Below are 57671 nucleotides of genomic sequence, written 5' to 3' on the forward strand. Positions count from 1 at the left end.
GGGTGGGCGGGTATGCCACGCGAGGCGTCCGCAGGCGGTGTCGTCATCCGGGAGAGTGCCGGCCACTGGGAGGTGGCCGTCATCCGTCCCCATGGCCGCACCTTGTGGGCGCTCCCCAAGGGGCACGTGGACCCAGGTGAGTCGCCGGAGCAGACGGCGAGCCGCGAGGTGCGTGAGGAGACGGGGCTGTCCGTGTCGCTCATGGCCCCGCTGGGCGAGATTCGCTACGTGTACCAGTTCCGCGGACAGCGCATCTTCAAGCGCGTCCACTTCTTCCTGTTCCGCTATCAGGAGGGAGAGTTGGGGCCGCTGCCGGGGCCGCGCATCGAAGTGGACGAGGTGCGCTGGGTGCCGGTCGTTCAACTGGTGCCGCTGCTGGGCTACAAAGGAGAGAAGGCCGTTGCCTCGCGGGCGGTGCGCTGGTTGCGCTCCCAGGGCCTGCTCCCCGAAGCCCCCTCCCCGGCGAGCGTTGCCGGGAAGGAAGGGGGCTGAAGCGCACCGCGGGGACTACTTGGGCTCGTCGCCCTGGTACTTGCCGGACAGCGCCTCGCGCACGTCACGGTCGAACTTCACGCGGCCGGTGGCCACCTCGCGCAGGGACAGCACGGGGGGCTTGTTCTTGGACTGATCAAGGATGGGGCGGGCACCCGCCATCAGCTGCCGCGCGCGCTTGGCGCCGAGCAGCACCAGCGCGAACCGGTTGTCGACGAGGGGGAGGCAGTCTTCGACGGTAACGCGAGCCATGGAACGTCCTTCGGATTTCGGTGGGGCTACTGGAAGCCTCTGAACCTAAAGAGCACCCCCCGGCGAGTCAAGGAAGGACGCACCGGAGGGCGGCCGGGCGGACAGGCGCTTTCAGCTCAGGTGTACCACCAGGCCCAGAGGATGAGGACCGCCTGCAGGGGCAGCCGCAGCCAGAGCAGGGCCGGGGGGATTTTCCGGAACCGCTCCGGGTGCCGCACCATGTGGAGGTTGGCCGGGAAGACAACGATGAACAGGGCGATGAGGCCCCAGGCGGCCAGCCGGCTCGTCTGGGGGATGACCAGGCCCACGCCCAGCAGCACCTCCGCCACGCCGCTCCAGAACACCAGCGGCCCGTGAAACGGCAGGTACGGGGGCATGATGCGCTGGTACATGCGCGGGTTGCGGAAGTGGTTCAGCCCCGCGCCCACCATCAGCAGGGCGAGCACGTACTGAAGCACGAGCTTCACGCCGCTCAAGTGGACGCGAACGCCTCGCCGACGATGGCGCGCGCCTCTTGGAGGATGGCTTGGAGGTGGGCTTCGTCTCGGAAGCTCTCCGCGTAGATTTTGTAGACGTCCTCGGTGCCGGAGGGCCGCGCGGCGAACCAGCCGTTCTCCGCCACCACCTTGAGCCCGCCGATGTCCGCGTTGTTGCCGGGCGCGCGCGTGAGGCGCTGGAGGATGGGCTCACCGGCCAGCGTGGTGGCCTTCACCGCCTCCGGGGACAGCTTCTTCAGCGCGGCCTTCTGCGCGGCGGTGGCCGGCTGGTCGATGCGCGTGTAGTGCGGCGCGCCGAACTTCGCCGCCAGGGCCTGGTAGTGCTCGCCGGGGTCCTTCCCGGTGCGCGCGAGCAGTTCCACCGCCAGCAGGTCCAGGATGATGCCGTCCTTGTCCGTGGTCCACACCGTGCCGTCCTTGCGGAGGAAGGACGCGCCGGCGCTCTCCTCGCCGCCGAAGCCGAGCGAGCCGTCCAGCAGCCCGTCCACGAACCACTTGAAGCCCACCGGCACCTCGACGACGCGGCGGCCCAAATCCGTCGCCACGCGGTCGATGAGGCTGCTGCTCACCAGCGTCTTGCCCACCGCGGTGCCGGGCTTCCAGCCGGGCCGGTTGCGATAGAGGTAGTCGATGGCGACCGCCAGGTAGTGGTTCGGGTTCATCAGCCCCAGGCTGCGGGTGACGATGCCGTGCCGGTCCGAGTCCGCGTCGTTGCCAAACGCGATGTCATACGCGTCCTTGAGCCGCACCAGGTTCGCCATGGCATACGGGGACGAGCAGTCCATGCGAATCTTCCCGTCGTGGTCCAGCGGCATGAACCGGAACGTCGGGTCCACCGTGGGGTTCACCACGTGCAGGTTCAGCCCGTAGCGCGCGGCGATGGGCTCCCAGTACGCGACGTTGGAGCCGCCGAGCGGGTCCGCGCCGATGCGCAGCTTCGCGCCGCGCAGGGCCTCCATGTCGATGACGCTGCCCAGGTCCTCCACGTACGGGGTGATGAAGTCATACGGCTTCACCGTGGGCGCGGTGCGCGCGCGCTCGAAAGGGATGCGCTGCACGCCCGCGTTGCCCGCGCCCAGCAGCGCGTTGGCGCGCTTCTCGATGACGGAGGTGACGTTCGTGTCCGCGGGGCCGCCGTTGGGCGGGTTGTACTTGATGCCGCCGTCTTCGGGCGGGTTGTGGGACGGGGTGATGACGATGCCGTCCGCGAGCCCCGCGGTGCGGCCGCGGTTGTACGTGAGGATGGCGTGGGAGATGACGGGCGTGGGCGTGGCGCCGTCCGTGAAGCGCACCTGCACGCCGTTCGCCGCCAGCACCTCCAGCGCCGTCTGCTGCGCGGGGGCGGAGAGGGCATGGGTGTCCATGCCCAGGAAGAGCGGGCCGTTGATGCCCTGCTGCTGGCGGTACTCGCAGATGGCCTGCGTCACCGCGACGATGTGGCCTTCGTTGAAGCTGTTTCGCGCGGAGGAGCCACGGTGCCCGGAGGTGCCGAAGGCGACGCGCTGCTCCGCCACGCCCACGTCGGGCCGGCCGGAGAAGTACGCGGCGCGCAGCTTCTCGGGGTCGATGAGGAGGTCTTCCGGTGGGGGCTTGCCAGCGAGCGGGTGTGCCATGGCCGCGGAACATAGCCATGCCGCGCGGAGGAAGGCGCGACGATTCTGGCGAGCGTGCACCGCGTTACACCCGGGCCGTGCCGGCCCCGGGATTCCGGCGGTGATTCAGCGGGTCGCGGCCACCACGCTGGATGAGGACCCTCCCTGGGGCTCGGGCTCCGGGGCCTCGTCAGCCGGAGCGGCCGCGTCCTCCGGGAGGAACGCGAGCAGCACCAGCGCGGGCACGGCGAGCAGCACGGTGCCGGCGAAGAAGGTGGGCCAGCCGAGCCACTCGGCCAGGTAGCCGGAGGAGGCGGAGATGAGGCGGTTGGCCACCGTGCCCAGCGCGGACAGGAGCGCGTACTGCGTGGCGCTGAAGCTCTTGTGGCACAGCGACATCAGGTAGGCGGCGAAGGCCGTCACGGCCAGGCCGCCGCAGAGGTTGTCCACGGTGATGGTGGCCGCCAGCATCAGGTCGTTCTTCCCCACCAGCGCCAGCCCCATGAACATCAGGTTGGTGAGGGCCTGCGCCGCGCCGAAGATGAAGAGGCTGCGCCGCGTGCCCAGCTTCACCATCACCACGCCGGCCAGCAGTCCACCCGCGATGGTGGACACCATGCCCAGGCCCTTGCTGAGCGCGCCAATCTCCGTGTTGGAGAAGCCCAGCTCCTTGTAGAAGGGCGTCACCATGCCGGCGGCGATGGCGTCTCCCAGCTTGTAGAGCACCAGGAAGAGGATGACGGCGACGGCGCCCTTGCGCGTGAAGTACTCCACGAAGGGCTTCACCACCGCGTCCGTCAAGTTGCGCGGCGGCTTCGAGCCCTGGGGCTCCGGGGCCAGGAGCGTGGCCACCACGCCCACGGCCATCAGCAGGCCCATGATGAAGTACGTCTGGGACCAGCCGGTGAGGTCCGACAGCGTCAGGGCCAGGGCGCCCGCGGTGAGCATGCCCAGGCGGTAGCCGGTGATGTACGTGGAGTTGCCGAGCCCGCGCTCCTCCACGGGGAGGATGTCCGTGCGCCACGCGTCCGCGACGATGTCCTGGCTGGCGGACAGGAACGTCACCAGCACCGCCAGGGCGGCCATGCTCACCGGCGCGTCCTTGGGATTCACCAGGCCCATGGCGGCAATGGCCCCCATGAGCAGCACCTGCGTCACCAGCATCCACCCGCGCCGCCGGCCCAGGAAGGGCAGGGTGTAGCGGTCCATCAACGGCGCCCAGAGCACCTTGAAGGTGTACGGCATGCTCACGAGGCCGAAGACGCCAATCGTCTTCAAGTTGACGCCTTCGTCCTTCATCCACGCCGACAGCGTGACGCCTGTCAGCCACAGGGGCAGGCCGGAGGCGAAACCAACGGCGACGAGCAGCCAGATGCGCCGGCTCTTGAGCACTTCGAGGATGGAGGGCTTGGACATGGAGGACTGCGGCCAGCATAGAGAATCCACCCCGCGCGTCACCATTCATGCGCGGGAATGTCCGCTCGGCTGCCTAGCCGTCCAGCGCGGAGAAGTCCGGGCAGGTGGCGCGCTCGCCCTCGGTGGGATTGAAGAAGTCCCAGCTGCGCGCCGTGAAGGTGACGCGGCCCTGGCCGTCCCAGCACTCGGTGTACTTCGCGCCCCGGATGTCGCCGCTCAGCACGTCCAGCACCGCCATGCCCCGGCCGTCCGGGGCCCAGCGCGTCGTCAGGCTCAGGTCCTCCAGCAGCCCGCCCGGCACCAGGTCCTGCCCGGGCATCAGGAACTGCATCTCCCCCAGGCTGTCCTGGGCCTCGCGGTACGTGTACCGCGCCACGGGGAAGGCGCCGTCCCTGGGCGTGAAGGCCAGCTCCACCCGGGTGGGCAGCGCCTTCGTCTGGTAGTGGATGTCCAGCCGCCGGAGCGCCGCCACGTCGTTGGTGGGCAGGCCCTCCTGCCGCGCCCGCTCCACGTCCAGGTGGAGGTTGCCCACGCCCTTGCGGATGCCGGCGTCCGCTTCGAAGGTGCCGCCCAGGAAGGCCCACCACCCGGCCTCGCCCGCGCCCGTCTTCCGGTACTCGAGCCGGTAGTCGAAGCTCAGCGCCGCGCGCGTCATCACGAAGCGGACGTCATGGCCCGCGTGGCGCGGGTCCCGGTAGGGCCCCCACACCCGACGGTCCGGCTCGCGCGTCGTCGGGGGCTGGCTCCGGATGTCCTCCAACAGGGAGAGGAGGGCGTCCACGCTCGCGTTGAAGGCGCGCCCTGTCTCCTCCGTGTCGCCCATCAGCTTGGAGGGCTCGCCCAGGCGCACCACCAGCGCGGAGGGCCGTGTCGCCAGCCCACCGCCCGAGCGCCCCGCGCTCTTCGCGGGCAGCTTCGCGGCCAGGTCCTCGCGCAGCGGCAGCGCGTTGAGGAACTCCAGGTCGTCGTTGGAGAAGTCGCCGCCGCACGCGGCCAGCGCCAGGCACAGACAGGCCACCATGACGTTTCGCATCGCGTGCTCCTTCATGGCTGGTACGTCACCAGCGCGCCCAGCTCCCAGAAACCCAATGAGCGTTGCGCATCGACGTTGTAGAGCAGGTAGTGGGTCCGGGCTCGCGCCGTGAGGTGCAGCCGGGACAGGGGACTCCAGCGGATGCCCGCCACCAGTCCGGGCGAGAACATGGCGAACTGCTGGTCTGGGAGGGCTTCGTCCTCGAAGTCGCGGCGCATGATGAGCCACGCCATCCGCGCGCCCAGGAAGGGCGCCACGCGGCCCATGGGCCACTCGGACGTCAGGGACGTGCCCACGCTCGTCATCGAGTAGCGGTACCCCGGGCCCGTCAGCGTCGGGAGCATCAGCACCGCCCGCCGGCTGCCCATGGCCACGTCCAACCCCCAGACCCAGTCTCGGCGGAAGTAGTCGTGGAGTTGGGCCTCCGCGCCCACCATCCCCACCGACAGGAACAGAGAGTCGCGCGTGGGCGCGTCGAAGTAGGACTGCACGCCGCCCGCCAGCCCCAGCGTCCACCACGCGCCATCCGCGCGCGGGCCGCCCTTCACCGGGTCGTCGGAGAAGGGCGCGTCCTGGAGCCGCGCCTCGTGCAGCACCGCCTGATGGCCCCTTCGCACCTCCACCTCGCCGATGCGCAGCCGGTCCGGGAGCCGGCGCTTCACGCGGTAGGTGCCCGGCGCCAGCGCCACGCGCCGCTCCACGTCCGCCGCCTTGTCCAGCTCCGCCACGACGAGGCCACCCGGGTCCACGAAGTAGTAGGTGCCCACCGGCGCCGCGCCCGGGACGATGAGCCCTCCGCCGCTGGCGCGCAGGTCCGTGAGGACCAGGTCTCCGTTGCCCGCCAGGTCGTAGCTGAACGTCGGATGCTGCGGCCCCGCGCTGCTGGCCGCCGTGTCCGCCACCGTGCGGGCATAGGCGTGGGAGTACGCCTCGAAGAGCGTCACCCGGCCGTCGCCGCTGCGGTCCGCGTCCCCCAGCAGCCCGCTGGCCAGGTGGTGTGAGAAGTAGCTGCCCGCCAGCGCGTCCGACTCCTGCGAGTCCTCGTCCGCCGCGCTGGACGTGAGGATGACCAGCCCGCGCGCGTCGCGGCTCGCCCCCGACTCGATGTCGAACGCCGGGGCCCGCCGCGCGCCCTTGGTGCGCGTCATCGCGCCGGAGCGGCATGAATCCAGGACTGCGATGCGGATGTCCGAGGAGGCCTCCGCGAGCCGGCGCTTGAGGTCGCCGAACCCCAGCCGCGTGTCCCCCAGCCGCAGCGCGCCGTCCTTGGCGTGGCCGGAGTAGTAGACGAACAGCGCGGTGCGCTCGCCTCTTGCCCGGGCCGCGCGGGCGCGCTGCTCCAGCTCCGCCAGGGCCGCCAGGAAGTCCCGCGCGTCTTCGTTCAGCAGCAGCTTCGCGTCCACGGGCGCCACGCCGCCCAGGCGGAGCAGGAGCGCGTGCATCTTCCGGGCATCGTCCCGGGCGAAGCGAAGCGGACGCGTGTCGGCGCCGCCCTGGTCATTGCCGGCCACCAGCGCGAAGCGGCGCAGCGTGTCCGCGTCCGCGGCGGAGGCCGCCAGGGCGAGCACCAGCGCCAGGGCGCGCGTGAGGCAGGACGAGCGGCTCATGGCTTCCGCAGCACCCAGTGTGTCTGCGCTCCAGGGACTTCCAGCTCGGCCATCCGCCCGACGTCGCCATCCGCCTGGGCAAAGGCGCGCCGGGCGGCTTCCACCAGCGTCTCCTGGGGCAGGGGCTCGTCGCTGAGCACCACGATGACGCGCTCCGCTCCGGAGCCGGTGAACTCCCAACCTCCGGGCAGCCAGTGCAGCCGGCTGCCGGGGGCCACGGGCGCGCTGGCCCCGTCCTCCGGATGCAGCGGCGTCACCTCGCCAATGGCGTCCACCGACAGCGCGGCCACGTAGCGGTGCGCTCCCGCCTTGTAGCCCAGCATCACCCGCTCACCCGGGTCTATCGCTTCGGGCCTGCCCGGAATGGCCTCCCGCTGCGGGCCCAGCCCCCCGCCGATGCGCAACTCCGCCGTCGCGCCGCCCTTGAGGCGGTTGAGCCCCACGGTGTCTCTGGACTCGGCGCTGGAGCCCAGGAGCGGGCGCACCAGCACCACGACCAGCAGGGACGCGGCGATGGCCACCGTCGTCGCCACCCAGCGGCGCGGCGGCGGCCGGGCGGCGTCCTGCCGCCGTCGCAGGGCCTGCTCCACGCCGGCCTCGAAGCGCTCGAAGGGGACGTCCGCCTCGAACCGCGCCTGGGCTTCGTGGATGCCGCGCAGGGCCTGGGCGCAGGCCTCGCACGAGGCCGCATGGGCCTGGACGCGGGCGGCCTCGGTGGCGGTCAGCTCTCCGGCGCTCAGCCGGCGCAGCGTCCATTCCGATTCGTGCGCGCTCATGGGACCTTCAGCTCCTCTCCGCCCAGCGCCGCGAAGTGCTCCAGCCGCTTGCGGATGGTGGGCACCGAGCGACCCAGCAGCGTGGCCACTTCTTCCAGCGTCATTCCATCGACGTGGTAGTGGATGGCGGCCGCCTGCGTCTCCACGTCCACGCGCGCCAGCAGCCGGCGCACCAGGTCCCGCGTCTCCATGGCCTCCTGTCCGCCATGGCCTTCGGGACGGGCGGCGGCGTCCCGTTCGAACCACTGCCGCCAGCCGGCGCGCTCACCGCGGAGCTGGTTGAGGCAGTGGTGGGTGGCAATCTTCATCAGCCACGTCAGCGGCGAGGACTCCGCGCGGAAGTCCTCGCCGTGCGTGAGGGCGCGGGCGAACACGTCGTGCATCGCATCCTCCGCCTTCGCCGCGTCCTTCAACAGGTAGCGGCAGCGCCCCAGCACGCTGCCGCCATGTTTCATATACAACTCCCGCAGGAAGGCCCGCCGGTCCTGTTTCGGACCGCCTGGAATCACCTGGAGGAGTGGCCGGCTCGTTCCCGTCACACGGCGCAGACTACCGCGTGCGTCACAGCGTGGAGTAGACGGCGGCGCTGAAGTTTCCGCAGGCGCTCAGCTCGCCATAACCCAGGACCGGATTGACGCTGATGGCGAAGTAGGCGCTCAGGAAGTTGCTGTCCCAGCATTCACTCAGCGTGGCCTCACCGAACAGGTCCCCGCCTGACAGCTTGATGTCCGCGCGACCCGAGCCCGTCGCCTCCCAGCGGCTCTTGATGGCCAGGTTCTCCAGCGCCGCGCGGCGCGGGTCCGTGTCGATGTCCTTGCGGATGACGAAGTCCAGCTCGCCGCCCGCGCCGTCGCCCTGCTTGAAGCGGTAGACGGCGTCCACGCGGGTGTCCGGGCGCTCCTCGTCGCGAATCTGGTGGAGGTCCGCCTCCACGGAGGACTCCGCCGCTCCGGCGACGCGCGCGTAGCGAATCTCCGCGGTGCCCACGTCGTCGCCCGTGGCGCCGGGCAGCGTGCTCGCCCGGTCCCAGTCGATGAGGAACTCACCGGAGCCGTGGCCCGCGACGCGCTCACCGTCAGCGTTCACCGAGGCGGTGTGCGCGCCGGAGAGGAAGGCCACGAAGGCGCTGTCCGCCTCGTTCTTGTCCTGGCCCTCCAGGCCCCAGGTGTAGCTGTGGTCGCCCGTGCGGGTGACGGTCAGCCGCCACGCCACCGCGTCGAGCGGGCCGGCATGGGGGCCCCACACGGCCACGTCTCCATTGATGGAGGTGGGGACGTGCTGGACGATGTCCTCGATGAGGTTGAGCACGCCCACCGTGCCGAGGTTGAAGGTGGCCGCCGCCGCCACCGTCGCCCGGTAGTACTCCGCCTGTTCGCCTTCACCGTAGAAGGCCGTCAGCCCCTGCCCGTTGTTCCGGGAGGGCGAGCGCATCTCCACCATCTCCTTGGAGGGCAGCCCGTCCCGGAAGGCGTCTTCGTCGCTCGTCGCGTTGTCACAACCCGTCATCAGCAGGGCGGCACACAGCAGGCTCTTGCGCAGCATGGTTCACGTTCCCTTCGAACGGCCCCCGGCGGGCCGTGCAGCAGCGTGTCTGCCTTCATGGACACAGCTCGGCCGGAAAACGGAAAAGGCGCCCGCTCGGTGCGCGAAACGTCCGGAATCACGATGTTTGTAGGTTGGCTGCCCGCTCCCCAGGCATCTATTCCGCGCCGGCGGACGTCCGAATTTCTCCGTCCCTACCTTTCGGCCATGGAAAAGAGACACCCCAACCATCCCGGCGAGATGGGTACGGACGCGCAGCTGGCCGAGCATGAGCGGGCCCCGGACGAAATCAACGCCCGGGCCCGGGCCGTCGGGCTGCTCAAAGACGCAGGGGTGCCCTTCGTCGTGGGGGGGGGCCTACGCCTATGCGACGTACACCGGCATCTACCGCGACACGAAGGACTTGGACCTCTTCCCCCGGAAGGCGGACGCGCTCCGGGCGCTGCAGGTCCTGGAGAAGGACGGCTGGCGCACCGAGCGCGCGGACGAGGTCTGGCTCTACAAGGCCTTCAAGGGCGACTACTTCGTCGACTTCATCTTCTCCTCCGGCAACGGCGTGGCGGTGGTGGACGACGCGTGGTTCGAACACGCCCCGCGCGCCACCATCTTCGGGCACGAGTGTCTGGTGGCCCCCGCGGAGGAGATGATCTGGTCCAAGGCCTTCGTCAACGAGCGCGAGCGGTATGATGGCGCGGACGTGAACCACCTGCTGCTGAAGGCGGGCCGGAACATGGACTGGGAGCGGATGTTGCGCCGCTTCGACCGGTACTGGGAGGTCCTGCTCAGCCACCTCATGATGTTCCGCTTCGCCTATCCGTCCGAGCGGGACGCCATCCCCGAATGGGTGATGGCGGAGCTGATGAGTCGCACGCTGCACACCCTGCGCGAGGGGCGCTGGGAAGAGAAGCTGTGCCGCGGCAACCTGATTTCCCGCGTGAACTATCACGTGGACATCCACCACTGGGGCTTCGGTGACGGGAGGTCCTGGGACGAAATCGAACGACAGCGGGAGGACGAGAGTGGCGCGCGATCCGGGCTCGAAAATTCGGTTGGCGGCGGTCGGTGACCTGCACTGCCGGGAGGACCACCACGGCCGCTTCCGGCACCTGGTCAAGCAGGTGAACGCCACGGCGGACCTGCTCGTGTTGTGCGGCGACCTCACGGACCGCGGGATGATTGAAGAGGGCAAGGTGCTGGCGGAGGAGCTGTCCGCGCTCCGCGTCCCCTGCGCGGCGGTGCTGGGCAACCACGACTACGAGCACAACCAGGTGAAGGAGATCTGCGGCGAGCTGGCCAAGGTCGGCGTCCACATCTTGGATGGAGACCACTTCATCTTCGAGAAGGTGCTGGGCGTGGCGGGCGTGAAGGGGTTTGGCGGCGGCTTCGGCAACGCGACGCTCCAGGCCTTCGGCGAGGGCCAGACGAAGGGCTTCGTGCAGGAGGCCGTCACGGAGTCGCTCAAGCTGGAGGCCGCGCTGAGCCACCTCGACATGGAGAAGAAGGTGGTCATCATGCACTACGCCCCGGTGCCGGAGACCCTGGAGGGGGAGAACATCGAGATTCGCCCCTTCCTGGGCACCAGCCGCCTGTCCATGCCCATTGACCACTATGGCGCGGAGGCGGTGTTCCACGGCCACGCGCACCACGGCGCCCGCAGCGGGAAGACGAAGAGCGGCATCCCCGTCTACAACGTGGCCATGCCCCTGCTGGCGAAGCACACCCCGGACCAGCGGTATGTGTTGCTGGAGGTGTAGGCCCCCCGCGGCGCGGCGCGGGGGCGTCACTCAGTCTCTCAATGGAGGGCGCTCAGGGCGCCTGCTCCGTCTTCGCGGGCGGCTTCGGCGCGTCGGGGGTCGGCGCTGTTTCCAGCAAGTCCTCGGGCCGGGTGGGCAACGTCAGGCGTGACTCGGGCACCTTGAGGACGTCGGGGCCAGCGCCGCGGGCGTAGAGCGTGCCGGGCTCGTCGGGCACTTCAGTGCCCAGCCAGAGCCGCGCCAGCTCACGTCCATCCGAGTCCAACAGCACGGCGCCGGGCGAGTCCGCCGTCACGCCATACCGAGCCCAATTCTTGGGGTTCGTCTCGCTAGAGCCCGTCGCCTTCAGCCCTTCCAGCGCGCGCAGCAGCGAGGCGAGCTTGAAGTGCTGTGCCTTGCCCCGCCGCGGGGACTCCATGTCCCAGTGTCCGGCGCCTTCGGTGGCTTCCGACGTGTTCACCACGGTGATGGCGGGCGCGCCACCGCCCGGGTGGAACACGATGCGGCGGACGTCCTGGCGCCGGAACTCCAGCACGCGCCGGTCCTTCAGCTCCCGGGCGCTCACGTCCAGCACGCCGAGGGCGTCCTCGGGCACCTCGCCCAGCACCGCTTGCGTCCCCTGTTCGCGCAACGCATAGGCGCGCGCGGCGCCGTCGTCCGTCACGCGGGACATCCGCACCCGCACCGGCTCGCCCGGGCCGCCAGTGAAGCGGGCGTCCACCACCGGCGTCTCCAGCCCCAACCGCTTCCGTGTCTCCGGTGTGTCTTCGGGGAAGGAGAGTGCCCGCTGCTCCACCAAGGCCTTCACCAGGTCCGCGACACGCGTCGCGTTCGCGTTGGCGGCCAGCGGGGAGACCAGCCGCCAGCCCGTGCCGTCCGCGTCCCGCGTCAGTTGATACGCACCCTGCGGCGCCTTCACGTCGATGCGCTTCAGCGCACGCGCGTCCAGGGGCGCCAGGAGGTCCTTGGCGCGCAGGGCGAAGGTGTCCCGGTCCAGGGCCCAGCGCACCGTGCCCGCGGCGGAGTGGACCGCCGGCTCCGCGTCACGGCGCACGTAGACGGAGCCGTCGTAGGTGTTCTCCTTGCCACCATGCAGCGTCACCGTGCGCTGGCGGGCGGGGTCCTTCGCCCCTTGGCCCTGCGCGTCTGGCACATAGGCCCGGGCCGTGACGGTGAAGAGGGGCGGCTTCAGGCCATACGCGTCCAGGTCGGCGTCGGTGGGCGCCTCCTTCACGGTGGCGCTGAAGCTCGAAGACGCCAGCGTGCCGAGGATGGACTCCACCACGGCCGCCTCCGCGCGCGCGGCCACGGGCGCCGTCACCTTCCACGTGCCGTCCTGCTCGCGCACCAGCTCCGTGGTGGCGCCCCGAGCCCTCACCGTCAGGTGGGTGAAGACGGGCTTCGCGGGCGCTCCTTCGTCCTGACCGCGCGTCTCCTCCGTCCCCGTGACGAAGAGGCGCTGCTGGGCGTCGGCGCTCCGCCGGGCCTCGCTCGCGTCGGACGCCTTCTCCCCGGGACAGGCCGCGAGCCCCAGGCCCGCCGTGACGACGGTGAGGGTGCTCCACCGCCACCTTCCTCCACGCGGCGTCACTTGTTGCGCCTCGACAGCCAGATGGCCAGGCCCACGCCCAGCAGCGTCAAGGGCATGAGGTCGGTGGCGAAGAAGCGGATACGGCTGAGCGTCGCCGCGTCCAGCTCCAGCGTGGACACCTCGCGGTCCGGCGGGCGGATGGTGACCTTCGTGAGCTGGTTGGACGCCCAGCCCAGCGCGTTCATCACCAGGTTGCGGTTGGGCTCATGGCCCCAGTTCGGGTCCAGGAGCAGCTCCGAGTCCCCCATCACCACCAGGCGCGCTTCATCAAAGCGCTTGCCCGGCGAGGCCTGGGTATCACGCGTCACGGCGGCCACCAGCACCAACTGGCCCGTCTTCTCGCCATCCGAAGGCACCGCGTTCTCCTCCGGCGTGCTCTCCACCCAGCCATGCTGCGACGTGAGGACCACCGGCTGCACCTGGATGCCCGGCGCCATCCCCATGCGCAGCAGGCTCAGGCTGCGCGGGGTGGGGAACTCCACGTTGAGTCCCCGCTGGTGCAGCGGCTTGCCAATCTCGTGGTCGCTGTAGAAGAGCGACAGCACCACGAAGGGGTTGCCGCTGTTGTACTGCGCGTCCGCGACGATGCCCTCGTCCACCTGCACGCCGTGCTCGGCCAGCAGTCCGTCCAGGCCGTCACGCAGGCCGGCGTCAGCGAAGTAGAGCATGCGTCCACCAGAGGCGAGGTAGCGCTGGAGCACCTCCTTCTCCGGCGCGGTGTAGGGCGCCCGGGCCCCCGCGATGATGACCAGCGCGGCGTCCCGTGGCACGGCTTGGACACCCGCGAGGTTCAGCGGTTCCGCGGTGTAGCCCTCCTGGAGCAGCTGCCGCCGGAGCTCGGACAGGCTGGCGCCCGGGTCATTGGGCGGCGCCTGCTCCTTGTCCAGTGGCCACTCCCCGTGGCCGGTGACGAAATACACCTTCTGGGTGCCCACCGCGTTCAGCTTGAGGACCGCGTGCGTCAGCTCCTGCTCGGACACGGTGGCGAGCAGCGTGTGCGTGGCGTGCTCGCCCTCGCCGCGTACCAGCACCACCGCCGTCTGGCCCTCACGCACCTGGTACTTCGCGGCCAGGTCCGGGCCGCGGCGCGGGTCCTTGAAGGTGTACTCGAACTTCCCCGGCGCTTCGGCGTGGTAGAGCGCGAAGAGCGCTTCCAGCTGGGCGTACTGGGCATGTGCCGGGGTGATGAACGCGATGGCGCGCACCGGGTCCGAAATCGCGGCCAGCGTGGACACCGTCTGCGGCGCCAGCGTGTGGATGCGCGCCTGCGTCAAATCCCAGCGCCGGTTCTGCTTGAAGGCCAGGTAGTTCACCGCCACCAGCCCGGCGAACACGCCCAGCGTGGTGAGCACCGTGGTGGCGAAGAAGCTGCTGGCGCGGCGGGTGGCGAACTGGCCGAACTGCCGGTAGTTCGTCGCGCCGTAGATGCCCACCAGCACCAGGCCCGCGCCGGCCTTCACGGCGGCGGTGACGGCGCTGTCTGAGGTGACCAGCAGGGTGAACGGACTCGACAGGAGCAGCAGCAGTCCGAACGCGCCCAGGACCTTGCCGGCGTTGGCGGCCTTCATGTCAGGCCCACCGCTGCGCACCCACCGCGCGGTGGGTGAGGAAGAGCGAGAAGCCGATGACGGAGGCGAAGAACACCAGCGACTGTGCGTCCAGCACGCCCTTGAGCATCCCCTGCAACTGGAGGTCACAGGCGACGTAGGACAGCGCGGAGCGCAGCGGCTCCTCCGCGCGCCGGGCCACCTGGCCCAGCAGCATCCACGCCAGCAGGACACAGAAGGTGAGGAAGGCCGCCAGCATCTGGCTCTCCGTCAGCGCGGAGATGAACAGGCCCACGGCCATGCAGGTGGCGCCCCACAGCAGCAGCGCGCCGTAGCCCAGCAGGACGGTGGACCACTCCAGCGCCGGCCCGGACTCGCTGTGGCCCAGCGCGGACAGCAGCAGCGGGAAGACGAGCGTGAGCGCCAGCGTGGCCCAGATGACGCCCAGGCCGCCCAGGTACTTGCCCAGCACGATTTCAATGGGCCGCACCGGAGCCGTCATCAGCAGCTCGAAGGTGCGGTTGCGCTTCTCCTCCGCGAACAGCCGCATGGACAGGAACGGCGCGACGACCAGGGTGATGACCAGGACGCTGCCCCACAGCTCCACCACCACCCCGTCCGTGAGGTTGCGGTACATGTTGAAGTCCGGGGACATCTGCGCCCAGCCCACCCGGCGCGCCACGCCCTGGACGTCGTTGAACGCCTGCAGCAGGTCCGTGAAGTAGAAGGCCGTCAGCGCCGCCATCGCCGTGAAGACGGCGTAGGCCCACGGCGTGGTGAAGGAGATGGACAGTTCCTTGCGGGCAATCGCCAGGGCGGTGCGCATGGAGGCAGGGTCCTTGAAAGGGGGCCGCGCTCAGGCGGCGGTCAGCTTGATGAAGACTTCTTCCAGCGACGCGCTCTCCGCCTGCCCGTGGATGCGGGCCAGCTGGGAGATGTCGTCGTACGCGGCCATCTTTCCCTGGTGGATGATGAGCACCTTCTGGCACGTCATCGTGACCTCCGGGAGGATGTGCGTGGAGAGGATGACGGTGTGCTTGCCGGCCAGGCCCTTGATGAGGGCGCGAAGCTCGGCGCGCTGCGCGGGGTCCAGGCCCTCGGTGGGCTCGTCCAGGATGAGCACCGGCGGTGAGCCGAGCAGCGCCTGGGCGATTCCCACGCGCTGCTTGTAGCCCTTGGACAGGTTTTGGATGACGCGGTCCATGACGTGCGTCACCCCCATGAGGGTGGCTACCCGCTCCAGCTCGGCCTTGAGGGCGCTCCCCGACAGCCCCTTCAGCGAGGCCACGAAGCGCAGGTAGCCGCGCACCGTCATCTCCACGTAGAGCGGCGGCTGCTCCGGCAGGTAGCCGATGCGGCGCTTCACCTCCAGCGGCTGCGCTTCGACGTCATGGCCCCCGACGCGGACCACCCCCTCCGACGGCGGGAGGAAGCCGGTGAGGATTTTCATGGTGGTGGACTTGCCCGCCCCGTTGGGGCCGAGGAACCCGAGAATCTCACCCGCCTCGACCTGGAAGGTGAGGTCGTCCACGGCCACCCGCTCTCGGTATCGCTTGGTGAGGTGCTGGACCTCGATCATCGGCATGGGCGCGGTATTAAACCCGACATTGGCGTGTCAAGGCGACACCGACTGCGTGTGTGGGCGTCGTCCAGCGGCTGGCCGGACTTCTGCAGGAGGCCCACGCGTGTGGTTTTCCGGACACACCGAACAGGGGTAGTGAGTCGAATCATGCCAATCGTGGTCCAGAAGTACGGCGGCTCGTCGGTCGCCGGCGTGGAGAAGCTCCGCAAGGTCGCCCAGCGGGTGAAGGACAAGCGCGAGGCGGGCTATCAGGTGGTGGTGGTGGTGAGCGCCATGGGCGACACCACGGACGAGCTGCTGGCGCTGGCCAAGGGCGTCTCGGCGGACCCGCCGCGTCGCGAGCTGGACATGCTGCTCACCTGTGGCGAGCGCATCTCCATGGCGCTGCTCTCCATGGCGCTCCAGGAGCTGGACGTGCCGGCCATCAGCTTCACCGGCAGCCAGAGCGGCATCATCACCACGGACGCGCACGCGCAGGCCCGCATCGTGGAGGTGCGTCCGTACCGCATCCACGACGAACTGGCACGGGGCAAGGTCGTCATCGTCGCGGGCTACCAGGGCGTCTCCTTCAAGAAGGAAGTGACGACGCTGGGGCGCGGCGGCTCGGACACGACGGCGGTGGCGCTGGCGGCGGCGCTGGACGCGGAGGCGTGTGAAATCTACTCGGACGTGGACGGCGTGTTCAGCGCGGACCCCCGCGTGGTTCCGGACGCCCGCAAGCTGGAGTCGCTGAGCTACGACGAGATGCAGGAGCTGGCGAGCGCGGGCGCCAAGGTGCTCAACGCGCAGGCGGTGGAGTGGGCCAAGGCCCGGGGCATCACCATCCTCGCGCGCACCGCGCACGGCCAGGGAACGGGCACGGCGGTCCAGGAGCTGGCTGTCCCCACAGACAGCCGGCTCAAGGGCGTCACCGCCGACGCGGAGATGGCCGTGCTGTCCGCCGCGGAGCCCATCCGCCTGCCCGAGCTGCTGGAGTTCCTGGACGCGCGCGCCGTCCGCGGGCGGACGCTGGACTTCGAGGGCCCGGCGGGCGGGCCGCGCCGGACGGTCATCACCGTGCCCCTGGCGGACATCCATGGTTCGGATGCGCTGCGCCGGGAGCTGGCCACGCGCTTCGGTGACGGGGTGTCCTGGCGCGAGGACCTGGGCACCGTCACCTGCGTGGGCGTGGGGTTGAACGCGGACTGGGCGCCGCTGCGCCGCGCGCTGGCCGCCGCCGAGGAGCTGGGGGCGCACGTCCACGCGGCCCATACGTCGCCTTTGCAACTGACGCTGCTGGTGGACAAAGCCCACCTGAAGGCGCTCACGGCCCGGCTGCACCGGGAGCTCTTGGGGGGGTAGGCCGTTTCCCGCCCTGGGCTTTTGTCCGGGTGATCCATCCCAATTCATTGCTCCCAGGAGGGCACCCGCTTCCCTCCAGAGTGTTCGTGCCTACCCTCCGGTCCATTAGCCGTGGCGTGGAGGAACGGGATGGCTCAGGCAGGCCGTTGGGCGGGCTGGGTGTGCGGGCTTGCGCTCGTGTTCGGTGGCAGTGGCTGTGAGGAGGCGGCCGTGCGCCCGGTGATACCGGGTGACAAACACGACACGCCTCCGCTGAACGACGGCTATGACGGCGGCGACGGTGCGCCGCATCCGGGCCTCATCGACGCGGGGGGGCCGGACGCCGGCTCCGAAGAGCCCGAGCCTCCCGACGCGGGCCCGGTGCAGCCGCCGCCGCGAGACGCGGACGCCGTGCGCGAGGAGAACCGCCGCCCGGGGACCACGGCGTGGCGCATCACCCGCAACGCCCACAGCCGGGAAATCGAAGGCTACGCGCTGAAGGCCACGCTGACGCAGGGTGAGACGCTGCGCGTCGCGGTGTCGGTGTCCGAGGCCCGGAGCTTCCGCTGGTACGTGTACCGGATGGGGCACTACGGCGGCGCGGGCGCGCGCGAGCTGGCGCGCGGTGGCCCGGTGCCCGGCGTGCGCCAGGGCGACTGTCCCGCGGACCGCGCCACGGGCGTGGTCGCCTGTCGCTGGGCGCCCACGCTGGAGCTTCCCGTCGGTGAAGACTGGGTGCGCGGCGTGTACGTGGTGAAGCTGGTGCGCGAGGACAACCACCAGCGCTACGTGCCCTTCTTCGTGCGGGACGCGAACCCGCGCGCCGAGGTGGCCGTCCTCATCCCCACCGCCACCTGGGCCGCCTACAACACCTGGGGCGGCACCAGCCTCTATGACGACCGCGACCGGGTGATGCGCGAGCACGGCGTCAGCCGCGCCTTCCGGGTGTCCTATGACCGGCCCAACTACCGCGGCCATGGCAGCGGCCACCTGCTGACGGACGACCTGAGCCTGGTTCAGTGGTTGGAGTCGCAGGACCTGGACGTGGGCTACTTCACCGACGAGGACCTGGACGCCAGCTACGACTTCCTGGCCGGCGCCAAGGCCTTCTTCATGTCGGGCCACGACGAGTACTGGAGCCCGCGCATCCGCGCGCACGCGGACCGGGCGGTGGCGGAGGGCCGGTCGCTGCTCAACCTGGGCGCGAACAACGCGTACTGGCAGGTGCAGATGGAGCCGTCCCAGGACGGCCGGCCGCGGCGCATCATCGCCTGCTACAAGGGCCACGCGAACGACCCGTACACGGGCGCGCAGCGCACGGTGAAGTTCCGCGAGCGCGTCGTGGGCCGTCCGGAGAACGCGCTCCTGGGCGTGCAGTTCTCCGCCCGCTGGCACCAGTTCGGCTTCCCCGCCGTCATCACCCACCCGGGGCACTGGGCGCTGGCGGGCTCGGGGCTGAAGGCCGGTGACACGCTGTGGATGGCCAACGGCTACGAAGTGGACCAGCTGGTGGGCAACGGGAGCTCGCCGGAGGGCCTGGAGGTGCTGGCCGAGTCCCCGCTGTTGTCGCTCCAGGGCGCCTTCGGCTTCGGCCACATGGTGCTGCGCAAGCAGGGCGACGCCTACATCTTCTCCTCCGGAGGCATCGACTTCGTGCGCACGCTGGCCTCCGAGGACATGGCGGACCCGCGCGCGGCCCGCATCGTCGCGAACGTGCTCTACAAGGCGCTGGGCCGGCCGGTGCCCGACACACTGGTGCGCTTCGAGCGGCAGAACGTGTCGGGCCCCCAGGGGCCCTCCGCGGCCGAGGTCCGCACGGTGGCGGGCATTCCCGGGCAGCGTGTCCGCGCCGGTGTCCCCGTGGCGGGCAACTCGCTGGGGGCGCCCACCGCGGTGGCCCTGCTGCCGGATGGGAGCCTGGTGGTGGCGGACGGCCTGGGCAACGCGGTGAAGCGCGTGACGCCGGAGGGCGAGGTGAAGACGGTGGCCTCTGGCCTCAATGGACCCATGGGCATCGCCGCGGACGCCGCGGGCAACGTGTACGTGGCCGATACCGACCACTACGTCATCCGCCGCATCGACCCGGAAGGGACGGTGGAGGTGTTCGCGGGCGGGACGCCGGGGCTGATGGACGGCCCCGCGAAGCAGGCGGCCTTCAACCAGCCCACGGGCCTGGCGGTGACGCCGGATGGCACCGCGCTGCTGGTGGCGGACATGAACAACGGCGTGATTCGCCGCATCGACCTGGTGGAGGAGGGCCACCCGGTGACGACGCTGCAGGGTGACTGGCTCTACCGGCCCTCGGGCGTGGCGGTGAGCGCGGATGGGAGCACGCTGTTCGTCGTCGAGTCCGGCATGTCCCGCGTGGTGCGCATCCGCGACGGGCTCACGTCGGTGGTGGCGGGAACGACGCCGGGCTTCCGTGACGGCGCGCCGGAGTCGTCCCAGTTCCTGCCGTACCTGGGCATCGCGGTGCTGAAGGATGGCTCGCTCGCGGTGGCGGACCCGGGCAACTACCGCGTGCGCCGCGTCGTCCTGAACGCGGACGGCAGCGCGCGCAAGGTGACGACGCTTGCCGGCAGCGGGCGCTACGGCCACGCGGACGGGCCGGGGGACAAGGCGGAGCTCGTCCTCCCGGCCGGCCTGACGGTGGGGCCGGACGGCCGCCTCTACGTGGCGGACGCCGGCAATTCGCTGGTGCGCGCGATTACTCCATGAGCGCGGCGGTGGCGGCCTCGGGGCAGTCCGACTCCACCGCGCCGATGTCCGGCGCGGCGCCGCAGTAGGGCAGCCCCAGGTCCATGCCCCGGTCCACCGCGCGCTCGCCGGGCATCAGCAGGTCCAGGTCCACCAGCGGCTCGCCGCTCTCATCCGAGTCCAGCTCCACGCCGTTCGACAGCCAGTGGGCCAGCGTGCTGCCCTCCCAGTCGCTCTGCGGGGCGATGAAGATGCCCGTGTTGAACGCGGCGCCGGCCAGGTAGAGGTTGGACGTCATGCTGAGGCCGGGGGCGGACAGGCCCATGCTGACGGCGTTGCGCGTGGCGAACACGTTGTTGCGCACCGCGATGTTGGTGGACGGCCCCCCGGTGCCGTGGCCCACCACGAAGGCGAAGCCGTCCGTCCCCACCACCGTGTTGTGCAGCACGCGCACGTCGCTGCCGTTCTCGATGCGGATGCCGGAGCCCTCGGGCGCCTTCAAGTCGTGGATGCGGTTGCGGCGGATGGAGACGTTGGTGGGCGGCGCGCCCACGCGGTTGCCACCCACGGCGATGCCCAGCGACGCGTCCGAGATGTCGTTGTCCTCGATGACGACGTTGCGCGCGGAGTAGTGCACCACCACGGCCTCGCCACGGGACGAAGAGGACTTCTCGAAGCCGTACATGCGGTTGCCGCGCACGACGACGTCGTGGCACGTCTTGAGGTCCACCGCGTTCTCCCGGTTGTCGTACATGTCGTTGTCCTCGATGAGGACGCCGCGCGCCGGGGTGTTGTTGCTGAAGCCCTCGGGGCCCAGGCACTGCACCGAGTCACCCGAGTTGTCGTGGATGTCGTTGCCCCGCACGGTGATGTCCACCGACGTGGGCGCGATGACGACGCCGTGCGAGTCGTCGTCGCCCCGCGCGAAGTGGTGGATGTGGTTGTTCTCGATGGTGATGCCGTTGGCGCCCGCGTCGGTGCTGATGCCGCTGCCGAACGCGCCGTGGTGCAGCTCGTTGTCCGCGAGCACGGTGCCGGTGGTGTTTCCGGAGAACGTCACGGCGACCTGGCGCTGACCTCGGACGTCGAACTCGAAGCCCTCGATGCGCCAGTGGGGCCGCTGTACGTGGGCCATGAACCAGCCGCTGCCGGTGGGAACGACCTTGGGCGAATCCTCGCCGCGCAGGGTGATGGGGGCCTCGGCGGTGCCGGCCTTGGCGCTGGCGTTGATGACGAGCTTCTCTTCGTAGGTGCCCTTCTGGACGCGGATGATTTCCCCCGGGCCCACCAGCGTCAGGGCCTTGGAGATGGTGCGCAGCGGCTCTTCACGCGAGCCCTTCGCCGAGTCATCCCCGGACGGGCTGACGTACCACTGCTTCGCGTAGGCGGGCGGCTCCGGGGCCTGCGGCCCGGGGGCGGGAGGCGGCTGCTCCGCGACGGGCGGGTCGTCATCGTCATCGCCGTCGTGGCCGGAGACGTCGTCGTTGTCGTTCTGCGGCGTGGGCGTCGGCAGGTTGGGGGCCGAGGGCTGCCGCGAGCCCGGATAGCTGGGCAGGCGGCTCGAATCGGACGCCGGAGCGGGCGCCTGCGCGCCGTTGGAGCAGGCGACGCCACCCACGGACACGAGTCCGAGGAGGCACAAGCTGCGCAGTCGGGACATGGGGGTCGGCTCCTGGGGGAAGAGGGCGAGCCCACAACGCTCCTTTCGCCGCGCCGTATTTCACTGCGCCAGCCGCAGGCGGGGCGCTGGCTGTGCCCGTCAGTAGAGCAGGGGAGCGGGAGCTCAGTCCGAGGCGCGGGTGCTACCCAGAATCCAGGACAGGTACGGCGCGTGCCCCTCCGCGATGTCCACGCGCAGCACCTCCGGGACGTCGTAGGGATGCAGCTCGACGATGCGCGCGCGCAGCGGCTCGAAGAGGGCCGCGCGCGTCTTGAGGACGAGCAGGACCTCGGGCTCGTCCTGGACCTTCCCCTCCCAACGGTAGATGGAGTGCAGGCCGGGGACGATGTTGCCGCACGCGGCGAGCTGCGCTTCCACCAGCGCGCGAGCCAGCTCGGCGGCCTTGTCCGAGGTGGGGGCGGTGACGAGGACGAGGATGGCGTCAGTCATGGACACAGGATGCGTGAAGCCTCCGCCGGTCGTCGAGCGGGACGGCGGAGGCGGACGCCCGGCGCGGCGTGACTACCGTCCTGGTGTGCGCCCGCCGCCCAGCGAATGGTGCATGGGCGCGTCCATCTCCTGCCGGGTGCGGCGCCGGTCCGGCGTGTCCTTCGGCAGCTCCACGAAGGTGCACAGCTCGCACAGCCGGCTGTAGATGCGCTCGCCCACGCGCTCGCGCAGCAGCTCCGCGTCGCGCGCCGCGCCGCGCGCGTCCTCTGTGGTGCGGTAGCCCGACGGCGCCGCGCTGCGCGTGGCGCGCTTCTCCGGCTCCAGGGAGTAGTTCGTCGCGAAGAGCGTGGTGCGGCCCGCGTTGTAGCGGCGGGCAATCAGCTCATCGAGCGTCTCCATCTCGAAGGGGCTTCCGCGGCCCTTTCCCAGCTCGTCGATGGCCAGCACCTCCACCTCCGACAGGGGCCCGATGATTTCTCCGCCGCTCTTTCCCTCCTGGAAGCCGCGCCGGATGGTGGCGTAGAGCAGGGAGATTTCGACGTAGCGCCCGCGCACGCCCAGCTCCAGCACCAGGTGCGCCAGGGTGGCCGCCATCAGGTGCGTTTTCCCCGTGCCCACCGGCCCGCTGAGGATGAAGCCCTTGGACGGGCCGCCCTTCACGTACTGATGGGCGAAGTGCAGCGCCACGCCGCGGCCCCGGTCCTGCGCCTCGTTGAAGGCCCGGTAGTTGTCGAAGCTCGCGTGAGACACGACGGCGGGCAGGCCCACCTCGTTGAAGCGCGCCACCCGCTTCCGCCGCTGCGTGCACACGCACGTCTCCATCACCTCGTAGCGGCGGGGGCCCATCTTCTGGCTGAACTCACCCTCGCGCTCGACCAGCACGTGCCCGCGCCCGCCGCACACCGAGCAGTGCTCGGAGCACGCGCAGATGCGCGCGTGGGCCTGCTCCCCCCGGCGCTCGATGACATAGGTCCGCCCGCCGCACACACCACACGCCTCGCCATTCGCCTTTGGAGCCATCTCACGCTCCGCCATACCAGAGCCTCCCCTTGGCCGTCAGTTCACTGAACGGGCGGCCAGGCGTTTCGTCCCACCTACAGCTCCTTCACGCCCAGCCGCCGCCGCACCGTCGCCAGCACCCGGAAGCGCCGGGACACCTTGCGGGCGCGCGGGGACATCACCTGCTGCTCCGCGGACGCCGCCAGGGCCTCACGCCACAGGGCGCACCTGTCCAGGAAGGGCAGGGCGCGCAGCACCAGCAGGAACGCCAGCACTTCCTGGGCGTCCATGGCCGCCGGCTCTTCCGGGACATGCGCCAGGACGGTGATGCGCAGGTTTCGCACACGGTGCGACAGTGCTTCGTTCCGCCCCGCCAGGTCCTCGAGCGCCGCGCACAGCCGCGCGTGCCGCGTCTCCTCCCAGGAGCGGGCCCGCTTGCGCCTGGGGGCGGAGGAGGAGGGTTCCTCACCCGCGCCCGCCGCCAGCTCCCGGTACTTCTTGATCTCCGACTCCACCTGCCGCCGGCACGCGCGCAGCGAGCGCAGCACCGGCTCTCCGGGCCGCGCGTCCCAGAGGGCCTTCTCCGCCGAGCGGGAGATTCCGCGCGCCACCACCTCGAAGGGAACGCCTTCCCGGGCCCAGGTCGTCAAAAGCTCGGTGTCCAGGGCGGAGAGCATCAGCCCCGCGCCACGCACCGCGAGGAAGTAGTCCTGCACCAGCTCTTCGAAGCTGGCGCTTTCGGGGAGGAGACTCATGATCCGACGCGTACTCCAGTGCGGGGAGGCCGGGCAACCGACCGTCCGTTCCCCCATACCTGGCAGGTCCGACACGGCAACTCCAGGGCGCCGATTCTCACAGCGGATCTGGAAGATTTTGAACCGACGCTCCCCGAGGAAAGCAGGCGGCCAGTCAGTGTTGACCCGCCGCGCGGAAACCGCGCATAGTGAGGGTCCCCGAATGGAAATTCCCGAAGATTCCCGGACACTTGCCTACCAGGCAGGCAACCGGGGACGCCGGTGCCCCTCTCCTAGGAAGACCATGCGCCGTTCGCTTCTCGTCTGCCTCGTCCTCCTGGCCACGGCCTCCGCCGCCCAGGAGAAGAAAGCCCCGCGCGATGCCGATCTCGGCCGGAAGTCCGCCACCGCGGTGGACAAGTCCCTGGCTGGCGACATCACCCGTGAAAAGAAGAAGGAAGAGGTCGCTCCCGCGCTCCAGTACGACCAGTTCCGGCTGGGCGTCGAGCTGCAGGTGGCCTCCAAGCGGCGCGAGCAGATCCAGTCGCTGAAGAAGATCATCTCCCTGTCGCCGGATCCGAAGGAGGCCCCCAGCCTCCTGTTCCGCCTGGGCGAGTTCTACTGGGAGGAGTCCAAGTTCTTCTTCTTCGAGGCCAACCGGAAGGATGACGACCTCATCCAGGCCATGAACCGCAACGACGCCGCGGGCCAGAAGCGGGCCAAGGCGGAGAAGGCGGAGTTCATCGCGAAGCAGAAGGAGTACGGCAAGCTCGCGGTGGAGCAGTACACGAAGATCGTCCAGGAGTACCCGGCCTTCGAGCGCACCGACGAGGTGCTCTTCTTCCTGGGCCAGTACCTCATGGAGGACGGCCAGGATCGCAAGGCGCTGGTGGCCTTCAAGCGCCTGGTGGAGAAGCACCCGAAGTCCAAGTTCATCCCGGACGCCTACTTCGCCTTCGGCGAGTACTACTTCAACAACTCCAAGGGGAAGCGCCCGGAGCTGGAGAAGGCGCTGGCGGCGTACAAGAAGGCCTCCGAGTTCCCCGAGAACCAGGTGTACGCCTTCGCCCTCTACAAGCAGGGCTGGTGCCACTACAACATGGGCGACTTCGAGTCGGCCAAGGACAAGTTCAAGACGGTGGTGCTCTACGGCGAGCTGGCCGGGGCCAACGCCGTGGAGAAGGACGGCGGCAAGAGCGGCCGCGGCTCGCTGCTGCGCGAGGCGCGCACCGACTACGTGCGGGCGTTCGCGCACGAGGGGGACGTGGGGCAGGCCCGGGCGGAGTTCGGCAAGGTGGCCACCAACCCGGAAGACCGCTTCACGATGCTGAAGCAGCTGGCCAACCTGTACTACGGCGATGGCAAGGACCGCGAGGCGGCCATCACCTATAACGGCCTCATCAAGGAGAAGCCGCTGTCCCCCGAGGCGCCTGGCTTCCAGGGCCGCATCGTCGACTGCATCCTCCGCATGGGCAACAAGGAGCGCACCGTGGTCCAGGTGCGCCGGCTCGTGAAGATCATGAAGGAGGTCGAGGGCTCCGGCGTCATCAAGGAGGACAAGGACAAGAAGCTGCTGGCGGAGGCGAAGGAGCTGTCCGAGCGCACGCTGTCCAACCTCGCCGTTACCTGGCACAACGAGGGCAAGAAGACGCGCAACGAGGAGACGTTCCGCTACGCGGACGCGGTGTACAGCGACTACCTCACGCTCTTCCCGGAGAACCCCAAGGCGTATGACCTGCGCTTCTTCTGGGCCGAGCTGCTCAACGACAACCTGCAGAAGTTCGACAAGGCCGCCGCCAACTACACGCTCGTCGTGCTCCAGGACGCCAAGGTGCTGGAGGCCAAGGACGACAAGGGCAAGCCGAAGCCGGGCAAGCCGGGCAAGTGGCTGCAGAACGCCGCCTACAACGCGGTGCTGGCCTACGACGAGGTCGTCAAGGCGGGCGAGGCGCGGGGCGAGGGCAAGGGCGAGGCGGTGGGCTCGGACATCACCAAGAAGGCCGCCATCCCCACGCTGAAGAAGGCGCTGCTCGACGCGTGCGAGCGCTACCTCAAGTACGTGCCCAAGGGTGAGAAGCGGGTGGAGATCGCCTTCAAGGCGGCCAACATCTACTACCGCCACAACCACTTCGACGAGGCGGTGCTGCGCTTCAGCGAGATCGCGCTCGGCTACCCCGAGTACAAGTTCGAGAACGGCGAGCGCGCCGCGGAGATCTCCGCCAACCTCATCCTCGACTCGTACCACCTGCTCCAGGACTACGCGAAGGTGAACGAGTGGGCGCGGCGCTTCTACGCCAACGACAAGCTGGCGGTGGGCAAGTTCCGCGACGACCTGGCGAAGCTCATCGAGCAGTCGTCCTTCAAGCTCGTCAGCCAGTTGGAGGAGAAGAAGGAGTTCGAGAAGGCCGCCGAGGCGTACCTCGCCTTCGTGAAGGACTTCCCGCAGACGGAGATCGCCGACCTGGCGCTCTACAACGCGTCCGTCGACTACTACAAGGCGAAGCGCCTGGACAAGGCCATCGAGGTGCGCAAGCGCCTGTTCGCCGAGTACCCGCGCTCCAAGCACGTGCCGGACTCCATCTACGCGAACGCGGAGGCGCTGGAGGCCATTGGCGACTTCGAGGACGCGGCGACGACATACGAGGCCTACGTGCGCGGCTACGAGCGCAGCCTGGGGGAGAAGGGCAACGCCCGGGCACGCCGCGGCAAGAAGCGCAGGGGCGCGGCGGACGACAAGCCCGCGGTGGTGCAGAAGTGGGACGAGTCCAAGGCGCAGGTGGCGCTCTTCAACGCCGCCACCTACCGCGAGGGCCTGGGCCAGATGAAGGCCGCGCTGCGCAACCGCGAGCACTACCTGACGCTGTGGCCGCGCGCCAAGGACGCGGACGAAATCCGCCTGTCCATCATCGACCTGACGGGCAAGAGCGGCGCGGCGTTCAAGGCCATCAAGATGCTGGAGCAGTACGAGCGCGACAACATGCGCTCCCCCAGCCGGTATCTGGCCGCCGAGGGCCGCATCGTCGCCCTGTACAAGAAGATGGGCAGGTCGCGGGACGTGTCCCGCATGTACAAGCGCATCTACGAGCACTTCGACCAGCTGCCCCGCCGCGTGCAGGGTTCGCTGGAGAAGCCGGCGCTCGCCACGGCCGCGCAGGCGCAGTTCCTGTCGGTGGACCTGGACTGGAACGAGTACCGGCGCCTGAAGCTGTACTGGGGCGTGCCGCCGTCACCGAACCGCTTCAAGGCGAGCATCCAGGACAAGAGCCGCGCGCTCCAGGTGGTGGAGAAGAAGTACGTGCAGACGGTGACGCTGGGCGCGCCCGAGCCCGCCATCTGCGCGCTGCACCGCATTGGCCTGGCGTATGACCACTTCGCCGACCGCCTCACCAACGCGCCCATGCCGCGCGGCCTGGACGAGGAGTCGGAGCAGGCGCTGCGCGACGAGTTCGCCAACCAGGCGCAGCCGCTCAAGGACAAGGCGACCGAGGCGTTCTCCGCCACGGTGGCCAAGAGCCGCGAGCTGGACGTCTACAACGACTGCGCCGCGGAGAGCCTGAAGCTGCTGCGCACCACGTACCAGCCGGACCGCTACCCCGACATGCCCGAGGAGAAGGTGGCGCTGAAGGGCCGCATGCAGCTCATTGGCGGCGACCTGCTGGCCAACATCCAGGACGTGCCGCCGCCGGCGCCCAAGGCCGCGGACGCGCAGCAGGCCCGGGCGGAGACGCTGCAGGAGGACCTGACGGACCTCACCGCGCAGCTGCGCTCGCAGACAGAGACTCAGGTGGACGCCCGCCCGGCGGACACCACCAACGGCGCCAATCCCGCGAAGCAGGGCGGGAATGACGAGGAGCCGGAGGATTTCCTCTAATGAACCGGACGATCCGCACCATGCGCCTGTTCCCCTTGTTGGCGGCTGTCTCGCTGGCCGCCGCCGGTTGTACCTCCTCCAAGGCCACCGGCTCCGCCACGGCCAAGACGGGGGATCCGAACGCCGGCAAGTCCGACGCCCCGCCGCCCATCTCCAACACGGCCAAGGCCCGCTTCGAGGACGCGCTGAAGGCGTTCGACACGCAGAAGAAGGCCAACGCCATCGACTATCCGTCGCTGGAGCGGAAGTTCCAGTCCGCGCTGGAGGCGGACGGGAACCTCGCCGAGGCCGACTACAACCTGGGGGTGCTCGCCGAGCGTCAGGGCAAGCTCACCGAGGCGCGCAACCACTACAAGACGGCGCTCACGAAGAAGCCCTCGCTGCGGCAGGCGTCGGAGAACCTGGCCGTGATGGAGCAGAACGCGGGCAACGTCGCCGGCGCGGTGGCGCTGTACCAGGAGGTGCTCCAGCGCTACCCGGATGACGCGCAGTCCCGCGCGCGGCTGGCGGAGATCTACCGGCAGCAGGGGGACCACACCAAGGCCATGGACCTGACGCGCGCCGCGCTGATGCGCGACCCGCAGTCCACCACCGCGCTGAAGGTGATGATCCGCAGCTACCTGGACCGCAAGCAGCTCGCCATGGCGAAGCTGGTGGCCCTGCGCGGCGTGAAGCTGGACGCGGCGGACCCGGAGCTCCACCATTCGGTCGGCCTCATCCTCCTGCAGGAGGGAGATGTGGACGAGGCGCGCCTGTCCTTCAAGAAGGCTCTGGAGGTGCGCGAGGACTACGTGCCGGCGCACGTGGAGCTGGCGCAGCTGGCCCTGTCCGCGGAGAACTTCCCGGCGGCCGAGCAGCACCTGCGCCGCATCCTCCAGGCGGACGGGAAGAACGCCGCCGCGCACCTGGACCTGGGCGTCGCGTACAAGGGCATGGGCCAGTTCGACAAGGCCATGCAGGAGTACGACGAGGCGGAGAAGCTCGACCCCGAGCTGGCGGCGGTGAACCTCAACCGCGCCATCATCCTCCACAAGGTGAAGGACGCGCCCGAGCGCGCCTCGGAGCTGTACCGCAAGTACATCGCCATGGCTGGCGGCGAGGTGGCGCTGCCCGCCGAGGCCCCCGTGTTCGCCCTGCTGCGCGAGGTGGAGGTCATCGTCAACGCCAAGCGCGAGGCCCAGTTCGCCGAGGAGCAGGCGAAGCAGATGGAGGAGCTGCAGAAGCAGCAGCAGGCCCAGATGCAGGCCGCGGAGAAGGCGGCCGGGACGGCGAACCCGCCCGCCACCGCCGCGACGCCGGCCTCCGGCACGGGCGCCGAGCCCCAGGTCACCCCCGCCAGCGGCAGCACGCCGCCGGCGCCCGCCCCCGCGAACGGGAACTCCGGCCAGAAGAATTCAGGCTCGGCGGAACCCGGGGAGCCGGAAGACGACCTGCTGTGAAAGTTGGGACGCCCCCGAGTGCCTTCGCTGTGGCGGGGGCGCGGGGGATGATGCGAACCTTGTGTTTCCCCCTCATCCGGGGATTCGGTGTGCGAAGGGGCCTTCGGGTCCCTTCCGGGAGGCAGTGATGCGGAAGGCGTTGATGCTGTGTGCGGTGCTCGCGGTGACGCCCGCCCTGGCTCAGGACGAGGGCTCCAACCCGGGTGGTCCAGGGGAGGGCAATGTGCGCTACTCCAAGACGACCAACATCGACTTCGAGGACGACACCATCGAAGGCGACCTCACGAAGCCGGATGGCGAGTACATCGAAGCGCGTGACCGGGTGCAGCACTCGAACCTCATCCGCATCCGCGAGGACTTCGAGGACAAGGTGATGCAGTCCGTGGGCGAGCTGTAGCCAGCGCCACACCGCGGCGGGAACCCACCGCCGCGCGCGTTGTCTGACGCCGTACCCACTTTACGTTGGAGCCCCCATGGCCGTTCCTCTGACACTCAAGGTCTTCAAGGGCGACTCGCTGGTCGCCTCCAAGGACTACGAGCGCGACATCATCAAGATTGGCCGTCTCTCCTCGGCGCACCTGTGCCTGGAGGACGAGAAGGTCAGCCGCATCCACTCCGTCATCGAGGTCGCCGGCGACGGCGCCATGTCCATCATCGACATGGGCAGCGTCGAGGGTACGTACGTCAACGGCAAGCGCGTCACCAAGGGGCTGCTGTCCTTCGGTGATGAAATCCGGGTGGGTGGCACCACCATCCGTCTGGAGAACCCGGCCGCGGTGGCCGCGGTGAACCTGGCGGCCGCGGCGGCCAGCACGGAGGTGGTGACGGAGAAGAACCCCGTCATCGCCGCGCCGGCGCCGGCCGAGGGCCTTGCTCAGGCCGCGGTGGCCGCTCCAGTCGCGGGTGCCATCGACCCGTCCTTCGCCGCCACCCAGCAGAACGCGGTGGCAGCCCCCGCCGAGCCCGCGCCGGCCCCAGTCGTGGCCGCGCCAGAGGACGCCGCGCCGCGCGTGCGGAAGGTGCGCCGCACGAAGTCCAGCGGTCCACTGGGCGTGAGCCTGCGCTTCGCCTGGGGTGACCAGCGCGTGGGCGAGTTCTTCATGGCCCCGGGCGTGAAGCGGGCCTTCGTCGTCGGCAGCGCCGCCGGCGTGAACTTCGTCATGGGCGACTCCCGCCTGGGCGGCCCGAAGTTCGAGGCGGTGCGCTCGGACGGCCAGTCCTTCACCGTGCGCTTCACCGCGAAGATGAAGGGCGAGCTCACCCGCAAGGGGGAGACGCTGGACCTGAAGGCGGTCATCGAGTCCGGCAAGGCCTCGCATGAGGGTGACGCGTACACGCTCACGCTGGACGCGGACGACTTCCTCTGGGTGGACCTGGGCGGCGTGACGCTCGAGGTGGCCTTCCAGGCCGTGCCCAAGCGCGTCGTGGTGCCGCTGGGCGAGTCCATGGACTACACCGCGCTCAACATCTTCCTGGTGCTGTTCTTCATCGCGACGGCGTTCGTCATCTCCGCGATGAACCGCACGGGCGAAGGGGACGAGTACGCGGACGAGCTGTCGGCCGACAACGCCCGCATCGCGAAGCTCATCATCAAGCCGCCGGAGACGCAGAAGAACAAGTTCCTCGAGCGCCTCAACCAGCAGAAGGAGAAGAAGAAGAGCGGGGAGATGGCGGCGAAGAACCGCGGCGACGAAGGCCAGATGGGCAAGAAGGACGCGCCCAAGACCAACAGCCGCACCGCCCCCAAGGGCGACCCGAGCAAGAAGGACGAGGCGCGCGCGCTGACCGCGAAAATCTTCGGCGGCGGCAAGGGCGGAATCTCCACGGTCTTCGGCAAGAGCGGCCTGGGGGGTGACTTGAAGAGCGCCATGGGCAACATGTTCGGCGCCAAGGCGGGCAACTCGGGCGGCTTCGGCGGTATGGGGCTGCGCGGCTCGGGCGGCGGCGGCGGCGGCACGGGTGACACCATCGGCATTGGCGGCATCGGCACCAAGGGCCGTGGCGGCGGCACCGGCACCTACGGCAGCGGCGTGGGCGTGCTGGGCGGCAAGCAGAGCGTTGACGTGGGCATCACCTCGTCCGACCCGGAGGTCATGGGCTCGCTGGACAAGGAGCTCATCCGCCAGGTCATCCACAGAAACCGCGGGCAGATCCGCTACTGCTTCGAAAGCCTCCTCAACCGCTTCCCGAAGCTGGGCGGCAAGGTGGCGGTGAAGTTCGTCATCGCGGGCAATGGCACGGTCGCCTCGTCGTCGGTGGCGCAGTCCACGGCGGGCAACGCGGCGCTGGAGACGTGCGTGGCCGGCCGCGTTCGCACCTGGAAGTTCCCCGAGCCGAAGGGCGGCGGCGTGGTGGTCGTCACGTATCCGTTCATCTTCAAGCAGTCCGGCGAATAGCGCCGGGTGGCCTTTCTCCGGGTGGGCAGGCCTGAAGAGGGTCTGCCCACCGCGCCTTTCCCCGGCTCCCTCTCCCCCGCGGGGGCCGGGCCAACGTCAGGACCGCATGAAAGCCCTCGCCTCACTTGCCCTGTGCGCCTCGTTCGTCCTCCCCACGTTCGCGAGCGCCCAGCAGCCCACCACTGCCCAGGGCGACCGCCCGGCTGTCACGTTCGATGAAATCGAGCGGGGCATCTACTTCGCGGTGCTCGGTGGGCCCCTGTTCATCACCAACCCGCCGGCGGCCGAAGGCACGCCGCGTCCGTTCTCCTCCGGGCCCATGGCGCAGGTGGAGGTGGGCGTGGACCTGGGCGAGCGCGTGTCCGTGGGCCTGTTCCTCATGGGCTCGAGCGTGCGCACGAGCGCCCAGTATGTGGGCAACTCCGGCGGCGCGGTGTCAGGTGACTTCTCCTCCCTGATCCCCGGCGCGGTGCTGCGAGCCCGCCTGGTGGGGTTCGCTGACAGTCAGGAAGTGAAGCGCACCTGGTTCTATGTCCGCGCGGGTGCTGGCTACGCGATGTTTTCGCCGGAGCGGCTTCTCCCCGATTCCGACATTCTTGTGTTTGCCGGGCCCGGAGTAGAGTACTACACACGGCTGCGCCACTTTTCCGTAGGGCTCGAGGTGACGGGGCAGTACCTCGTCTCCGGGGGCTCGTTCGGGTTCGCGGTGGCGCCGAACATTCGCTACGCGTTCTAGCGGGAGAAAGACGTGCCTCAGGAGAATGGAAGCGGTGGGCCGCGCCCGGGTGGGCGTGGTCGTGACGGGGGTGCACCGGGCCAGGGTCCTCGCCGTGACGGACCGGGTGGTGGTTTTGGCGGTCGTGGTGGCCCAGGACGTGGCGACGGCCGTGGGCGTGGAGACGGCCGTGGACGCGGGCGCGATGAGGGCCCCGTGGGCCCCGGTCAGCGCGTCATCTCCGAGCTGAGCATCCTGGAGAAGGCGCTCTCAAAGACGGATTTCGGTGCGGAGAAGGCGCCACTGCAGGCCATTGTCCGCTCGCTGCGGCCCATGCGGCTGAAGTCGCTGGATGACCTGGACCTGAACACGCGTGGCCGGCTCATCACCACGCTGCTGCGCGTGCAGCGCCAGCCGAAGCCGGCCGCCCCCGAGGCGCCCGCCGCCGCGGAGGCTGCTGCTCCCGCCGAGGCCCCGGCCCCGGTGGAGGCCGCCGTGCCCGCCGAGGGTGAGGCGCCCGCCGAGGCACCTGCCCCCGCCGAGGGTGAGGCCACGGAGGCGGCTGCTCCCGCGGAGGCTGGTGCTCCCGCGGAGGCGGCTGCTCCCGCCGTGGACCCGGCGCGCGAGAAGTTCGAGGCGTGGACGGAAGTCATCTTCCTGGTCGGTCAGGCCTGGCGTGCCGCGGGTGATGCCGAGCGCGCGGAGGCGGCCTTCGCGACCAGCGGCCGTCAGCCCGGCCCCGAGGTCGAGGAGCCCGTCGCGGCGCCTCGCTCCGAGGAGCGCCGTGAGCGTGGCGACCGTCCCGAGCGCCGTGAGCGTGGCGCTCGTCCCGAGCGCGGTGAGCGTGCTGCTTCGGGTGAGCGTCCGGAGCGCCGCGAGCGGCCCGCCCGGGGTGAGCGTCCGGAGCGCGGCGAGCGCCCGGAGCGTGGCGAGCGTCCGCTCCCGGAGCTGACGGGCACCTGGGACGAGCAGGCGAAGCAGCTGGAGACCATGGGCCGCACCCGCGACGCGGGCCGGTTGCATGAGCGCAACAACTCCTTCGCGGAGGCGGCTCGCCTCTTCGAGACGGGTGGCGACCTCAAGAGCGCCCTGCGCAACGCCCTGGCCGGGAGCGACAACGACACGGCCCGCCGTCTGGTGGGCACGCTGCCGCCGGATCAGCTCGCGCCCACGCTGGAGAAGGCCGGTGCCTACGAGCTCCTCATGGAGCACTTCGTCGGCAAGGGTGATTTCGAGAACGTGGCCCGCCTCTACGAGCGCGCCCGCCAGTTCGACCAGGCGGCGCTCGCCTACGAGCGCTCCGGGAAGCTCACCCTGGCGCGCAAGTCGTACGAGCGCGCGCGGGACGTCGCCAGCGCCAACCGCATCCGTGGGCTCGAGGTGAAGAGCCTGGTGGAGCGGGGTGATCGGCTGGGTGCCGCCACCCTGCTGGCGGCCGTGGGCCAGCGCCGCGAGGCGGTGGAGGTCCTCAACCCGCTGCCTCCGCCCAAGGCCTTCCACTTCATGCAGCGGCTGAAGCTGGACGACGAGGCGAAGGAGCTGGCGCAGAAGGAGCTGGCCCGGGCCGAGCAGGAGCAGAAGCCGGCCGGCCGCGCCCGGTGGCTGGAGCTGCTGGGTGACCTCGCCGCCGCCGCCGAGGCGTGGGAGGGCGCTGGCCGCAAGGACAAGGCGCTCCCGCTGCACGAGAAGCTTGGCAACCTGCCTCGCGCCGCTCAGCTCGCGGAGGAGCTGCAGCAGCGTGACAAGGCCGTAGCCCTCTACACCCAGCTCAACGACAGCGCGGGTGTGGAGCGCGCGAAGGCGCTCCCGGAGACGGCCGCACCTGCCGTGGCCCCCGCGGCGGATGCGGCGGACGAAAGCGAGGGTGGCGAGACGCCGCCGGACGCTCCCTCGGCCGGGTAGCGAGAAGGCCAATGATTCCCGCCGTTTGGCGGGTTTTACACGATTGCTCGGGGGCGCTGGCGACCGGTAGAGTTCCGGTCACTGGCGCCCTCGCTGCTTTTTCTTTCCATTCCAAGGCCCGCCCCTCCATGCAACAGCCCACGCCCTCGTCGCGTCCCACGCTGCGCGTGTCCGATGACCGCACCTTCGTCGAAACCGAAGCGGCCCTCGACAAGGCCGGCCGTGTCGAGGAGTTGATTCGCCTCTACGAGGGGCGCTCGCGCGATGTCGTCTCCGACGAAGCGGTGCGCCTGCTGTGCCGCGCCGCGGAGCTCGCGCATGATCGGCAGCGCAACACGCAGCGCGCGGAGGAGCTGCTCAAGCGCGCGTTGCTGGTGGCGAAGGATCCGCTCCCCGCGCTGCGAGGTCTCAAGCGACTGCACGAGTCGCGGCAGGACGGCGCAGCGCTGGCGGACGTCCTGGAGCGTCTGGGCGCCGCCACTCAGGGCGAGGAGTGCGCGGGCCACTATCTGAAGGCCGCGGACGTCTACGAGCAGAAGCTGTTCCGGCGCGACCGCGCGGTGCTGTGCCTGCAGCGTGCGGCGCGCGCGAAGCCGGACCGCGCCACCTTCCGGCGCGTGCGTCAGGTGCTGTTGTCGGAGGAGCGCTTCCAGCCGGCCTTCGAGGCCTTGGAGCGCGAGCGCGCGGCGCTGGGTGACGCGGGAATGGCGGAGGAGTACGCCGCGCTCGCCGAGCGGCTGGTGGACGACCCCACCGAGCATGAACTGGCGCAGCGGGTGGTGGACGTTGCCCGTGCGTTGGAGCCGCAGAACGCGCGGCTGGAGAAGACCGCGCGCTCGTTGCAGCGCTTCGAGCAGACGTGGCGTGACCGCGTGCGGATGCTGCGCAGCATGTCGCTGGAGGAGCGCGACCGGAAGAGCGCGGCGCGCCTGTCGCTGCTCGTGGCGAAGCTCTTCGCCTGGTACGACCCGGGCGCGGCGGCGAAGGTGAAGGAGGCGCTGGACCGCTGCTTCCTGCTGTGGCCGGGGATGCCCGAAGGCCTGTCGCTCATCGAGAAGCTGACGCTGCGCTCGGGCGGCGATTTCGCTCCGGCGATCGCGCAGATTGAAGCGATGGCGGGCGAGGTGAAGGACCGCAGCGCGCAGGTGGACCTGTGGCTGCGCGTGGGCACGCTGCGCCTCGGCCGGATGAACGACGCGGACGGCGCGCTGGCGGCCTTCGAGAAGGCCGTGGCGGCGGACGCGTCCCGCGCGGACGCGGCCAGCCTGACGGCCGAGCAGCTCCTGGAGAAGGGCCGGGCTCCGGAAGCCGTCGCGGTGCTGGAGCGCTACCTGGGCACGGTGAAGGACCGCTCCACCCAGGCGGGCATGCGGCTGCGGTTGGCGGACCTGTTCCTGACGCAGCTCAAGGACGCGGACGCCGCGCGCGAGCACCTGGAAGCGGCGCTGAAGCTGGACCCCACGCAGGCGTTGGCGGCGTTCCAGTTGGCGCGGCTGTTGGCCGAGGACGACGAGCTGGAAGCCGTGGTGCCGCTGCTGGACCTGGCGCTGCTGGCGCCGCGTCCGCGCCCGGAGCGGGTGGCCTTCTGCGAAGCGCTCGCGCTGATGTTCGAGGAGAAGGACGACGCGCGCGGGGCCTTCGAGGTGCTGTCGCGCGCCCTTGAGCTGGAGCCGGGCCGTCCGCTGCTGCTGGGCACGGTGGTGGAGCACGCGGAGAAGGCCCAGGCGCAGCCCGCGCTGGCGCTGGCGCTGCAACGCGCGGCGGAGGCGGCGCCGGTGGCGGAGGTCGCGGCGACCATCTGGCGGCAGCTGGCCCAGCTGCTCCAGGGCCCCCTGGCGGACCCGTCGCGCGCGGAGGCCGCCTGGCGAGAGGTGCTGTCGCGTATCCCGGGTGACGCGGCCGCGGCGGAGGCGGTGAAGTCGCTGCAGGCGGCCGCGGCGCGCGCGGACGACCCGAAGGCACGGCTGGAGGCGGACGTGGCCCGGCGCGAGGCGGCCGGCGCGGCGCCCGAGGAGCTGGAGCCGTTGGCTCGCCAGTGGGTGCAGCTCGCGCCGGAGGATGCGGCGGGCGTGCAGCGGCTGCAGGCGCTGTGCGTGGCCCTGTCGAAGTTCGACGAGGCGGCGGCGCTCGCGGGGCGGCTGGCGGGCCTGGCGGAGACGCAGCTGGAGCGCAACGAGTGGACGGCGCGTCAGGCGAAGCTGTACGCGGAGCGGTTGGGGCGTCAGGAGGATGCGACGGACCTGTTCCTCGGGCTGCTCGCCGAGAACGTCTCCACCGGCGTGGTGGTGGGGGGCCTGGAGCGGCTGGCGGCGGCGGGCATCCGCACGGCGGAGGTGACGGAGGCGCTGGCGGCGCACTACGGCCGCAGCGGCGACCACCAGCGGCAGGTGGCGGCGCTCCAGCAGCAGCTGGAGGTGACGACGGAGCCCGTGGCCCGCAAGCGCCTCTTCTCGTTGCTGGCCAGCATTCATGAGAAGCAGCTCGCGGACAGCCGCGCGGCCTTCGACGTCCGGGTGCGCACGCTGCGCGAGGACGCGAAGGACGAGGGGGCTCGCGCCGAGGCGCTGCGACTGGCCAGGGATTTGTCCGCGCACGCGGAGCTGGGGCGGGTGCTGCGCACGCAGGCCTCCGAGTCCGAGGACCCCGCGGTGGCAGTGCCGCTGCTGCTCGAGGCCGCGAGCCTGGCGGAAGAGGGCGCGCTCGCCGCGGAGGCCATCGCGGCGCTGGAAGCGGCGGTGGGCCGCGCGCCCGAGTCGAACGCGGTGCTGCAGCGGCTGGTTCGGCTGTACGGGCGCGCGGGCCGTTCCGCGGACGCGGAAGGACTGCTGCGCAAGCGCATTCAGGGCGCGCGTGGGCAGGAGCGGCTGGAGCTGCTGCTTCAGTTGGTGGATCTCAACACGGAGCTGGGCCGTGATGCCCAGGCGGCCGAGGCGCTGCAGTCCGCGCTCTCGCACGGCGCCGAGGAAGGCCGGCATCTGCCGCGCCTGGCGGAGTTGTACGAGAAGGCCGGCCGTACGCGCGAGCTGGGAGACACGCTGGCGCGGATGATTGCGCTGGCCGAGTCCGCGGGTGACGCGGACAAGGTGGCGCGGCTGAAGCTGCGTCGCGCGCATTTGCTGCAGGAGTCGCAGGACGGCAGCGCGGAGGCGGTGCAGAGCTACGCGGACATCCTGCTCCAGCGCCCCACGGACCCGGATGCGCTGGCGGCGCTGGAGGCCATGCTCGCCTCGGGCCCGTCGCGCGAGGCGGCGGCGCGTGTGCTGGTGCCCGCCTTCGAGCGCAGCAAGGAACACCGCAAGCTGGTGGCCACGCTGGACGTGTTGGCGGAAGTGGCGAAGGACGACGCCGCGCGGGTGCAGTCGCTGCGGCAGGCGGCGCAGGTGCACCTGACGCATTTGCGACAGCCGGAGCTGGCCTTCGCGGCGCTGGCGCGCGCGTTGCGCCTGGCGCCCGGTGACGCGGGGCTGCGCTCATCGGCGCGGCAGGCGGCGGAGGACGCGGACTCGCTGGACAGCTACGCGGAGATCATCGCGGAGCTGGCGGAGGAGGGGAACGTCGGCTCCGCGCGGCTGGCGCTGCTGCGCGAGCTGGCCGAGGTGCAGGAGAAGAAGCTGGACGACAAGGCCGGCGCGGTGAAGGCGCTGCGCGACCTGCTGGCCATCGAGCCGGGCAGCCTGGACTGCCTGCGCGCCCTTCAGCGACTGCACCGGGCGGGAGAGGAGTGGGCGGCGCTCGCCGAGGTGCTGGAGAAGCTGGCCGCGGCATCGCCGGAGCCCGCCGAGCAGCTGGCCTTCCTGCGCGAGGCGGCGCTGCTGCACGAGACGAAGTTGATGGACAAGGAGAGCGCCGCGGACGCCTGGCGCGTCATCGCGGAGCGCGACCCGGCGAGCCGTGAAGCCGCGGCGACCCTGGACCGGCTCTACACCGAGAGTGGCCGTCACTCCGACCTGGCCTGGGCGCTGGCGCTGCGCCGCAACCAGGAAGGGCAGAGCCCGCAGGGGCGTGAAGTCTCCTTCCGGCTGGCGGAGCTCCAGCGCACGGTCCTGGACGACCCGAACGCGGCGCTGGGCCTCTATCGGAAGATTCTTGCCGAGGACTCGGGACATCCCGGTGCGCGCGCGGCGCTCGAGGCCTGGGTGATGGCGGCGGTGCCCGCGAGCGGCGCGGCGCTGGAGGTGCTGGACCCGGTGCTGGTGCAGGTGGGCGACCACGCCCGCAGGGTGGCCCTGCGTGAAGCGCGGATGACTTCCGCGCTCACCGTGGAGAAGATCCTCCTCTCGGGAGAGATTCGCCGCATCTACGAGCGCGACATGCTCCAGCCCTCGTTGGCGTTCATGTCCGCGGTGAAGTCCTTCGCGCAGGGGCTGGACCGGGAAGGCGTGCAGCCGGACCTGGAGCGGCTGGCGCGCGAGACGGGCTCGCACGAGGTGCTGGCTGAAATCTACGAGACGGCGGCGACGGAGCTGAACGCGGGAGACCCCGCGGCGCTGGATTTACTGCGGCGCTCGGCGGAGGTGCGCGAGTCGCTGGACCAGCCGGAAGAGGCCGCGCGGCTGTGGAAGAGCCTGCTGGCGGATGCGCCCCAGGACCGGCAGGCGCTGGAGGCCCTCTCGCGCCTGTACGAGAAGGGACAGAACGCCAAGAGCCTGTCCGAGGTCTACACGCGTCAGGCGCAGCTCGCCACCGACCCGGAAGAGCGCGTGGGGCTGCTCCTCAAGGCGGGCGAGGCTCACGCGAACGCGGGGGAAGACGCGAAGGGCATCGAGACGTATCGCTCCGCGCTGGCGCTCCGGAAGGTGCCAGAGGGATTGCTCGCGCTGGAGAAGCTCTACGCGAAGTCGCGGCGTTTCGTGGAGCAGGCGGATGTGCTGGACCAGCTCGCGGAGGGCTCCTCGGATGAAGGCGCACGGCGCAACTGGCTGCTGAAGCGCGCCCAGCTCCTGGAGAAGGAAGTGGGGCCGGTGGAGTCGCTGCCGGTGTACCGGCGCCTGCTGGAGCTGGCGCCCGGGGACGGCCAGGTGGTGGCGGGCCTGGAGCGGCTGATGGCGCACGATGCGCCTCGCGCCGAAGCGGCGCGCCTGCTGGAGCCCGTCTACCGTGGCGTCAACGACACCCGGAAGCTGGTGGACGTGCTCGAGGTGCTGCTGCCGGGCGTGGCGCCCGAGCGGCGGTTGGAGCACCTCCAGGAGATTGCCACCCTGCGCGAGGCGCTGGGGCAGACGTCGCTCGCCTTCGTCGCACGCCTGCGCGCCTTCAATGAGGCGCCGCGGGAAGCCTCGGTGCGCGACGAGCTGGAGCGGCTGGCCGCTGACTCCGGTGCCTTCGAGGAAGTGGCCGCGGCTTACGAGGACCAACTGGAGCGCGGCGCGCAGGAGCCCCTCGCGGGTGACTTGTGGCGGCGGCTGGCGGGCATCTACGACAACCGCCTCAAGCGCTATGACCTGGCCGTCCGTGCGATGGAGGAGCTGTCGCGCGGGGACCCGAAGAACAAGTCGGTGCTGGACGCCATCGCCCGGGTCCATCGCCGCACGGGCGCGCACCGCGAGCTGGCGCTCGTCATGCGCCGTCAGGTGGCGGCCGAGACGAACGCGTCCTCACAGGTGAACCTGCTCTTCGAGCTGGCGCACCTGGCCGAGGAGACGCTGGCGGACAAGTCGCTGGCGGCGCAGTCATACCGGGAAATCCTTGGCCTGCGGCCGGAGAACACCAACGCGCTGAAGCTGCTGGGGCGGGTGCTGGCGGAGATGGAGCGCTGGCCGGAGCTGGCGCAGCACATCGAGCGGGAGATCCAGCTCGCCGACGAGCGCGGCGCCCAGGAGGAGGCGTCTGACCTGCGCGTGCGCCTGGGCCGGCTCAAGGTGTCGCGCCTGGATGACCCGCGCGGCGCGCTGGAGCTGTACCAGTCGGTGCTGACGCGCCGGGCGGGCCACGCTGGAGCGGTCGGCGCGCTGGAGGAGATGGCGCGCTCGGAGAGCCCGCTGCGTGGCGCCGCGGCGAGCGCGCTGGAGCCCATCTTCGCCTCGGTGGGCAACCACCTGAAGCAGGTGGAGATGCTGGAGTCGCGCGCCTCGGCGGAGGCGGTGCCGCAGGAGCGCGCCGTGCTGCTGCGCCGCATCGCGGAAATCTACGCGGGCTCGCTGGAGAACGCGGAGATGGGCTTCCTGGCCGCCACGCGCGCGCTGCGCGAGCTGCCGGATGACCTGCGCTCGCTGGAGCTGTGCGTCGCGCTGGTGGACAAGGCGGAGGCGCCCGAGGAGCTGGCCGCCATCCTGTCGGAGGTCGTGGGCAAGGCGGGAGACACCGCCCGCGCCGAGCTGTACCGCGCGCTGGCCCGCATCCAGACGGACCTGGGCGAACCCGCGGAGGCGCTGGCGTCGTGGAAGCGCGTGCTGGAGCTGCGGCCCACGGACATCGAGGCGCTGGATGGCACGGTGCGGCTGGTGGCGTCGCAGGGCAAGCCCACGGAGCTGCTGGAGGTGCTGCGCCGGCAGCTCTCGGTGGCGGAGGACCCGGCGCGTCGTGCCACGGTGCTCTTCCAGATGGGCACGCTGCAGGAGGAGCAGCTCCAGGACGCGCTGGGCGCGCTGGCCACCTTCCGGCGCCTGCTGGAGCTCAAGCCGGACGACCTGCCCACGCTGGAGCGCATGGAGGCGCTCTGCCAGAAGCAGGAGCGTTGGCCGGAGCTGGCGGACGCGCTGGCTCGTCGCATCGCGCTGATTCCCGCGGAGGAGGGCCTGGAGCTGAAGTTCCGTCTGGCCACCGTGCATGAGTCGCGGCTGATGGACCGCACGGGCGCGCTGGCGCTGTACGGCGAGGTGCTGTCCGTGCAGGCCAACCATGCGGGCGCGGTGGGCCGCATGGAGGCGCTGGTGGCCCGCGAGCCGCAGAACCTGCTCGCGGTGGAGACGCTGCTGCGCGCCCTTCGCGCCAGCGGCGACATTGCGCGCCTGGCGCAGGTCATCGAGACGCGCGTGGGCGTGTCGGGCGACGCGTTCGAGCGCAAGGCGCTCCTGAACGAGCTGGCCACGCTGCGTGAGTCCCAGGAGGAGTCGGAGCTGGCCTTCCTGGCCCTCTTCCGCGCCTTCAAGGAAGACCCGAACGACGCCGCGATTCGTGCCCGCCTGGAGAACTCGGCGGAGGCGTCCGGTAGCTACGACGAGCTGCTGTCCGCGTACGAAGAAGCCCTGCCGCGCGTGGCCGAGGCCGCGGACGCGGCGCAGGTCTGCCTCCGGTTGGGGCAGATGTTGGAGACGAAGCTGCGCGACTCGGACCGCGCGGTCTCCTACTACGAGCGCGCGCGCACCCTGCACCCCACGGTGCAGGAGCCGTCGCTGGTGGCGTTGGACAGGCTGTACCTCCAGCTGGAGGCCTGGCCGGAGCTGGCGGGCATCCTGGAGGCCCTGGTCGCTGGCGTGACGGAGCCCGCGGACCGGGTGGGCTACCTGTTCCGCCTGGGCCAGCTCTACCAGGAGCGGCTGGACAGCCCGGACCGCGCGGCGGGCGCCTACGAAGGCATCCTGGCGTTGGACCCGGAGCACCTCGCGTCGGCGCGGCAACTGGAGGGGCTCTACGAGTCGGCGGGCGCTTCGGAGAAGCTCTACGGCATCCTGAAGCTCCAGGCGGAGAAGGTGTCGGGCGCCGAGCGCGACCGCGTGCTGGCGAAGATGGCGCAGGTCTCCGCCGAAGGACTGTCGGACCTGGGCCGCTCCATTGACCTGTACCGCGAACTGCTGGCGAAGAACGCGCGCAACGAGCAGGCCTTCTCCGCGCTGGAGTCGCTCTACGAGCGCGCCGACCGGCCGCAGGACCTGCGTGAGCTGCTGGAGGGCCGGCTGGCGGTGACGCTGGACCCCCGCGAGGTCGTGCGCCTCAACGAGCGCCTGGGCCGCGTCGTGTACCGCCTGCTGAAGCAGCCGGACCAGGCGGTGCCGTTCTTCAAGGCCGCGCTGGACCGGGACGCGCGGCACCGGGGCGTGCTCGACACGCTGCGCGAGCTGTACGACGAGACGGGCCAGCGTGAAGAGCTGGTGGGCGTGCTGCGCCGGCTGATTCCGCTCCAGGAGAGCAGCGACGGCGTGAAGGCGCTGCGCCTGCGTCTGGCGGAAGTCCTGGCCGGCATGGGTCGCCGCGAGGAGTCCCTGGACGCGGCCCGCCGCGCGCTGGAGGTGGAGCCGCACCAGGTCCCCGAGCTGGAGCGCGTACACGAGCTCTTCGTCTCGCTGCGTGCGTGGAACGACGCGGTGCGCGCGCTGGAGCTGAAGGTGCAGGTGCACCTGCTGACGGAGGAGCGTGAGCAGGCGGTCGCCGCGTACTTCGCGGTGGCGGACCTGTGGGTGGGGCAGGGCGGCAAGCCCGAGCTGTCCTCCGGCGCGCTGGAGAAGGTGCTCGAGCTGGACCCCGCCAACCGCACCGCCTACGAGCGCGCGTGTGAGCTGTACCGCACGCACAACGACTGGCGCGCGTACGCCCAGGTGACGGACCGCTACATGCCCCACCTCGTCACGGACGAGGAGAAGCTGGCCGCGCTGCGCGAGCTGGCCCGGGTGCAGGAAGCGCGGCTGGGACAGAAGGACGTGGCCTTCCTGGCGCTGTGCCGCGCGCTCCAACTGGACGCGTCGGACGACACGCTGCGCGAGGAAGTGGAGCGGCTGGCCGACGAGACGGGCAGCCACGAGGAGCTGGCCGCCGTCTACGAGGAGGTCGCTGACGACCTGCCGCGTGGCGCCCTGGCCGAGCGGCTCTACGCGACGCTGGCGCGCGTCCACGACACGCACCTGGATGACCCGCAGGCGGCGGAAGCGGCGTTCCGGAAGATTCTCGAGTTCGACCCGACCAACGCCACCGCGCTGGATGGGCTCGCCGCGGTGTTCCAGCGGCGCGGCCGTCAGCGTGAGTACGTGGTGGCGCTGGAGCAGAAGCTGGAGGCCGCTGGCTCCATCGAGCAGCGCAAGGGCATCCTCCGCGAGATTGCCCGCGTCTGGGACGAGCAGCTGGAGGACCCCGTCGAGTCGGCCAGCGCGCTGCTGCGTGCGTTGGAGCTCGAGCCCGACGCGGAGACGCTCGGCGTGCTCACCGCGCTGTACCGCCGTCAGCGCTCATGGCCGGACGTGGCGTCCACGCTGCTCCGGGCGCGGGACCTGGCGGACAGCATCGAGGAGCGCGCGCGCATCCAGGTGGAGGTGGCGGGCGTCTACGAGCGTGACCTCGGCGACGACGAGTCGGCGGTGGCCGCGTACCGGCAGGCGCTGGAACTGGACCCCGTCAACCGCGAGGCGCTGGAGTCGCTGGAGCGGCTCCACACGCGGTTGGACCACCCGGCGGACCTGCTCGCCATCTACGAGCGGATGCTGGAGCTGAGCGAGGACTGGCGCGAGAAGATTCGCGTCCTCTTCCGCAGCGCGACCATCTGGGAGGACAAGTACCAGAACCCGGCGAACGCGGACGTCTGCGTGGAGAGCGTGCTCGCCATCGATCCGCAGAACGTCCAGGCCATCAAGACGCTCATCCGGCTGCGCCGGGCGCAGGCGCGGTGGGAGGACCTCATCGCGGCATACGAGCGGCAGCTCGCGCTGGCCGTCAGCCCGCAGGAGCAGGCCGAGCTCTACGTGGACATCGGCAACGTCCAGTACCAGCAGCTCAAGGCGCTGGACCGCGCGGTGAACAACTACCACGCGGCGCTCGCGGTGGACGCCGGGTGCCGTCCGGCGTTGCACGCGCTGGGCACGATGTACGAGCGCAGCGGCAACTGGCCCTTCGCGCTGGAGATGCTGTCGAAGGAGGCGGAGCTCGCCGGGCAGTCAAAGGACGCGGTGGAGCTGTACTACCGCCTGGGGAAGATCAACGAGGACATGTTGATGGACACGGGCAGCGCCCGGACCGCCTATCAGCAGGCCCTCGCGGTGGACCCCGGCCACCTGCCCAGCATCCGCGCCCTCAAGGGCATCCAGGAGCAGGAGAAGGACTGGAGCGGATACGAGCAGACCCTGCGCCAGGAGGCGGAGCAGACCGAGGACCCGGCCGCCAAGGGCCGCGCGCTGCTGGACGTCGCGCGCTACCACGCGGAGACGCGCGAGGACCGGGACACCGCCACCGGCTACTGGCAGGAGGCGCTGAAGCACATCCCGGACAGCCTGGAGGCCGCGCGCCCGCTGTCGGATGTGTACATCGCGCACGAGGACTGGGCGTCCGGCGAGCGGATGCTGGACATCGTCACGCGGAAGATGGCGGAGATGGCGATGGCGGAGAAGGACTCCGTCTCCGCCGCGGACCTCTGTCGCCAGCTCTACCGCCTGGGCTACGTGGCGGAGAAGCTGAGCAAACGCGACAAGGCGCTGAGCTGCTACGAGAAGGCCTACGAGCTCGACGCGACATACCTGCCCGCGCTGGAGGGCTACGGCAACCTGCTGGTGCAGACGCGCCGCTACGAAGGCGCGCTCAAGGTCTTCCAGACCATCCTCATCCATCACCGCGAGGAGCTGACGGACCTGGAGGTGGTGGAGGTGTACTGGCAGCTCGGCGACATCCACGCCGCGCTGAGCCAGACGGACCGCGCGCAGAACCACTTCGAGAAGGCGCTGGCCATCGACCCGGGCCACGAGCCGACGCTGCGCGCGTTGGTGTCGCTCCTGGAGAAGCAGGGCCAGTACGAGAAGTCCGCGGAGCTGCGGCAGCAACTGGTGGGCGTGCTGGAGGGCGAGGCCCGCGCGAAGGTGGGCCTGGAGCTGGGCCGCATCGCTCGCGACGAGCTGCACGACCCGTACATGGCCATTGACGCCTTCACCAACGCGCTCAAGTCCCAGCCGGACGCGCCGGAGGTGATGGACCAGCTCTACGTGCTGCTGCGTGAGACGCGGCAGGGTCAGAAGGCTGCGGACGTGCTGGCGCGCATGCTCGCGCTCCCCGCGCTGGGCCTGGAGCCGCACAAGGCCAAGCGCGTCTGGTTCGCGCTGGGCGAGCTGCGTCGCGATGACTTGAAGGACGTGGAGGGCGCCACCGAGGCCTTCAACGCCGCCCTGGACCTGGACCCTCGCTTCGTGGAGGCCTTCAGCGCGCTGGAGGCGATGCTCGGCGCGGCGCGCCAGTGGAAGCAGTTGGAGGAGAACTACACGAAGATGCTGGGCCGGCTGCCCAAGACGCCGGAGACGCACGTTGCGCGCATGGCGCTGTGGCGCGCGCTCGGCGACCTGTACCTCCAGGTGCTCAAGCACCCGGAGGGCGCGGTGGCCGCCTACGGCGTGGCCGCCAAGGGCCTGCCCGACGACGCGGCGGTGCAGGAGGCCTTCGCGGACCTCGCTGGACAGATGCCGGGCCGGGAGGACGAAGCCATCGCCGCGCTGCGCCGCGCGCTGCCGAACACGGCGGACCCGCGCAAGGTGGTGGGCGCGCTGGTGCGGCTGTCCGCGCTGCGCAAGAACTACGACGGCGCCTGGCTCGCGGCGCAGGCGGTGTCCGGCCTGCTGGGCGAGGCTGGGGAGGATGAGCAGGAGATCCTCACCAAGCTGGGGCCCTACGCGAAGAACAAGGAGAAGGTGGAGCCGCGGCCGCTGAACGACCAGCTCTGGCACAACCACCTGTTCCACCCGAAGGCGCGCGGTCCGCTGGCGGAGCTGCTGGGCCTGCTCTTCACGAAGGTGGGGCACCTGTACGCGGTGCCGTCGCAGCAGTACCAACTGGTGCCCAAGCGCCACCGCATCGACGTGGCCAGCGCGCCCGAGTACCACGTCCACCACTACCGGTACGTGGCGCGCGTGTTGGGCATGGAGGCGGTGGAGCTGTACTCGCCCTTCCTCGTGGCCACGCGCGAGCGGATGGCGAAGCGCTCCAACGAGCCGGCGCCCGAGCCGCTCATCAACGTGGAGCTGCTCCAGACACACCCGGCCTCGCTGCGGGTGGGTGGGAAGTACTTCGCGGAGCAGGGCCAGAAGGAGGTCTATTACCGCCTGGGCCGCACCCTGGCGCTCGCGCGCTCCGAGCTGGCCTTCAGCCAGCGCGTGGCCCCCGAGCGGCTGGAGGCCATCCTCCAGGCGGCGCTGAGCCTCGTCGTGGGCAACGTGCGCATCGCGGAGGCGCAGCACCTGGTGGAGCCGGAGCGTCGGCTGCTGGAGCGGAGCCTCAACGAGCCGGACCGCGCGGCGCTGGCGAAGGCGGCGCGTGCCTGGCTGCCCACCGCGACGCCGCAGGCCGTGCGGCAGTACCTGGAGGGCGCGGAGCTCACCGCGGCGCGAGCGGGGCTGCTGGCGGCGGGTGAGATGGAGCCCGTGCGTCGCATGGTGCAGGGCGAGACGGGCTCCGCCTTCCGCGTCCCGGTGCGCACCAAGCTGCGGGAACTGTTGGTGTTCGCCACCTCCGAGGACCTGCACGAGCTGCGCGTCGCCGTGGGTACGCACGTGGAGGTGCAGGTGCGCAGGGAGGGACACAGACCCTGACGTGGGGTTCGTGCGTTACAAGGCAGGCGGGCGGACTTGGCTCCGAACCTTGACCCCTCCGGCTGCCACTTCTACGATTCAGGCGGGATTTCTCCCGTCATTTCCGAGGCTTACGGGAACGATGCGTTTCGTCTGCGACAGTTGCCGCGCGCAGTACATGATCAGCGACGACAAGATTGGCCCCAAGGGGGTCAAGGTTCGTTGCAAGAAGTGCGGCCACACCATCACCGTGCGTCCCGCTGGTGCGACGGCCGCGAAGGACTCCGCGCCTGAGTCCTCGACCTCCGAGGCCTCCGCCTCGACTGACGCGGGCAAGGGGAGTGACGCGCCCGCCGCCACGATGCCGGCGACGTTGGGCACGCCGCCCGAAGGCGGCCTCTTCACCGACGTGGAAGAGGACGAGATTGGCGCCGTCTTCGACCAGGTGCTGAGCTCTGGCACGCAGAAGATTCCCACCGACGCCGCGAACGAAGCCGCCGCGCGCGAAGCGTCCGCGGAGAACGTGCGCAAGCTGGCCGAAGCGGAGGCCGAGCCGGACACGGAAGAGGCCAAGGCCAACGCGGCGGCGCACGAGTGGTACGTGGCCATCGACGAGAAGCAGGTCGGCCCCTTCAACGTCGAGAAGGTCAAGGACCTGTGGGACCGCGGCGAGGTGGGGCCGGACAGCCTCTGCTGGCGCTCGGGCTTCAGTGATTGGATTCCGTTGTCGGAGACGGCGGAGCTGGCGTCGGTGCTGGCGCCGCGGCCCTCCAAGCCCGTCATCGTCGCGCCCGAGCCCGTGTCCGGCTCGACGCCCACGGTGTCCTCCGGCCCCGTGCAGTCCGCCTTCAGCGCGGGCAAGGGAGCGCGGGGGGATTCCGGGCCCGCGAGCGCGTCCGAGGAAGCCGTGGGCTGGAAGCCGTCCGCGGCCAGCGTGCTGGCCTCGCTGGTGAAGGAAGAGAACGACGCGCTGTCGAAGCCGCCTCCGACGCCCGCGCCCGCGCTGGGCCGGGAGCCGGTGTCGCAGTCGCGACTGCTGGACGTGCCCATGCCGCCGCCGGAGCCGGTGTCCTCGCCGTCCCTGCGGGGCGTCGAAGCGCCGATGGCGCAGCCCATGGCCGCGCCCATGGCGTATGGGCAGCAGCCCGTGCAGCAGTATCAGCAGCCGGCGCCCATGGCGTATGGGCATCAGCCCGGGCCCCAGTACGCGCAGCCCATGCCCGCCCCGTACCCGCCGCAGCCGAGCTACCCGCCCGCCTACCCGCCGCCGGGTGGGGGCAAGGGGAAGATGGGGCTCTTCGCTGGAATCGCCGCGGGGCTGCTCCTGGTCGGTGGTGGCGCAGCGGCGCTCTTCCTGAAGGGTGGAGGCAGCGCGGATGCGGCGCCGGCGAACCCTCCGGTTGCCGTGGCCACGCCGACGCCGCCTCCCAGCAGCCCTCCGGCGAACACGGCCCCCGTGGCGGCCGCACAGCCGCCCGTGAATCCCGCGACGCCACCTTCGACACCTCCCACGGAGGTCGCCGCGGCGCCGGTGAACACGCCTCCGCCGGAGACGACGCCCACGACCGTCGAGACGCCCCCTCCGCCTCCGGTTGAAACGCCGAAGCCCGCGGAGACAGTGGTGGCGAAGGTCGAGCGCCCGAGCAGCCGCCGCACCGCATCGTCGCGCCGGGAAGTCCCGGAGCCGCGCGTGTCCGCGCCGGCGCGTGCGGAGCGGCCTTCGTCGAACGATTCGGATGATGACTTCGACGAGCTCTTCGGCACGAAGAAGTCGAACTCGGGGTCGAAGCAGTCCGCGGCGCGTCCGACGGCGTATGTCCCGCCCGAGCCTGGGGGCGGGGTGCCGGACCGGCTGCAGCAGTCGGATATCATGTCGGTGGTGCTGGCCAACAAGCCGGCCATCGTGAAGTGCGTCAACGAGCAGAAGAAGAAGGACCCGTCGCTGAGCGGCAAGCTGGTGATGCGCTGGACCATCCAGACGAGCGGGAAGACGGCAGCGGTGTCATGCCGCACGAATGAGTTCCGCTCCACCTACATGGCGAGCTGCATCTCCGGGCTCATCAAGAGCTGGTCCTTCCCGCGTCACAAGCGGCAGGGCGAGCCCATCGACTTTCCGTTCACCTTCTGAACATTGGGGCGTCAAGCGAGGCCATCGCGACATGCAAGTCGCGATGGCCTCCGCTCCCGCTGTCTGCTTGTGCGAGGGGTGAATTTCCCGGCCGAGCAGCCGTCCAGGTGGCGTCGACACTCGTTGACACGTCCGGACGGGCGGGACTAAGCCTTCCTTGCTCGCATGGATATCGGGGCCTGTTGTCAGTGGCCGGAGGCCCCCCGGGCGGCGTTCCAAACAAGAGGAAATCTCAACATGCAGCTTCGCAAGATGATGTTGGTGCTCACGGCGCTGGGCGCGATGAGCGGTCTCATGGCTGGTTGCGGCGACGACACGACGTCCCCGGGCGCGTGCTCCAGCAATGACGAGTGCGGAGAGTCGGAAATCTGTCACCCGACCGCCCAGATCTGCGTGCAGACCTGTTCCGCCGCGGTGGACTGCCCCTCCACGGCGAAGACCTGCGCCCCGCTGGGCGGCACGGGTCCCAACGCCACCACGAGCATCTGCCAGTGCTCCACGGACGTGCTCTGCAACGGTGGCACGGACTCCGAGTCCACGGACCTGGTCTGCTCCAACCTGGACAACGTCTGCGTGACGGCCTGCACGTCCAACGCCGAGTGCACCGGCGACCGGACCTGCAACGTGAGCACCGGCCAGTGCGAAGAGGGTGAGCCCGTGCCTACGAGCTGCACGGGTGAGGGCCGCTCCACCTGCGCCTACGGTGACTACTGCAGCTCTGGCTCCTGCACGGAGCTGGCCGCCCCCACGTGCTCGAATCTGCAGGGCAAGCCTGCGGCCAGCTTTGACCCGGCAACTGGCACTGGCCACATCATCTACAATGTCACCAAGGAAGATTTTGGTTCCGCGTGCGGCTCTGATACGTCCGCGCAGACGGTCAAGGCGCGCGTTCACTTCTATTCCAAGGACGACGACCTGCCGTCCACGAAGGAAGGGCTCAACGGCTTCTTCTATGTGCGCACCAATGGCACCGAGTTGAATGCGGTTCCGCTTAGCAACGGCTACCAGCGTTCTTCGGACCGTAAGAGCGCCTCGATTTCGCTCAACCTGTGCACGTCCGCCGCAGACAATCAGATTGTACTTGGCGTGTACTTCACGGGTGGTAACGGGTACTGCGCGACCCTGACGAAGTAACGGGGCTGCGCCTCCGATTTGGCGAAATCCAACCCTCCGGGGTTGCTGAGGCCCCATGTTCCGACTTCGGAAGTGGGGCCTCAGTTCTATTGGGGGCCTGTTGTCGAACGAACTCCGTGCTGTGTCCTGTGTCGCTCTTGAATATTCGCCTGGGGAGAGCGTTCAAACACACCGCATGACCTCCCGAATCAGTCCTCAGTCCGCATCAGGAAGGAAGAGCATGAGCAAGAATCGAACGGTCCATGGCGTTGTCCTGGCTCTGGCAATGGGCCTCCCTGTTGTTGGGATGGCCGAGCAGGTCGAACAAGTGAGGCTCTCCTGTCCAGCCGGAACGAAACAGTTCGGCGGGCGCGAGACGATGACTGACCGCGGTGTGTTTTGTGTGAAGCGAAGCACCAGCGAAGGAATGCCCGTCGCACATGGGCCCTACGTGAGCTACCACCTGAACGGCCAGAAGAAAGTGGTGGGGCAGCACGCCGACGGTGCTCAATCTGGCGTGTGGACGTTCTTCGATGAGAACGGCGTGAAAACCGAGGAGATTGAGTTCGTGGGCGGCAACTACCACGGGCGACGACTCCAGTACTTCGGGAGCGGCGTGACGAAGGTGGCAGAGCATTGGGTCGCGGGGAAGCGTGAAGGGAGCGCTGTGACCTATGCCGAAAACGGCCAGAAGCTGAGTGAGCAGATGTACCGGGCCGGTCATGCCGTCAAGACGGCCGATGCACCTGCAGCCTGCAAGTAGCTGTTCTCAGTGGGCGTGATGGACGCGAAGGCCTTCCATTTGGAAGGCCTTTTGCTTTGGTCGGGCTATCGTCGCGAACCTCGCTCGACTAGGAAGATCCATCGTGAAGGCGCCATCGCTCACTCCTGTTTTGCCAGATCTTCCCGTCTGCAGGGTGCAGCAGATGGGATTGCGCGAACTCGAGCGCATTCGGCTCATCCTCCGGGGGGGGTCGGTCATCGACTGGCGGAGGATGCACTTCCAGACGCGCGGGGAGGTCGACAACTTCCTCAGGCTCCTTCAACTGGATGTGTCCCGTCCCTACGACGAGGAGTGGGCCCGGGGCGTCTTGGCTGAAGCCGTCGAGTACCTCCGGAAGACGTTCAATTACCGCGTCGCGGACGCAGTGGCTCGGCCCGAGGAAATCCACGACCTGTTCCTCTATGCTTCGGGAGTCAAAGGGTCGCCCAGGCATCGGCGCATCGCATGCGTCGTCCTGAAGGTGATGCACGTCATCCAGCACATTGAAGGGCGAGACCTTCTCTTCCGGTTGCCGGTCTCGGAAGCGGAGCTGGCGGAGCTCATCATGGAGCGTGTGTTGGGCGTCGCCGCTGAGATGCAGGCCAAAGGGCTGCCCATCGTGGAGTTCGCGCACTCCATCAAGACCCAGGACTCGCTCATCACCAAGCTGTTGGCGAAGAAAGATACGGTGGCCGCGCAGGTCTACGACAGGACCCGGTTCCGTGTCGTGACACAGAAGCGGGAGGACTTGCTGCCGGCACTCTACTACCTCACGCAGCGGCTCTTCCCGTTCCATCTCGTTGTTCCTGGGCAGACGGAAAACACGCTACTGCCGTTCAAGTCAGTCCTCGCTGAGAACCCACACTTCGAACAGCACATCCCCCGCCTCCATTTGGATCGCGACTTCGAAGATCGTGAGAGCTCTGGCGGAAACGCCTTCTCCGGCAATACCTACCGGGCACTGAACTTCGTGGTGGATATCCCGGTGCGGATGGATGCCTATCTCCCGCCACCCGAGGAAGATACCCGGCCACGGAAGGGCCGAATTCTCATTTCTCTTGTCGAGTTCCAGATTGTCGATGAGGAAACCGCGCGTCTCAACGAGCGTGGAGAGAATGCCCACGAGGCCTACAAGCGGCGGCAGAAGCAGCGGGTGCTCAAGCGCCTGAGCCAAGGCCTCGTGGTTCCCAAACGGCAGGAGTGACGTCACGGGAGCGCCCCTTGTTCACGGCACTCCCTGGTGATGCCTCAGGGATACTCGTAGACGCCTTCAAGCTCGGCCAGTGTGGAATGGATGCTTGAACCCGAGCCCTGATTGCTCCATGCGTCAATGACTATTGATTGTGGCGATAGACGTGAATGTCAGAGCCGGATGGGCCTGCTTCATGCCATGCCAGCCAGGGCCGGTTTTCACGATCAATCTCCAGCGCGGGATGGAATGCCTCCACGTCACCGCCTGACGACGAAATCAAAGGTGGTCCAATAGGCTCCCAGGTGGAGGTAGGGCGGCGGGAGACATGAATGGAGCGCTGGGAGTTCGTGACACCGCTCCATGCCACCATGGGAATGTCGTTTTCGCCGATTGCGAGCGATGCATCAGTGTTGTCTGTGGAAAGGTGGCTGATGAGTTCCGGTTCGGCCCATGCGCTGCCTGTCCAGTTTGAGAAGTGAACTGTTCGTTCTTCCGAACTTTGCCGCACTTCTTCCCAGGTCACAAACGGTGCCCCGCCTGTTGAGATTGCAATGCCAGGGCTGGTCGCCACTGCGGACTGTGGTAGCGTGATGAGGCTGCTTCCCAAGGCAGTTGAATGATTCTGTAGTACGCCAATGACACGTGTTTCATCTGGGCCATGGTAGGCATCATATGCGACGAAGACATTGGTGCCCTGTGCGCTGATGGTCGCGCTGCCGGTCGTGTCGTAGTCTATTGGGCGGTGTACGTTGATGGGGGTCCAGTTCGTCGCGCCCGTTCGAAGTTCAAAGGCAGCGAGCCGCCCAACCCCCGATACGTGCGTCGCGTAGACGTAAACGGCTCCGGTATTTGTTGTTGTGAGGCACGGTTCGCCAATGAGCGTCTCCACACTGCCCGTTATGGGAAACGCAGGTAGGTCTTCCCAGGACGTGCTGTTCCAGCGCCTCGCGTAAAGATTCTTTCCGATTCCAACTCCCGTTGCCTCATCCCAGACCACCAAGATTCTCCCCGAAGCATCAATATGGAGAGCCGGGTTCTCTGCATGAGTCCCTGCCCCCGCGAGGCCGCTCAGTCCTTCGCCCAGGTGAACCCAGTTCGCTCCATTCCAGCGGGCCACATGGATGTTCTTGGACGAACCGTCGAACTCCGACCATGCGACAACGGGCCGGTCATCCGCATCCAGCTCGAGCACGGCATTCTCGGCCGGAGTTGCTCCGGGAAACGCACTGAGGGTTCCTCCGACAGGAAGCCAGACAGGGACCGTGAATAGCCATTCGCTGGTGGAGTGCAGAACATTGCCCGCCAGATCCAGGATGGGCTGCGCGCTGGTTCCGAGCTTCACCAGAACGGTACTGGGGGCGGGAAGGGGGATGGAAGGGACAATGCTCAAAGTTGTTCCGTCAGCAGAGAGGCTGATTGCGGCCTCAACCCGTGAGTTGCCGTGAACGAGCACTTCGACGTTGTCCTGAGAAATGCTCGCGGAGCGCATGGGCTCGGTAAACGTCGCTTCCAGCGATGTACGCGCGCTGACCTGGGGATTGCTCGCCGCTGGAGTTCGGCTCGCGACAGTCGGCGGTGTGCGATCCACAGCCACCGTCCTCGCCACGCTCGTGAAGGACGCGCCTCCTCGAATGGCCCGTGCTGTGAGCTGGAACTCACCTTCGGCCATCCCCCGGGTATCCCAGGTGTAGATGTACGGTGGTGCAGAGACCCGAGCCAGCAACTGAGTATCCCGATGGAACTCAATGGCCTCGGCTGCGCCCCCCTCAATCGTTGCTTCGAGTGGCAGTGCGCCATTTGTGTAGGTGACAGCTTCCCCCGGTGCGGGCGCTGCCCATCGCACGACCAGGTCTCCTGCCCGCACCACGGCGAGCTTGAGCGAGGCCGTCTGGAAGTCGTTTCTCGATGCCGCGCGCACCGTGAGCGTCGCTTCTCCTACCGCCGCGTTGGCGGAGACCTGAATGGTCAAAATCGCGGTGGACGCTCCGGCGGGAATTGTCGCGGGCTGCGCGGTGATTCCAGAGGGCGGCTGCTCCAGTGTCGCCGCGACGCTGTCCGTGAAGTCAGTGGCTCGGACGATGGAGACTCGGATGTCGCGGTTGCCGCCTTGGAGTACGGAGTCCTCGCTGGGGCTCACGTTCAGTGTGAACTTCGTCGTGGGCTGCGCTCCGCCGTCCGGGGTTGGGTCGGGCTCGACCTCTGGGACGTTGATGCACGCCGTGGACAAGGAGATTGCGGCTAACAGCAGGGCACAGGGAAGTCTGGACATGAGTTGGAGGCTTCGCAAAGAGCGTTCCAGGTGCCGCGATGAGCGTTGATGCAATCGAGGCCCAGCGAGGCACGGTTCATTTCCGCGCGGACCCAGCGATACGAGCGTCGGCCGGTCGCGCGCGGATGTCAGCCCCATACCACGCCCTGTGACAGGCCTGTCCCCGCCGGCGGATTCCAGTCCGGACGCGCGGATGTACCCCCAGAAACACGAACGCCCGCCTTCCCAGCACGGATGCGGGGAGGCGGGCGTGGGCACCGGGGCCGTGGGCGGCCTACTTCTTCTTCCGGTTCTTCTTCTTGTTCTCCTTCTCTCGCTTGCGGCGCTCCTTGATGGCGTCGCGGTCCTCGCTCTTGCCGGCCGCGGAGGGTGGCGCGTAGCCCATCAAACGGGCCTTGGCCATGGCGGCCTGGCCCATGGGCGGCGTGTAGCCGGGGGCAATCTGCGGCAGCTGCATGGGCATGCCCATGCCGGGCATCCCACCGCTCATCATCTTCTCCATCATCTTCGGGTCACCACCGAACATGCTGGAGAGGTCCATGTTCTTCATCTGCGACAGCTGACCCAGCTGCTTGAAGCCGGGGATGCGGCCCAGCAGGCCCGGGTTCTGCCCGATAGAGCCCATGACCTGCTGCATCATCCCGAACTTCTGGAGCAGCTCCTTGACCTCTTCGACCTTGCGGCCGCTGCCCTTGGCGATGCGGTTGACGCGGCTGGTGTTGATGGAGTCCGGCCGCAGGCGCTCGTTCGCCGTCATCGAGTCGTACATCGACTCAATCTTCGTGAGCTCCTTCTCGTCCGGGTTGAGGTGCTCGGTGAGGTCGCCGAAGAGGGGGAACTTCTCCAGCAAGTCCTTGAGCGGTCCCATCTTCCGGACCATGCGGATCTGCTCGACGAAGTCCTTCATCGTGAACTGGCCGGACAGGAGCTTCTTGGCATCCTCCTCGGCCTTCTTCTCGTCGACGACCTTCTCGAAGTCCTTCATCAGGCCGACGATGTCGCCGAACCCGAGGATGCGGCCCGCGAGGCCGGCAGGGCGGAACTCCTCCAGCTTGTCCATGGACTCGCCCATGCCGAGGAACTTGATGGGCTTGCCCGTGACTTCCTTGATGGACAGCGCGGCGCCGCCGCGGGCGTCACCGTCCAGCTTGGTGAGGATGAAGCCGTCCAGCGTCAGCCGCCGGTCGAACTCCGCCGCCGTGCGCACGGCGTCCTGACCAATCATCGCGTCGCACACCAGCAGGATGTTGTCCGGCTGGACGTTGCCCTTGATGGACTCCAGTTCGGCCATCAGTGCCTCGTCGATGGCGAGCCGGCCGGCGGTGTCGATGAGCACCACGTCGCACTTCTGCTCGCGCGCGGCGGCGTAGCCCCGCCTGGCGAGCTCGGGCGGCTGGACGCCGGGCTCGTGGTAGACGGGGACCTTGAGCCGCTCGCCCAGGACCTTGAGCTGGTCCACGGCGGCGGGGCGGTAGATGTCGGCGGCGACGAGCAGGGGCTTGCGCCCTTCCTGGAGGAGCCGGCTGGCGAGCTTACCCGTCGTGGTCGTCTTCCCGGAGCCCTGGAGGCCCACCATCATGATGCCGGACAGCTGGCCCTTGGGCTTCAGCTTCAAGCTGGTGTCGACGGGCCCCATGAGGGCCTCCAGCTCGTCGTGGCAGATCTTGATGAAGTGGTCCATCGGGCTGACCTTGCGCTTCTGGCCAGCCGTGTCGGTGAGGGTCGTCTGCACCAGCTCGCCCACGGACTTCTCGCGGACGCGGGCGACAAACTTCTTCACGACGTCGAAGGCGACGTCGGCCTCGAGCAGGGAGACGCGGATGTCGCGCAGCGACTCGTCGACCAGCTCCGGGGTGAGCTCGCTCTTGCCGGCGAGGCGGTTCTTGGCGGCGCGGAAGCCCTTGGTTACGGTCTCGAGCATGGGGGGCGCTTTATAACAGGGTCAGGCGGGATGCGACGGTGGAGCACATGCTGTCCGTCGAACTGTGAAGAGTCGGGGCCCGGAACCGGCCTCCCAAGCGGCGAATCCGACCCAGGGCCCTGGATTCTTCAACGCTCTTGAGGGGTTGGCGCATCCCCGGGCGCCCTGGCGCGGGGCCAGGGGCGCCGTAGGACGCGAGCCTGGTGCCCGGGCTTGCCTGGTGCCCCAGCGGAAAAGGAAGAGCGCTGGGGGCTGCACGAGGCCTTTGCCGGAGGGAGGACAGGCCCTGTAGGGTGCTGCCCGCAGCAGGGCACGAGTGGCGGAACTGGCAGACGCAGCGGACTTAAAACCAGCCCGCAAGATGGGGCTTCCTAGAGGGAAACTGGCGTGTTGGAATGGATCCTTTCCAACTCTGTTCCAACTCGCCAGCGAGAACCAACGGGGGCCACATCATGGGAAGTCGAGTCGCGCGGAAGTGGGATGGCGGCTACGTCCGCACGGATAGTAAGGGTCGGGACACCTACTACATCCTGCGTCGCATCAACGGCCGTCTGTACGAAGTCAGCACTCGTTGCCACACGAGCCGAGCCGCTCACGAGCAACTCAGGCGCTTCGAGGCGGACCCCAGCAACTACCGGCCGGGTGGGGAGGCTTCCGAGGATGGTGTTCTCTCCATCACCGCTGAGCTTGCCGAAGCGTTCCTGCGCTGGTCCCGCGACGAGAAGAAGAACACGCCGAAGTGGGTGCGAGATCAGCAGCGCTCGCTCGCGTGGTGGGCATCTCGCCTTGGCGCAGCGGACTTACGAAAGCTAAAGACTGCGCGGCTCGTCAGTGAACTGGACAAGGCCGAAGCGGGACGGAAGCAGCACATCGCCACGCTCAAGGCGTTCTGCGGGTGGTTGATCAAGGTTCGCCACGTTCTGCAAAAGCAGGAGGATCCGAGTTCAGGTCTGTCCGTGCCGCAAGCTCGTCCCGAGCAGTGGACGACGCCCAAAGCGGTTACGCGAGAGAGGTTCCTCGCCGTCCGTGAGCATCTGACTGGGCTATGGCGCGACGCGCTCGACGTGCTGGCGGGCACCGGCTGGCACTTCAATGAACTGAGCCGATTCGCTGTTAGAGGCGCTGTCGAGCGGCATCCGATGACGGGTGGGAATGTGCTCGCGTGCCCCCAAACGAAGGCTGGCGAACCGCTGCGCACAGAGGTTAGCGACGTCGTCGCGGAGGCTGCTCGCAGGATTCTGGAGCAGCGGGAACTCGACTACTTCGCGTTCCACCGGAGCCTTGAGCACGCGAGCACTGCCGCTGGTCTCAGCGAGCCACTTCGACCTGGGCACATGCGGCATTCTGTCGCGACCTGGGCGATCAATGCCGGGGCGCATCCTGCCGCAGTTGCCGCGTTTCTGAATCATAAGAGCGAACGCACGACAAAGCGCTTCTATGCAACGCACGCGGTGCCAGCGAAGGTTCCAACGCTGTTCTAGTCGAGCTTGAGGGCGCGAATTGCGGCGCTTGCGTCCTGCGTCCGTCGAGCCCGGTTGGTGCGCATGCTGGAACTATTGCGAGGTAGAGGGGCGGGTTCGGTCCCCTCCCTCGCGAGTCGTTCGACCTCCTCTCTTGGGAGCTTGAGCCGTCCGAGTACAAGCACAGGCCGCAGATGGCCTGCCTTGAGCAACTCGTCGAGCGTGCGCCCACGGCTAATCCCCAGCAATCTGGCAGCCTGCCGCTTCGACAGGAGAAGTGGGGGCATGGATGCATTTCGTCCGGGGCCAGTGAAGTGTTCGGACATGACTACCTCGGGAAGATCTTCCGGGGCGCGAGTCGGCCGACGACGTGAAGGCCAACGCCGATGGCGTCCCAAACGTTGTGGTGCTTGTCATGGGCGCGCGGGAGTTGCACCCGCAGGTGTTCATGGGGGCGCTCGCCGAAACGCGCTTTGATGCGCTCGACCATGACGTCTCCGTCGAGCGTTCCCTTCCACTCGCGCGGCAGGAAGCTGCGCTCACGCGTCGCGCCGAGC

General features: G+C 69.4%; 37 protein-coding genes and 1 pseudogene (1 of these 38 running past the window's edge). 18 read left to right on the top strand and 20 right to left on the bottom strand.

Going from position 1 to position 57671, the window contains the following annotated elements:
• Positions 1–12: 12 nt before the first annotated feature.
• Positions 13–492, top strand: a complete 480-nt coding sequence (locus HV826_RS08370; RefSeq protein ID WP_176408973.1) for an NUDIX hydrolase — start codon at positions 13–15, stop codon at positions 490–492.
• Positions 493–507: 15 nt separating this feature from the next.
• Here the strand turns inward: HV826_RS08370 and rpoZ are convergent, their stop codons facing one another.
• The 9 genes from rpoZ to HV826_RS08415 form a co-directional block, all read right to left on the bottom strand.
• Positions 508–744, bottom strand: a complete 237-nt coding sequence (gene rpoZ, locus HV826_RS08375) for a DNA-directed RNA polymerase subunit omega (protein WP_163780601.1) — start codon at positions 742–744, stop codon at positions 508–510.
• 116 nt (positions 745–860) lie between these two features.
• Positions 861–1211 carry a DoxX family protein gene (locus HV826_RS08380; protein WP_368670871.1) on the bottom strand — a complete coding sequence of 117 codons (351 nt, stop codon included), beginning with the start codon at positions 1209–1211 and terminating at the stop codon, positions 861–863.
• A 5-nt stretch (positions 1212–1216) separates the two neighbouring features.
• Complete coding sequence (gene pgm / locus HV826_RS08385; RefSeq protein ID WP_176416480.1) at positions 1217–2854, bottom strand: phosphoglucomutase (alpha-D-glucose-1,6-bisphosphate-dependent); 1638 nt, start codon at positions 2852–2854, stop codon at positions 1217–1219.
• A 105-nt stretch (positions 2855–2959) separates the two neighbouring features.
• Complete coding sequence (locus HV826_RS08390) at positions 2960–4249, bottom strand: AmpG family muropeptide MFS transporter (RefSeq protein WP_176416481.1); 1290 nt, start codon at positions 4247–4249, stop codon at positions 2960–2962.
• Between the two features lie 73 nt (positions 4250–4322).
• Positions 4323–5282 carry a hypothetical protein gene (locus tag HV826_RS08395; protein ID WP_255208089.1) on the bottom strand — a complete coding sequence of 320 codons (960 nt, stop codon included), beginning with the start codon at positions 5280–5282 and terminating at the stop codon, positions 4323–4325.
• A gap of 11 nt (positions 5283–5293) precedes the next feature.
• Entirely contained in the window at positions 5294–6889 is a 1596-nt protein-coding gene (locus HV826_RS08400) for a caspase family protein (RefSeq protein ID WP_176416483.1), read from the bottom strand.
• A complete protein-coding gene (locus HV826_RS08405; RefSeq protein WP_176416484.1) occupies positions 6886–7665 on the bottom strand; it encodes a zf-HC2 domain-containing protein in 780 nt (259 codons plus the stop codon). The genes HV826_RS08400 and HV826_RS08405 overlap by 4 nt, the downstream gene beginning before the upstream one ends.
• Entirely contained in the window at positions 7662–8204 is a 543-nt protein-coding gene (locus tag HV826_RS08410) for a sigma-70 family RNA polymerase sigma factor (protein ID WP_176416485.1), read from the bottom strand. The genes HV826_RS08405 and HV826_RS08410 overlap by 4 nt, the downstream gene beginning before the upstream one ends.
• Before the next feature lie 22 nt (positions 8205–8226).
• Positions 8227–9207, bottom strand: coding sequence for a hypothetical protein (locus HV826_RS08415; protein ID WP_176416486.1), 981 nt, complete (start codon positions 9205–9207; stop codon positions 8227–8229).
• 240 nt (positions 9208–9447) lie between these two features.
• Between HV826_RS08415 and HV826_RS08420 the strand changes: the two are divergent.
• A pseudogene (locus HV826_RS08420) lies at positions 9448–10273 on the top strand (nucleotidyltransferase).
• On the top strand, positions 10257–10961 hold the full coding sequence (locus HV826_RS08425) for a metallophosphoesterase (RefSeq protein ID WP_163780618.1): 705 nt from the start codon (positions 10257–10259) through the stop codon (positions 10959–10961). Before HV826_RS08420 ends, HV826_RS08425 begins: the two are co-directional and overlap by 17 nt.
• A gap of 52 nt (positions 10962–11013) precedes the next feature.
• Here HV826_RS08425 and HV826_RS08430 read toward each other — a convergent pair whose 3' ends face one another.
• Genes HV826_RS08430 through HV826_RS08445 form a run of 4 tightly spaced genes read right to left on the bottom strand, consistent with a single transcriptional unit; the run spans position 11014 to position 15678 of the window.
• Complete coding sequence (locus HV826_RS08430; protein WP_176416487.1) at positions 11014–12552, bottom strand: DUF4340 domain-containing protein; 1539 nt, start codon at positions 12550–12552, stop codon at positions 11014–11016.
• A complete protein-coding gene (locus tag HV826_RS08435) occupies positions 12549–14120 on the bottom strand; it encodes a GldG family protein (protein WP_176416488.1) in 1572 nt (523 codons plus the stop codon). Before HV826_RS08435 ends, HV826_RS08430 begins: the two co-directional genes overlap by 4 nt.
• Position 14121: 1 nt before the next feature.
• Positions 14122–14925, bottom strand: a complete 804-nt coding sequence (locus HV826_RS08440; RefSeq protein ID WP_176416489.1) for an ABC transporter permease — start codon at positions 14923–14925, stop codon at positions 14122–14124.
• A gap of 30 nt (positions 14926–14955) precedes the next feature.
• Complete coding sequence (locus HV826_RS08445) at positions 14956–15678, bottom strand: ABC transporter ATP-binding protein (RefSeq protein ID WP_176416567.1); 723 nt, start codon at positions 15676–15678, stop codon at positions 14956–14958.
• Between the two features lie 150 nt (positions 15679–15828).
• Here HV826_RS08445 and HV826_RS08450 point away from each other — a divergent pair, with 150 nt between their 5' ends.
• Together HV826_RS08450 and HV826_RS08455 are read left to right on the top strand one after the other, a co-directional pair.
• Positions 15829–17022: an aspartate kinase gene (locus tag HV826_RS08450; RefSeq protein ID WP_176416490.1), complete on the top strand. Its 1194-nt coding sequence runs from the start codon at positions 15829–15831 to the stop codon at positions 17020–17022.
• Between the two features lie 129 nt (positions 17023–17151).
• Positions 17152–19719: a N,N-dimethylformamidase beta subunit family domain-containing protein gene (locus HV826_RS08455; protein WP_176416491.1), complete on the top strand. Its 2568-nt coding sequence runs from the start codon at positions 17152–17154 to the stop codon at positions 19717–19719.
• Here the strand turns inward: HV826_RS08455 and HV826_RS08460 are convergent.
• The 4 genes from HV826_RS08460 to HV826_RS08475 form a co-directional block, all read right to left on the bottom strand.
• Positions 19709–21358 carry a nitrous oxide reductase family maturation protein NosD gene (locus HV826_RS08460; protein WP_176416492.1) on the bottom strand — a complete coding sequence of 550 codons (1650 nt, stop codon included), beginning with the start codon at positions 21356–21358 and terminating at the stop codon, positions 19709–19711. The two genes, HV826_RS08455 and HV826_RS08460, sit on opposite strands and share 11 nt — an antisense overlap.
• Positions 21359–21481: 123 nt before the next feature.
• The gene (gene cutA / locus HV826_RS08465) at positions 21482–21808 is read right to left on the bottom strand and encodes a divalent-cation tolerance protein CutA (protein ID WP_176416493.1); all 327 of its coding nucleotides are present in this window, start codon (positions 21806–21808) and stop codon (positions 21482–21484) included.
• A gap of 72 nt (positions 21809–21880) precedes the next feature.
• Positions 21881–22843, bottom strand: a complete 963-nt coding sequence (locus tag HV826_RS08470; RefSeq protein ID WP_176416494.1) for an ATP-binding protein — start codon at positions 22841–22843, stop codon at positions 21881–21883.
• Positions 22844–22902: 59 nt separating this feature from the next.
• The gene (locus HV826_RS08475) at positions 22903–23562 is read right to left on the bottom strand and encodes a hypothetical protein (protein WP_176408960.1); all 660 of its coding nucleotides are present in this window, start codon (positions 23560–23562) and stop codon (positions 22903–22905) included.
• A gap of 283 nt (positions 23563–23845) precedes the next feature.
• Here HV826_RS08475 and HV826_RS08480 point away from each other — a divergent pair, with 283 nt between their 5' ends.
• The 12 genes from HV826_RS08480 (at position 23846) to HV826_RS08535 (ending at position 51476) form a co-directional block, all read left to right on the top strand.
• Positions 23846–27412 carry a tetratricopeptide repeat protein gene (locus HV826_RS08480; protein ID WP_176416495.1) on the top strand — a complete coding sequence of 1189 codons (3567 nt, stop codon included), beginning with the start codon at positions 23846–23848 and terminating at the stop codon, positions 27410–27412.
• Positions 27412–28851 carry an adventurous gliding motility TPR repeat lipoprotein GltE gene (gene gltE, locus HV826_RS08485; protein WP_176416496.1) on the top strand — a complete coding sequence of 480 codons (1440 nt, stop codon included), beginning with the start codon at positions 27412–27414 and terminating at the stop codon, positions 28849–28851. Before HV826_RS08480 ends, gltE begins: the two co-directional genes overlap by 1 nt.
• A gap of 127 nt (positions 28852–28978) precedes the next feature.
• Positions 28979–29248: an adventurous gliding motility protein CglF gene (gene cglF, locus HV826_RS08490; RefSeq protein WP_176416497.1), complete on the top strand. Its 270-nt coding sequence runs from the start codon at positions 28979–28981 to the stop codon at positions 29246–29248.
• Between the two features lie 76 nt (positions 29249–29324).
• Positions 29325–31247 carry an adventurous gliding motility protein GltG gene (gltG, locus tag HV826_RS08495; RefSeq protein WP_176416498.1) on the top strand — a complete coding sequence of 641 codons (1923 nt, stop codon included), beginning with the start codon at positions 29325–29327 and terminating at the stop codon, positions 31245–31247.
• Positions 31248–31353: 106 nt separating this feature from the next.
• Positions 31354–31983: an adventurous gliding motility protein CglE gene (cglE, locus tag HV826_RS08500; RefSeq protein WP_176416499.1), complete on the top strand. Its 630-nt coding sequence runs from the start codon at positions 31354–31356 to the stop codon at positions 31981–31983.
• A gap of 25 nt (positions 31984–32008) precedes the next feature.
• Entirely contained in the window at positions 32009–32212 is a 204-nt protein-coding gene (locus tag HV826_RS08505; protein ID WP_176416500.1) for a hypothetical protein, read from the top strand.
• Positions 32179–33864, top strand: coding sequence for a DEAD/DEAH box helicase (locus HV826_RS08510; RefSeq protein WP_176416501.1), 1686 nt, complete (start codon positions 32179–32181; stop codon positions 33862–33864). Before HV826_RS08505 ends, HV826_RS08510 begins: the two co-directional genes overlap by 34 nt.
• Before the next feature lie 128 nt (positions 33865–33992).
• Entirely contained in the window at positions 33993–46289 is a 12297-nt protein-coding gene (locus tag HV826_RS08515; RefSeq protein WP_176416502.1) for a tetratricopeptide repeat protein, read from the top strand.
• A 121-nt stretch (positions 46290–46410) separates the two neighbouring features.
• The gene (gene gltJ, locus HV826_RS08520) at positions 46411–48396 is read left to right on the top strand and encodes an adventurous gliding motility protein GltJ (RefSeq protein ID WP_176416503.1); all 1986 of its coding nucleotides are present in this window, start codon (positions 46411–46413) and stop codon (positions 48394–48396) included.
• A gap of 237 nt (positions 48397–48633) precedes the next feature.
• Positions 48634–49530, top strand: a complete 897-nt coding sequence (locus tag HV826_RS08525; RefSeq protein WP_255208592.1) for a hypothetical protein — start codon at positions 48634–48636, stop codon at positions 49528–49530.
• Positions 49531–49750: 220 nt separating this feature from the next.
• Entirely contained in the window at positions 49751–50272 is a 522-nt protein-coding gene (locus tag HV826_RS08530) for a toxin-antitoxin system YwqK family antitoxin (protein WP_176416504.1), read from the top strand.
• A 103-nt stretch (positions 50273–50375) separates the two neighbouring features.
• On the top strand, positions 50376–51476 hold the full coding sequence (locus HV826_RS08535; RefSeq protein WP_176416505.1) for a TIGR04552 family protein: 1101 nt from the start codon (positions 50376–50378) through the stop codon (positions 51474–51476).
• A gap of 130 nt (positions 51477–51606) precedes the next feature.
• Here the strand turns inward: HV826_RS08535 and HV826_RS08540 are convergent, their stop codons facing one another.
• Complete coding sequence (locus tag HV826_RS08540) at positions 51607–53733, bottom strand: Ig-like domain-containing protein (RefSeq protein ID WP_176416506.1); 2127 nt, start codon at positions 53731–53733, stop codon at positions 51607–51609.
• Between the two features lie 274 nt (positions 53734–54007).
• Positions 54008–55654: a signal recognition particle protein gene (ffh, locus tag HV826_RS08545; protein WP_176416507.1), complete on the bottom strand. Its 1647-nt coding sequence runs from the start codon at positions 55652–55654 to the stop codon at positions 54008–54010.
• Between the two features lie 452 nt (positions 55655–56106).
• Here ffh and HV826_RS08550 point away from each other — a divergent pair, with 452 nt between their 5' ends.
• Complete coding sequence (locus tag HV826_RS08550; protein ID WP_176416508.1) at positions 56107–57135, top strand: tyrosine-type recombinase/integrase; 1029 nt, start codon at positions 56107–56109, stop codon at positions 57133–57135.
• A gap of 307 nt (positions 57136–57442) precedes the next feature.
• Here the strand turns inward: HV826_RS08550 and HV826_RS08555 are convergent, their stop codons facing one another.
• Positions 57443–57671 carry the 3' end of a hypothetical protein gene (locus tag HV826_RS08555; protein ID WP_368670873.1) on the bottom strand. Its footprint extends 308 nt past the window's final position, so only the last 229 of its 537 coding nucleotides appear in the window; its start codon lies beyond the right edge, outside the window — the gene reads right to left on this strand; it ends in the stop codon at positions 57443–57445.

Origin of the sequence: Myxococcus sp. AM010, assembly GCF_013372585.1 — a bacterium.
Lineage (GTDB): Bacteria > Myxococcota > Myxococcia > Myxococcales > Myxococcaceae > Myxococcus > Myxococcus vastator.

Bases quoted from the DNA above. Each gene is read 5' to 3' on its own strand.
- HV826_RS08370 (WP_176408973.1), top strand. From the start codon at position 13: ATGCCACGCGAGGCGTCCGCAGGCGGTGTCGTCATCCGGGAGAGTGCC.
- rpoZ (WP_163780601.1), bottom strand. From the start codon at position 744: ATGGCTCGCGTTACCGTCGAAGACTGCCTCCCCCTCGTCGACAACCGG.
- pgm (WP_176416480.1), bottom strand. From the start codon at position 2,854: ATGGCACACCCGCTCGCTGGCAAGCCCCCACCGGAAGACCTCCTCATC.
- HV826_RS08390 (WP_176416481.1), bottom strand. From the start codon at position 4,249: ATGTCCAAGCCCTCCATCCTCGAAGTGCTCAAGAGCCGGCGCATCTGG.
- HV826_RS08395 (WP_255208089.1), bottom strand. From the start codon at position 5,282: ATGCGAAACGTCATGGTGGCCTGTCTGTGCCTGGCGCTGGCCGCGTGC.
- HV826_RS08400 (WP_176416483.1), bottom strand. From the start codon at position 6,889: ATGAGCCGCTCGTCCTGCCTCACGCGCGCCCTGGCGCTGGTGCTCGCC.
- HV826_RS08405 (WP_176416484.1), bottom strand. From the start codon at position 7,665: ATGAGCGCGCACGAATCGGAATGGACGCTGCGCCGGCTGAGCGCCGGA.
- HV826_RS08415 (WP_176416486.1), bottom strand. From the start codon at position 9,207: ATGCTGCGCAAGAGCCTGCTGTGTGCCGCCCTGCTGATGACGGGTTGT.
- HV826_RS08435 (WP_176416488.1), bottom strand. From the start codon at position 14,120: ATGAAGGCCGCCAACGCCGGCAAGGTCCTGGGCGCGTTCGGACTGCTG.
- HV826_RS08440 (WP_176416489.1), bottom strand. From the start codon at position 14,925: ATGCGCACCGCCCTGGCGATTGCCCGCAAGGAACTGTCCATCTCCTTC.
- HV826_RS08445 (WP_176416567.1), bottom strand. From the start codon at position 15,678: ATGATCGAGGTCCAGCACCTCACCAAGCGATACCGAGAGCGGGTGGCC.
- HV826_RS08450 (WP_176416490.1), top strand. From the start codon at position 15,829: ATGCCAATCGTGGTCCAGAAGTACGGCGGCTCGTCGGTCGCCGGCGTG.
- HV826_RS08455 (WP_176416491.1), top strand. From the start codon at position 17,152: ATGGCTCAGGCAGGCCGTTGGGCGGGCTGGGTGTGCGGGCTTGCGCTC.
- HV826_RS08460 (WP_176416492.1), bottom strand. From the start codon at position 21,358: ATGTCCCGACTGCGCAGCTTGTGCCTCCTCGGACTCGTGTCCGTGGGT.
- cutA (WP_176416493.1), bottom strand. From the start codon at position 21,808: ATGACTGACGCCATCCTCGTCCTCGTCACCGCCCCCACCTCGGACAAG.
- HV826_RS08470 (WP_176416494.1), bottom strand. From the start codon at position 22,843: ATGGCGGAGCGTGAGATGGCTCCAAAGGCGAATGGCGAGGCGTGTGGT.
- HV826_RS08475 (WP_176408960.1), bottom strand. From the start codon at position 23,562: ATGAGTCTCCTCCCCGAAAGCGCCAGCTTCGAAGAGCTGGTGCAGGAC.
- HV826_RS08480 (WP_176416495.1), top strand. From the start codon at position 23,846: ATGCGCCGTTCGCTTCTCGTCTGCCTCGTCCTCCTGGCCACGGCCTCC.
- gltE (WP_176416496.1), top strand. From the start codon at position 27,412: ATGAACCGGACGATCCGCACCATGCGCCTGTTCCCCTTGTTGGCGGCT.
- cglF (WP_176416497.1), top strand. From the start codon at position 28,979: ATGCGGAAGGCGTTGATGCTGTGTGCGGTGCTCGCGGTGACGCCCGCC.
- gltG (WP_176416498.1), top strand. From the start codon at position 29,325: ATGGCCGTTCCTCTGACACTCAAGGTCTTCAAGGGCGACTCGCTGGTC.
- cglE (WP_176416499.1), top strand. From the start codon at position 31,354: ATGAAAGCCCTCGCCTCACTTGCCCTGTGCGCCTCGTTCGTCCTCCCC.
- HV826_RS08505 (WP_176416500.1), top strand. From the start codon at position 32,009: ATGGAAGCGGTGGGCCGCGCCCGGGTGGGCGTGGTCGTGACGGGGGTG.
- HV826_RS08515 (WP_176416502.1), top strand. From the start codon at position 33,993: ATGCAACAGCCCACGCCCTCGTCGCGTCCCACGCTGCGCGTGTCCGAT.
- gltJ (WP_176416503.1), top strand. From the start codon at position 46,411: ATGCGTTTCGTCTGCGACAGTTGCCGCGCGCAGTACATGATCAGCGAC.
- HV826_RS08525 (WP_255208592.1), top strand. From the start codon at position 48,634: ATGCAGCTTCGCAAGATGATGTTGGTGCTCACGGCGCTGGGCGCGATG.
- HV826_RS08530 (WP_176416504.1), top strand. From the start codon at position 49,751: ATGAGCAAGAATCGAACGGTCCATGGCGTTGTCCTGGCTCTGGCAATG.
- HV826_RS08540 (WP_176416506.1), bottom strand. From the start codon at position 53,733: ATGTCCAGACTTCCCTGTGCCCTGCTGTTAGCCGCAATCTCCTTGTCC.
- ffh (WP_176416507.1), bottom strand. From the start codon at position 55,654: ATGCTCGAGACCGTAACCAAGGGCTTCCGCGCCGCCAAGAACCGCCTC.
- HV826_RS08550 (WP_176416508.1), top strand. From the start codon at position 56,107: ATGGGAAGTCGAGTCGCGCGGAAGTGGGATGGCGGCTACGTCCGCACG.